The organism is Pseudomonas sp. S3E17 (assembly GCF_024168685.1).
GTDB classification, from domain to species: domain Bacteria; phylum Pseudomonadota; class Gammaproteobacteria; order Pseudomonadales; family Pseudomonadaceae; genus Aquipseudomonas; species Aquipseudomonas marginalis.
Map to the genome: position 1 here is coordinate 3,374,939 of NZ_JALJWE010000001.1, position 57,671 is coordinate 3,432,609.

49 protein-coding genes and 1 pseudogene (1 of these 50 cut by a window edge) are annotated in these 57,671 nt (G+C 61.1%); 29 read left to right on the top strand and 21 right to left on the bottom strand.

Translation table 11 applies throughout. The annotated features are described in order from the left end of the window. The first annotated feature begins 220 nt into the window (after nucleotides 1-220). Nucleotides 221-1,519: an OprD family porin gene (locus J3D60_RS15065; protein ID WP_065939168.1), complete on the top strand. Its 1,299-nt coding sequence runs from the start codon at nucleotides 221-223 to the stop codon at nucleotides 1,517-1,519. Nucleotides 1,520-1,709: 190 nt separating this feature from the next. On the opposite strand, the gene J3D60_RS15070 is transcribed toward J3D60_RS15065, so the two are convergent. Continuing rightward, complete coding sequence (locus tag J3D60_RS15070) at nucleotides 1,710-2,552, bottom strand: mechanosensitive ion channel family protein (RefSeq protein WP_027605532.1); 843 nt, start codon at nucleotides 2,550-2,552, stop codon at nucleotides 1,710-1,712. A 135-nt stretch (nucleotides 2,553-2,687) separates the two neighbouring features. Continuing rightward, entirely contained in the window at nucleotides 2,688-3,173 is a 486-nt protein-coding gene (locus J3D60_RS15075; protein ID WP_053135814.1) for a YajQ family cyclic di-GMP-binding protein, read from the bottom strand. Between the two features lie 123 nt (nucleotides 3,174-3,296). On the opposite strand from J3D60_RS15075, the gene J3D60_RS15080 reads away from it, so the two are divergent. The 3 genes from J3D60_RS15080 to J3D60_RS15090 are packed head-to-tail and all read left to right on the top strand — an operon-like array spanning nucleotide 3,297 to nucleotide 6,875. After that, on the top strand, nucleotides 3,297-4,214 hold the full coding sequence (locus J3D60_RS15080) for a putative 2-dehydropantoate 2-reductase (protein ID WP_253491863.1): 918 nt from the start codon (nucleotides 3,297-3,299) through the stop codon (nucleotides 4,212-4,214). A 46-nt stretch (nucleotides 4,215-4,260) separates the two neighbouring features. Next, nucleotides 4,261-6,294: a PAS domain-containing sensor histidine kinase gene (locus J3D60_RS15085; protein ID WP_065939169.1), complete on the top strand. Its 2,034-nt coding sequence runs from the start codon at nucleotides 4,261-4,263 to the stop codon at nucleotides 6,292-6,294. 2 nt (nucleotides 6,295-6,296) lie between these two features. Beyond that, nucleotides 6,297-6,875 carry a cob(I)yrinic acid a,c-diamide adenosyltransferase gene (locus J3D60_RS15090; protein ID WP_027605529.1) on the top strand — a complete coding sequence of 193 codons (579 nt, stop codon included), beginning with the start codon at nucleotides 6,297-6,299 and terminating at the stop codon, nucleotides 6,873-6,875. A 129-nt stretch (nucleotides 6,876-7,004) separates the two neighbouring features. Here the strand turns inward: J3D60_RS15090 and J3D60_RS15095 are convergent, their stop codons facing one another. The 3 genes from J3D60_RS15095 to secA all read right to left on the bottom strand — a co-directional run bounded on the left by J3D60_RS15095 (nucleotide 7,005) and on the right by secA (nucleotide 12,044). Next, nucleotides 7,005-7,949 (bottom strand): Nudix family hydrolase, encoded by a 945-nt coding sequence (locus tag J3D60_RS15095; protein ID WP_253491866.1) that lies wholly within the window; start codon nucleotides 7,947-7,949, stop codon nucleotides 7,005-7,007. Nucleotides 7,950-7,967: 18 nt separating this feature from the next. Beyond that, entirely contained in the window at nucleotides 7,968-9,185 is a 1,218-nt protein-coding gene (gene argJ / locus J3D60_RS15100) for a bifunctional glutamate N-acetyltransferase/amino-acid acetyltransferase ArgJ (RefSeq protein WP_027605527.1), read from the bottom strand. A gap of 123 nt (nucleotides 9,186-9,308) precedes the next feature. After that, nucleotides 9,309-12,044 carry a preprotein translocase subunit SecA gene (gene secA / locus J3D60_RS15105; RefSeq protein ID WP_253491868.1) on the bottom strand — a complete coding sequence of 912 codons (2,736 nt, stop codon included), beginning with the start codon at nucleotides 12,042-12,044 and terminating at the stop codon, nucleotides 9,309-9,311. Nucleotides 12,045-12,338: 294 nt separating this feature from the next. On the opposite strand from secA, the gene J3D60_RS15110 reads away from it, so the two are divergent. After that, the gene (locus tag J3D60_RS15110; protein ID WP_253491869.1) at nucleotides 12,339-12,794 is read left to right on the top strand and encodes a DUF721 domain-containing protein; all 456 of its coding nucleotides are present in this window, start codon (nucleotides 12,339-12,341) and stop codon (nucleotides 12,792-12,794) included. Between the two features lie 4 nt (nucleotides 12,795-12,798). On the opposite strand, the gene J3D60_RS15115 is transcribed toward J3D60_RS15110, so the two are convergent. After that, entirely contained in the window at nucleotides 12,799-14,277 is a 1,479-nt protein-coding gene (locus J3D60_RS15115; protein ID WP_253491870.1) for a helicase HerA-like domain-containing protein, read from the bottom strand. Between the two features lie 190 nt (nucleotides 14,278-14,467). On the opposite strand from J3D60_RS15115, the gene J3D60_RS15120 reads away from it, so the two are divergent. The 3 genes and pseudogenes from J3D60_RS15120 to J3D60_RS15130 form a co-directional block, all read left to right on the top strand. Further along, nucleotides 14,468-16,357 carry a methyl-accepting chemotaxis protein gene (locus J3D60_RS15120; RefSeq protein ID WP_065939174.1) on the top strand — a complete coding sequence of 630 codons (1,890 nt, stop codon included), beginning with the start codon at nucleotides 14,468-14,470 and terminating at the stop codon, nucleotides 16,355-16,357. Between the two features lie 106 nt (nucleotides 16,358-16,463). Next, nucleotides 16,464-17,585 (top strand): glycosyltransferase family 1 protein, encoded by a 1,122-nt coding sequence (locus tag J3D60_RS15125; RefSeq protein ID WP_253491871.1) that lies wholly within the window; start codon nucleotides 16,464-16,466, stop codon nucleotides 17,583-17,585. Beyond that, a pseudogene (locus J3D60_RS15130) lies at nucleotides 17,578-18,309 on the top strand (DUF2334 domain-containing protein); the annotation flags it as partial. The gene J3D60_RS15125 and the pseudogene J3D60_RS15130, both read left to right, overlap by 8 nt. A gap of 14 nt (nucleotides 18,310-18,323) precedes the next feature. Here the strand turns inward: J3D60_RS15130 and J3D60_RS15135 are convergent. Next, complete coding sequence (locus J3D60_RS15135; RefSeq protein WP_083236364.1) at nucleotides 18,324-18,509, bottom strand: hypothetical protein; 186 nt, start codon at nucleotides 18,507-18,509, stop codon at nucleotides 18,324-18,326. A gap of 86 nt (nucleotides 18,510-18,595) precedes the next feature. Continuing rightward, nucleotides 18,596-19,444, bottom strand: coding sequence for a formyltetrahydrofolate deformylase (gene purU / locus J3D60_RS15140; protein ID WP_065939176.1), 849 nt, complete (start codon nucleotides 19,442-19,444; stop codon nucleotides 18,596-18,598). 348 nt (nucleotides 19,445-19,792) lie between these two features. On the opposite strand from purU, the gene mvaT reads away from it, so the two are divergent. After that, nucleotides 19,793-20,167 (top strand): histone-like nucleoid-structuring protein MvaT, encoded by a 375-nt coding sequence (gene mvaT, locus J3D60_RS15145; RefSeq protein WP_003175830.1) that lies wholly within the window; start codon nucleotides 19,793-19,795, stop codon nucleotides 20,165-20,167. Between the two features lie 89 nt (nucleotides 20,168-20,256). Here the strand turns inward: mvaT and sbcB are convergent, their stop codons facing one another. Then, complete coding sequence (gene sbcB / locus J3D60_RS15150; protein ID WP_253491872.1) at nucleotides 20,257-21,684, bottom strand: exodeoxyribonuclease I; 1,428 nt, start codon at nucleotides 21,682-21,684, stop codon at nucleotides 20,257-20,259. 166 nt (nucleotides 21,685-21,850) lie between these two features. On the opposite strand from sbcB, the gene J3D60_RS15155 reads away from it, so the two are divergent. The 6 genes from J3D60_RS15155 to J3D60_RS15180 are packed head-to-tail and all read left to right on the top strand — an operon-like array spanning nucleotide 21,851 to nucleotide 28,512. Next, on the top strand, nucleotides 21,851-22,543 hold the full coding sequence (locus J3D60_RS15155) for an RDD family protein (protein ID WP_108574619.1): 693 nt from the start codon (nucleotides 21,851-21,853) through the stop codon (nucleotides 22,541-22,543). Beyond that, nucleotides 22,540-23,520, top strand: a complete 981-nt coding sequence (locus tag J3D60_RS15160; protein ID WP_253491873.1) for a stage II sporulation protein M — start codon at nucleotides 22,540-22,542, stop codon at nucleotides 23,518-23,520. Before J3D60_RS15155 ends, J3D60_RS15160 begins: the two co-directional genes overlap by 4 nt. Next, complete coding sequence (locus J3D60_RS15165; protein WP_253491874.1) at nucleotides 23,507-25,027, top strand: DUF4129 domain-containing protein; 1,521 nt, start codon at nucleotides 23,507-23,509, stop codon at nucleotides 25,025-25,027. Before J3D60_RS15160 ends, J3D60_RS15165 begins: the two co-directional genes overlap by 14 nt. After that, nucleotides 25,024-26,181, top strand: coding sequence for a DUF4350 domain-containing protein (locus tag J3D60_RS15170; protein WP_253491876.1), 1,158 nt, complete (start codon nucleotides 25,024-25,026; stop codon nucleotides 26,179-26,181). Before J3D60_RS15165 ends, J3D60_RS15170 begins: the two co-directional genes overlap by 4 nt. Beyond that, nucleotides 26,178-27,173, top strand: a complete 996-nt coding sequence (locus tag J3D60_RS15175) for a MoxR family ATPase (RefSeq protein ID WP_065939181.1) — start codon at nucleotides 26,178-26,180, stop codon at nucleotides 27,171-27,173. The genes J3D60_RS15170 and J3D60_RS15175 overlap by 4 nt, the downstream gene beginning before the upstream one ends. A gap of 7 nt (nucleotides 27,174-27,180) precedes the next feature. Beyond that, entirely contained in the window at nucleotides 27,181-28,512 is a 1,332-nt protein-coding gene (locus J3D60_RS15180; protein WP_065939182.1) for a DUF58 domain-containing protein, read from the top strand. A gap of 60 nt (nucleotides 28,513-28,572) precedes the next feature. On the opposite strand, the gene J3D60_RS15185 is transcribed toward J3D60_RS15180, so the two are convergent. Then, the gene (locus tag J3D60_RS15185) at nucleotides 28,573-28,932 is read right to left on the bottom strand and encodes a PilZ domain-containing protein (protein WP_065939183.1); all 360 of its coding nucleotides are present in this window, start codon (nucleotides 28,930-28,932) and stop codon (nucleotides 28,573-28,575) included. 225 nt (nucleotides 28,933-29,157) lie between these two features. Next, nucleotides 29,158-29,532 (bottom strand): hypothetical protein, encoded by a 375-nt coding sequence (locus tag J3D60_RS15190; RefSeq protein WP_025854787.1) that lies wholly within the window; start codon nucleotides 29,530-29,532, stop codon nucleotides 29,158-29,160. A gap of 175 nt (nucleotides 29,533-29,707) precedes the next feature. Between J3D60_RS15190 and pyk the strand changes: the two genes are divergently transcribed. Then, complete coding sequence (gene pyk, locus J3D60_RS15195) at nucleotides 29,708-31,159, top strand: pyruvate kinase (protein ID WP_027605512.1); 1,452 nt, start codon at nucleotides 29,708-29,710, stop codon at nucleotides 31,157-31,159. 98 nt (nucleotides 31,160-31,257) lie between these two features. On the opposite strand, the gene J3D60_RS15200 is transcribed toward pyk, so the two are convergent. Then, nucleotides 31,258-32,007 (bottom strand): enoyl-CoA hydratase-related protein, encoded by a 750-nt coding sequence (locus tag J3D60_RS15200; protein ID WP_253491878.1) that lies wholly within the window; start codon nucleotides 32,005-32,007, stop codon nucleotides 31,258-31,260. A 30-nt stretch (nucleotides 32,008-32,037) separates the two neighbouring features. After that, entirely contained in the window at nucleotides 32,038-32,970 is a 933-nt protein-coding gene (locus J3D60_RS15205) for an iron-sulfur-binding ferredoxin reductase (protein WP_253491880.1), read from the bottom strand. A 217-nt stretch (nucleotides 32,971-33,187) separates the two neighbouring features. Here J3D60_RS15205 and J3D60_RS15210 point away from each other — a divergent pair, with 217 nt between their 5' ends. The 4 genes from J3D60_RS15210 (at nucleotide 33,188) to J3D60_RS15225 (ending at nucleotide 39,512) form a co-directional block, all read left to right on the top strand. Beyond that, on the top strand, nucleotides 33,188-34,711 hold the full coding sequence (locus J3D60_RS15210; protein WP_027605509.1) for a fumarate hydratase: 1,524 nt from the start codon (nucleotides 33,188-33,190) through the stop codon (nucleotides 34,709-34,711). 220 nt (nucleotides 34,712-34,931) lie between these two features. Beyond that, on the top strand, nucleotides 34,932-36,698 hold the full coding sequence (locus J3D60_RS15215; RefSeq protein WP_253494014.1) for an ATP-binding protein: 1,767 nt from the start codon (nucleotides 34,932-34,934) through the stop codon (nucleotides 36,696-36,698). Further along, the gene (locus J3D60_RS15220; RefSeq protein WP_253491882.1) at nucleotides 36,692-38,026 is read left to right on the top strand and encodes a sigma-54 dependent transcriptional regulator; all 1,335 of its coding nucleotides are present in this window, start codon (nucleotides 36,692-36,694) and stop codon (nucleotides 38,024-38,026) included. Before J3D60_RS15215 ends, J3D60_RS15220 begins: the two co-directional genes overlap by 7 nt. A gap of 166 nt (nucleotides 38,027-38,192) precedes the next feature. Beyond that, nucleotides 38,193-39,512, top strand: coding sequence for an MFS transporter (locus J3D60_RS15225; RefSeq protein ID WP_065939189.1), 1,320 nt, complete (start codon nucleotides 38,193-38,195; stop codon nucleotides 39,510-39,512). A gap of 117 nt (nucleotides 39,513-39,629) precedes the next feature. Here J3D60_RS15225 and J3D60_RS15230 read toward each other — a convergent pair whose 3' ends face one another. Then, nucleotides 39,630-40,385 carry a hypothetical protein gene (locus J3D60_RS15230; protein ID WP_065939190.1) on the bottom strand — a complete coding sequence of 252 codons (756 nt, stop codon included), beginning with the start codon at nucleotides 40,383-40,385 and terminating at the stop codon, nucleotides 39,630-39,632. A gap of 177 nt (nucleotides 40,386-40,562) precedes the next feature. Between J3D60_RS15230 and J3D60_RS15235 the strand changes: the two genes are divergently transcribed. After that, entirely contained in the window at nucleotides 40,563-41,195 is a 633-nt protein-coding gene (locus J3D60_RS15235; protein WP_065939191.1) for a flavin reductase family protein, read from the top strand. Nucleotides 41,196-41,320: 125 nt separating this feature from the next. On the opposite strand, the gene J3D60_RS15240 is transcribed toward J3D60_RS15235, so the two are convergent. Together J3D60_RS15240 and J3D60_RS15245 are read right to left on the bottom strand one after the other, a co-directional pair. Continuing rightward, nucleotides 41,321-41,566, bottom strand: coding sequence for a hypothetical protein (locus J3D60_RS15240; protein ID WP_253491884.1), 246 nt, complete (start codon nucleotides 41,564-41,566; stop codon nucleotides 41,321-41,323). 42 nt (nucleotides 41,567-41,608) lie between these two features. Next, nucleotides 41,609-41,950: an antibiotic biosynthesis monooxygenase family protein gene (locus tag J3D60_RS15245; RefSeq protein WP_065925866.1), complete on the bottom strand. Its 342-nt coding sequence runs from the start codon at nucleotides 41,948-41,950 to the stop codon at nucleotides 41,609-41,611. Between the two features lie 328 nt (nucleotides 41,951-42,278). On the opposite strand from J3D60_RS15245, the gene J3D60_RS15250 reads away from it, so the two are divergent. After that, nucleotides 42,279-43,208: an AraC family transcriptional regulator gene (locus tag J3D60_RS15250; protein ID WP_027605501.1), complete on the top strand. Its 930-nt coding sequence runs from the start codon at nucleotides 42,279-42,281 to the stop codon at nucleotides 43,206-43,208. 62 nt (nucleotides 43,209-43,270) lie between these two features. On the opposite strand, the gene J3D60_RS15255 is transcribed toward J3D60_RS15250, so the two are convergent. The 4 genes from J3D60_RS15255 to edd are packed head-to-tail and all read right to left on the bottom strand — an operon-like array spanning nucleotide 43,271 to nucleotide 48,276. After that, nucleotides 43,271-44,740 carry an ATP-binding protein gene (locus J3D60_RS15255; protein ID WP_027605500.1) on the bottom strand — a complete coding sequence of 490 codons (1,470 nt, stop codon included), beginning with the start codon at nucleotides 44,738-44,740 and terminating at the stop codon, nucleotides 43,271-43,273. Further along, on the bottom strand, nucleotides 44,730-45,464 hold the full coding sequence (locus J3D60_RS15260) for a response regulator (protein WP_024077192.1): 735 nt from the start codon (nucleotides 45,462-45,464) through the stop codon (nucleotides 44,730-44,732). Before J3D60_RS15260 ends, J3D60_RS15255 begins: the two co-directional genes overlap by 11 nt. Before the next feature lie 32 nt (nucleotides 45,465-45,496). Then, a complete protein-coding gene (locus J3D60_RS15265; RefSeq protein ID WP_253491887.1) occupies nucleotides 45,497-46,453 on the bottom strand; it encodes a glucokinase in 957 nt (318 codons plus the stop codon). Beyond that, complete coding sequence (edd, locus tag J3D60_RS15270; protein ID WP_027605498.1) at nucleotides 46,450-48,276, bottom strand: phosphogluconate dehydratase; 1,827 nt, start codon at nucleotides 48,274-48,276, stop codon at nucleotides 46,450-46,452. The genes J3D60_RS15265 and edd overlap by 4 nt, the downstream gene beginning before the upstream one ends. A gap of 221 nt (nucleotides 48,277-48,497) precedes the next feature. On the opposite strand from edd, the gene gap reads away from it, so the two are divergent. From gap to J3D60_RS15305, 7 genes are all read left to right on the top strand, one after another. Then, a complete protein-coding gene (gene gap, locus J3D60_RS15275) occupies nucleotides 48,498-49,499 on the top strand; it encodes a type I glyceraldehyde-3-phosphate dehydrogenase (protein WP_090400600.1) in 1,002 nt (333 codons plus the stop codon). 139 nt (nucleotides 49,500-49,638) lie between these two features. Then, nucleotides 49,639-50,157 carry a sigma-70 family RNA polymerase sigma factor gene (locus tag J3D60_RS15280; protein ID WP_253491889.1) on the top strand — a complete coding sequence of 173 codons (519 nt, stop codon included), beginning with the start codon at nucleotides 49,639-49,641 and terminating at the stop codon, nucleotides 50,155-50,157. 74 nt (nucleotides 50,158-50,231) lie between these two features. Further along, a complete protein-coding gene (locus tag J3D60_RS15285) occupies nucleotides 50,232-51,200 on the top strand; it encodes a FecR domain-containing protein (RefSeq protein ID WP_253491891.1) in 969 nt (322 codons plus the stop codon). A 117-nt stretch (nucleotides 51,201-51,317) separates the two neighbouring features. After that, on the top strand, nucleotides 51,318-53,882 hold the full coding sequence (locus tag J3D60_RS15290; protein ID WP_253491893.1) for a TonB-dependent receptor: 2,565 nt from the start codon (nucleotides 51,318-51,320) through the stop codon (nucleotides 53,880-53,882). A gap of 136 nt (nucleotides 53,883-54,018) precedes the next feature. After that, on the top strand, nucleotides 54,019-54,627 hold the full coding sequence (locus J3D60_RS15295; RefSeq protein WP_253491895.1) for a biliverdin-producing heme oxygenase: 609 nt from the start codon (nucleotides 54,019-54,021) through the stop codon (nucleotides 54,625-54,627). Between the two features lie 114 nt (nucleotides 54,628-54,741). After that, nucleotides 54,742-55,143 carry a YbaN family protein gene (locus J3D60_RS15300; protein WP_253491897.1) on the top strand — a complete coding sequence of 134 codons (402 nt, stop codon included), beginning with the start codon at nucleotides 54,742-54,744 and terminating at the stop codon, nucleotides 55,141-55,143. Nucleotides 55,144-55,283: 140 nt separating this feature from the next. After that, complete coding sequence (locus J3D60_RS15305) at nucleotides 55,284-57,422, top strand: methyl-accepting chemotaxis protein (RefSeq protein ID WP_253491899.1); 2,139 nt, start codon at nucleotides 55,284-55,286, stop codon at nucleotides 57,420-57,422. Nucleotides 57,423-57,546: 124 nt separating this feature from the next. On the opposite strand, the gene J3D60_RS15310 is transcribed toward J3D60_RS15305, so the two are convergent. Next, a protein-coding gene (locus J3D60_RS15310; protein WP_253491901.1) for an NAD(P)H nitroreductase crosses the window boundary here: on the bottom strand, nucleotides 57,547-57,671 show its 3' portion. It continues 439 nt past the right edge of the window; only the last 125 of its 564 coding nucleotides appear in the window; its start codon lies beyond the right edge, outside the window — the gene reads right to left on this strand; its stop codon occupies nucleotides 57,547-57,549.

Here is a 57,671-nt window from a genome sequence, read left to right on the forward strand (position 1 = left end):
TTGAAGTTGTCAGTCCCGTTACATTCGGACTGTGAATTTGCGACATGGAACTAGCAATTTACGACAGCCTCGTAAAGAAGCTGAAAGGAAAGATGGGTAAGTATCGTCAATAGAGTCTGCGTGATATAACTTTGCGCCGACACAAAAAAGAAAGAGCCGCCCAGATAAAAATACAGGTGGGACGGCAGTACTCTTCCTAAAACCAAAGGAGCAAATCACGATGCGCGTGATGAAGTGGAGCATGATCGCCCTGGCTGTTTCAGCAGGCACCTCGCAGTTCGCAATGGCGTCCGCCCAGGACGATTCCAAGGGCTTTGTTGAAGACAGTACGTTCAGCATCAATACTCGCGCGCTGTACTTCAGCCGCGATTTCCGTAATGAACCAGCGAACGGCTACGCCACGGTCAACGGCAAGCGCAAAAGCCGTGCTGAAGAAACGGGCTTGGGCTTCAATGCACTGTTCGAATCGGGCTTCACCCAAGGCACTATCGGCGTCGGTTTCGATGCAATCGGCCTGCTGGGCGTCAAGCTCGACAGTGGCAAGGGGCGCGCAGGCACCGGGCTGTTCCCCACCGGTTCCGACGGTCGTTCGCAAGACGACTACTCCAAAGGCGGCGGCGCCATCAAGTTCCGCTTCTCCAACACCGTGCTGAAAGTCGGTGACCAATACACCACAGCCCCTGTGTTCGCTTCCGACGACAGCCGTCTGCTGCCGGAACTGCCACAAGGTATCTCGATCACCAGCAACGAGATCAAGGGCCTGAAACTGGAAGGCGGCCACTTCACTTCCAGTGTTGCGCAGAACCAGACGTTTCATGACAGCCTGGGCCTGACCAAGACCGACTTTGTCGGCGGTGTATACTCGTTCACTCCAGAGCTCACCGGCAGCCTGTACTACGCTAAAACCGAAGACTACTTCCGCAAGTACTACAGCAACGTGAACTGGACCCACGCGCTCAGCGATGACCAGTCCTTCGCTCTGGACTTCAACATCTACGACACCAAGAGCGACGGTGCCGGCCTGCAGCGCGCCGAAAAAGATGGCACGACCAAGCTCGACAACCGCGCGTTCAGCTTGCAGGGCGCCTACACCATCGGCGCTCACACGTTCACCCTGGCAGCCCAGAAGGTTACCGGCGACGGCGACTACGGCTACGGCGTAGACGGCGGCGGCACGGTCTTCCTGGCCAACTCCGTTGCCCGTTCCGACTTCAACGCCGAAGGCGAGAAGTCCTACCAGGCACGTTACGACATCAACATGGCAACCTTTGGCGTTCCTGGTTTGAGCTTCATGACTCGTTACATAACCGGTAGCGGCGCCGACACCGGCACCACTAACAATGGTAAAGAGTGGGAACGCGATATCGAAGCCAAGTACGTGATCCAGAGCGGTCCAGCCAAAAACCTGAGCCTGCGTCTGCGTCAAGCGACCTATCGCTCCGGCGATGGCGTGTACTACGGTTCGCCTTCGATCGACGAACTGCGTCTGATCGCAAACTACCCGCTGAACATCTTGTAATTGCCGGTTCAATTACAACGATGACTTAAGGCCCCGGCCTTAAACAAAAAAGCCGCTCCCCTGTTTACAAGGGAGCGGCTTTTTTATTGCAGTTTTATTTCAACGAATAAATAACTAGCAAGCTAACTAACGAGATTCAGGTGACACGTTTAACCTGACCTTTCGGCCAAGTTAAACGCGCTTCTTTCACTTACTTCGGAGCTGCTTCCTGCATCACTCGAATAACGCGCTGCGGAAATGGAATATCAATCCCCGCTGCCTTTAAACGATCACGCGCCAGTTCATTCAGCATGAACACTACATCCCAATAATCCGGGGTATTGGTCCAGCAGCGCAGGGAAACCGTGATCGAGCTATCGCCCAGGGTCGACACCACGGCCACCGCAGCAGGATCCGTCAGTACGCGCGGATCTTTTGCCAGGTCCAGCAGTACTTCACGGGCCTTTTGCAGATCCGCCTCGTAGTCCACACCCACGTCAAACACCACCTTGCGGGTCGGCTGACGGTTGGTGTTGGTGATGATGCCGTTGGACAGGATGCCGTTGGGCACGATGACGGTTTTGTTGTCACCGGTACGCAGCACGGTGTGGAAGATCTGGATGCTATCGACGGTCCCGGAGGTGCCCTGGGCTTCGATCCAGTCACCAATGCGGAACGGGCGGAACAACAGGATCAGCACGCCACCGGCAAAGTTGGCCAGGCTGCCTTGCAACGCCAGGCCGATGGCCAGGGTAGCGGCACCGATGGCAGCCACGAACGAGGTCGTCGCCACGCCGATCATCGAGGCCACGCTGACAATCAGCATGACTTTCAGCGCAATGTTCGCCAGGCTGGTGATGAAGTGCTGCAGCGCCAGGTCCGCGTTACGCATGGCCAGCAGGCGGCCCACGCGATGGGTCAATACGTTGATCAGCCACCAGCCAATGGCCAGGGTGATCACCGCCAGCAACACCCGGCTGCCGTATTCCATGATCATCGGGATCCATGACTGCGAGGTCTTGATCAAGTGATCCATTTCAGCGTTTAAATCCATGTAGCTTCTCCTGTATGGCGGATGTGCGGCTTATTGACTGCCTGAAAACGCAAATGAGCCCCGTAGGGCTCAAGAGCAGGCGCTGGCTCTGGGGCGTGGGACGCCGAAAACGCCCGCAGGTTCCCCAATGTGCCATCAGTCGCGGAAGTTATTGAACTGCAGCGGCATGTCGAAGGTCTTGGCGCGCAGGGCGGCAATGGCGTCCTGCAGGTCATCACGCTTCTTGCCGGTGACACGAACCTGCTCACCCTGGATGGCCGCCTGGACTTTCAGCTTGGCATCCTTGATATGGGCGACGATCTTCTTCGCCAGCTCCTTGTCGATACCTTCCTTGAGTACGGCTTCCTGCTTCATCAGCTTGCCGGAGGCGTAGGCGTCCTTGATTTCAAGGCACTGCGCGTCGATCTTGCGCTTGACCAGCGACAGCTTGAGGATCTCGATCATCGCTTCCAGCTGGAAATCGGCTTCAGCGGTCAGGTTGACGGTCAGTTCCTTTTCCTTGAATTCGAAGCTGCCCTTGCCTTTCAAGTCATAGCGGCGGTCCAGCTCCTTGACGGCGTTCTCGACGGCGTTGGTGACTTCGTGTTTGTCCAGTTCAGATACCACGTCGAACGAAGGCATGTGATTTCTCCAATATAAGGGGCGGGTTCAGTAGAGATGGAGCGCGCCCGAGCTAAAATGCCGGGGCATTATAGCGGTTCTTTCGTCCCGTTCACTGTGAGCGAACCTGCGGAGCAAAAACTGATGTCGACCACCTGGCATATTCTCGGCGCGGGCAGCCTGGGCACACTGTGGGCCACCCGCCTGGCTCGTGCCGGCTTGCCCGTCAGGTTGATCCTGCGCGATGCCGCGCGCCTGGCCAGCTACCGGGCTTCACCCGGCTTGACCCTGGTGGAACACGGCGTCGCCCACACCTACCCGGTGTTCGCCGAAACGCCCGACAGCCCCGAGCCGATTCATCGCCTGCTGGTAGCGTGCAAGGCCTACGACGCCCAGAGCGCTGTCGCACAACTGCAACACCGCCTGGCACCGGACGCCGAGCTGATCCTGCTGCAGAACGGCCTCGGCAGCCAGGACGCGGTGGCCGCGCAACTGCCCCAGGCGCGCTGCATTTTTGCCTCCAGCACCGAAGGCGCGTTTCGCGACGGTGACTGGCGCGTGGTGTTCGCCGGCCATGGCTACACCTGGCTGGGGGACGCGAGCCACCCTACCCCACCGCGGTGGCTGGACGACCTGCACGCTGCGGGCATCCCCCACGAATGGAGTACCGACATCCTGACGCGCCTGTGGCGCAAACTGGCGCTCAATTGCGCGATCAACCCGCTGACGGTGCTTTACCAGTGCCGCAACGGCGAATTGCAGAACCATCAATGTGAAGTCGCGACCCTGTGTGCCGAGCTTGGCGAACTGCTGGAATGCTGCGGCCAACCCGCCGCCGCGCTGGATCTGCACCAGGAAGTGGAACGGGTCATCCAGGCCACGGCCGCCAATTATTCCTCCATGTTCCAGGACGTGGCCAACGCCCGCCGCACCGAAATCAGCTACTTGTTGGGCTATGCTTGCCAGGCGGCCGCCCGACACCAATTGAGCCTGCCCCATGTGCAACAACTGCAAGTGCGCCTGGTCGAGCAGTTACTTGCACGCGGATTGCCCCGCGACTGAGGCACGCGCTACCCTGCCCGCCTGTCTATCACCTGGGAAAACCCTGATGCCGCTGCGCCAGCGTCTAGAAAACCTACCGGTCGGGCAGAAACTGCTGGCCGCCCTGCTGGTGCTGCTGACCACCGTCCTGCTGGTGGCCAACCTGACCTTTATCAGCGCCGCCTACTGGATCTCCCAGGAAAGCATGGCGCCCCAGGCCTTGCAGGCCATCGGCCGGCTGGTCTCCAACCCGGCCCTCGCCGCCGAAGCCCTTGAATCCCCGGCCAAGGCCGATGCGCTGCTCAATGAACTGACCAGCTATTCGCCCCTGCGCGCCGCCGCCCTGTACGACGGCGAAGGCAACCGCCTGGCGCAGATGCAACACGGCGATCGCCTGCACCTGCCGGACAACTACCGGCATATCGAAGCCTGGCGAGTGACCGAATTTCGCAGTAACCAGGTCATCACCCTGCCCCGTCCCGGCCAACCGTCCGGCCACCTGCTGCTGGTGGCCAGCAGTGAGCTGCCGGTGGCCTTCTATACCGGCACATTGACGGCGAGCCTGGGCATCCTGATTTTCAGTGTGCTGCTGTGGTTGATCATCGCCCGGCAGATCAAACGCCTGATCACCCGGCCGATCCATGAACTCGAAGAGCTGTCACGCCAGGTGACCCGCGAAGAGAACTACGCCCTGCGCGCCGGCCCAGGCAACCACGACGAAATCGGCAGCCTGGCCGAAGCCTTCAACACCATGCTGTCGCGCATCGAAGCCCGGGAGCAGCAGCTCAAGCGCGCGCGGGACGATTCCCAGGCGGCCTACGACCAGGCACAAGGCCTGGCCGAAGAGACGCGCCACACCAACCGCAAGCTGGAGCTGGAAGTCCAGGTACGCAGCAAGATCGAGAAAAAGCTCACCGGTTTCCAGAACTACCTGAACAGCATCATCGACTCGATGCCTTCGGCACTGATCGCCCTGGACGAACAGCTCTACGTCACCCAATGGAATCAGGAGGCCACGGCCCTGTCCGGCACACGCCTGGACGAAGCGCTGAATCAACCGATCTACCTCGCCTTCCAGCCGCTCAAGCCGTACCTGCCGCAGATCAAGGCCACGGTGGAACAACACACCGTGGAACGCATCGAGCGCGTCACCTGGATCAAGGACGACGAACCCAAGCATTACGCCCTGACCTTCTACCCACTGATGGGCGGTGCCGGGCGCGGCGTGGTGATCCGTATCGACGACATCACCCAGCGCCTGTCACTGGAAGAGATGATGGTGCAGTCGGAAAAAATGCTCTCCGTCGGCGGACTTGCCGCCGGCATGGCCCACGAGATCAACAACCCGCTGGGGGCGATCCTGCATAACGTGCAGAACATTCGCCGGCGCCTGTCCCCCGACTTGCCCAAGAACCTGGAACACGCCGAGCAGGTGGGGGTTGAGCTGGACACCGTCAACCGCTACCTGCAAAGCCGCGAAGTGCCGCAACTGCTCGACGGTATCCAGCAGGCGGGGGCACGGGCGGCGAAAATCGTCACCCACATGCTCAGCTTCAGCCGCCGCAGCAACCGGCAGATGGCGCCTTGCGACTTGCCGGCGCTGATCGACCAGGCGGTAGAAATCGCCGGTAACGACTTTGACCTGGCCATTGGCTTCGATTTCAAGGGCCAGGCGATCATCCGCCAGTTCGACCCACAACTGGGCCCCGTGCCCGGCACGGCCAACGAACTGGAACAGGTGCTGCTCAACCTGCTGAAAAACGCCGCCCAGGCCATTCACCTGCGCGAGGACGACAGCGAACCGGGGCGCATCATCCTGCGCACGCGCCTTAACCCGCCGTGGGCGGAAATCCAGGTGGAAGACAATGGCATCGGCATGAGCGAAAACGTGCGCAAACGCACCTTCGAGCCGTTCTTTACCACCAAGGAAATCGGCCAGGGCACCGGGCTTGGGCTATCGGTGTCGTACTTCATCATCACCAACAACCACAAGGGCCAGATGGAGGTGCATTCCACCCTCGGCCAAGGCACCTGCTTCACCTTGCGCCTGCCCCTGGCGGGCCAACTGCCACCTTACGAACTCACCCAACTGGAGCACTGACCATGGGCTTTCGCCTGTCGAAGATTTACACCCGCACTGGCGATAAAGGCGAAACCGGCCTCGGCGACGGCCGCCGCGTGCCCAAGGACCATCCCCGGGTGGAGGCCATCGGCGAGGTCGATACGCTCAATAGCCAGTTGGGGTTACTGCTGGCGTATCTCGAAGCCCTCGGCGGGCAGCATCCAGGCTTACAGGACGTGATCGAGGTGCTTACGCCTTGCCAGCATCGATTGTTCGATCTGGGTGGGGAGTTGGCCATGCCGGAGTACAAGGCATTGAACGCAGCGGAAGTGGATCGGCTGGAAGCGGCGATCGATCGCTGGAACGAAGAGCTCGGGCCCCTGGAGAATTTCATCCTGCCCGGTGGTTCAGCGCTGATTGCCCAGGCCCATGTGTGCCGCAGCCTGGCGCGCAGTGCCGAGCGGCGCTGTCAGCACCTGAATGCTGTCGAGCCGTTGGAAGGGGTGGGGTTGGCGTATATCAATCGGCTGTCGGATTTGCTGTTTGTGGCGGCAAGGGTGATTGCCAGGCGCCAGGGGGTGGCGGAAGTGTTGTGGCAGGCGGCGGCGAAGCCACACTGATGATGATTCGGTGACTGATAGGGCCTCATCGGGGGCAAGCCCCCTCCCACACTTTGATCACATTCCAAAGTTGGAACCCGGTCGAATGTGGGAGGGGGCTTGCTCCCGATAGGGCCCTTCAGAACAGCATCAAACCTCAGGCCAGAACGCCCGAATCCCTGCGACACCTTGAGCGCCGGCTTCCCAAGCCTGTTCCCGCTCAGCAGGCCCTACCCCACCCAACAGAAACACCGGCTTGCTGAACCCACGGATCAACTCTGCCGCCTGTTCCCAGCCCAACGGCTGCGCATCGGGATGGGTCTGGGTCGGCTGCACCGGCGACAGCGTGACAAAATCCACGTCCATCAACTCCGCCAACGCCAATTCTTCCACGTTATGGCATGACGCCGCCAACCAGCGGTCCTTCGGCAACGGCCGGCCCTTGCTCGCATATTTACGCAGTTGGGCCGAGGTCATATGCCAGCCGGCTGCCGGAAAGTCCCCGAGCCATTCAAACGGTCCCTTGAGCATCAACTGCGCCTTACCGGCGCACAGGCCCACCGCATCTACCGCAAGGTCGCGGTACTTGGGGTCGTAACCGTTGGGCGCCCGCAGCTGGATCAGCTTAATGCCACCGGCGATAGCCTTCTGGATCCCGCGCAAGAGCGTGGGCGTTTCCAGCTCGCCCGGCGTGATCAGGTAGTCGGCCGGCAAGCGCGCAGCCGCCACGATTGGCGCATTGGCGGCCGGGAACTCATAGTGGGGCAGATCGCGCGGGGCCACCCATTCCAGCGGTTGTCCCTCGGCACCGTGGGGCTCGCCGGTAAAAGCCGAGACTTCCCAGACATCCAGCAACACCTGCTTGTCCGGGTAGTCATGCTGCACCTTGATCAGCGGTCGCGCCGTGGTGACCTGGATACCCAGCTCTTCCTGCAACTCACGGGACAGGGCCGTGGCGACCGACTCATCGGCCTCCACCTTGCCACCGGGAAACTCCCACAGGCCGCCCTGATGCTGGGTATCGGCACGGCGCGCCAGCAGGATCCTGCCGTCGACACCGCGGATCACCGCTGCTGCTACATGCACTCGTTTCACCGCGCTTATCCTCTTCTATCAGGTGCGGTATTCCGCATTGATCTTCACGTACTCGTGGGACAGGTCGGTGGTCCAGATGGTTTCGCTGCACTCACCGCGACCGAGTTCGATGCGGATGGTGATTTCTTCCTGCTGCATCACCGCCGAACCCTGGGCTTCGGTGTAGGTCTCGGCACGGGCGCCACGGCTGGCGATGCATACGTCGCCAAGGAACACGTCGATCTTGCTCACATCCAGGTCCGGCACGCCGGCACGGCCGACGGCAGCCAGAATACGGCCCCAGTTCGGGTCGGAGGCGAACAGCGCGGTCTTGATCAGCGGCGAGTGCGCCACGGTGTAGCCGACATCCAGGCATTCCTGGTGGTTGCCGCCGCCGTTGACTTCAACGGTCACGAACTTGGTCGCGCCTTCACCGTCACGCACGATGGCCTGGGCCACGTCCATGCACACCTCGAACACCGCCTGCTTCAACGCCGCGAACAGCGGGCCGCTGGCCTCGGTGATTTCCGGCAGGTTGGCCTGGCCGGTGGCGATCAGCATGCAGCAGTCATTGGTGGACGTATCGCCGTCAATGGTGATGCGGTTGAACGACTTGTTGGCGCCGTCCAGGATCAGGCTGTGCAGCACATCGCGGGAAACCTTGGCGTCGGTGGCGATGTAGCCAAGCATGGTGGCCATGTTCGGGCGAATCATGCCCGCGCCCTTGCTGATACCGGTCACGGTAACCGTTACGCCGTCGTGCACGAACTGGCGGCTCGCGCCTTTTGGCAGGGTGTCGGTGGTCATGATGCCGGTGGCGGCTGCCGCCCAGTTATCCACAGACAGGTCGTCCAGCGCGGCTTGCAGGGCGCCTTCGATTTTTTCGACCGGCAACGGCTCACCGATGACGCCGGTGGAGTATGGCAGCACTTGGCTGGCGTCCACGCCGGCCAGTTGGGCCAGCTTGGCGCAGGTACGTGCGGCGGCGACCAGCCCAGGCTCACCGGTACCGGCGTTGGCATTGCCGGTGTTGGTCAGCAGGTAACGAATCGAGCCGGCAACACGCTGCTTGGCCAGGATCACCGGCGCGGCGCAGAAGGCGTTGAGGGTGAACACGCCCGCAACGGTCGAGCCTTCGGCACAGCGCATCACCACCACATCCTTGCGCCCTGGGCGCTTGATGCCGGCCGAAGCGATACCGAGCTCAAAACCGGCAACCGGGTGCAATGTGGGCAAAGGACCAAGACCAACAGCCATGAATGCGCTCCTTAAAAATAGGTGATGTCTGTGCCGTCGTGATCGACGGTGAAATTAATGGCAAAACGCCGCGACGGCAGGGGCCGGTCGCGGCGCGGGGTGTAGCAGCGTCAGGCAAAAATCTTAGTTGATTTCGCCGTGGCAGTGTTTGTACTTCTTGCCCGAACCGCACCAGCACAGTTCGTTGCGGCCCAGCTTCTGCTCGTTGCGAACCGGGGTCTGGGCCAGGACTACATCGACCTCTTCACCCAGAACTTCAGGCGCTTCCAGACCCGGTGCCTCGTCGTGCTGGAACTGCATGCGCGCAGCCAGTGCCTCGGCCTCCTGGCGCAGGCGCGCTTCTTCCTCGACCGGGTCTTCGCGACGCACCTGAACGTGGGACAGCACGCGAATCGAATCGCGCTTGATCGAATCCAGCAACTCGGAGAACAGCGTGAACGACTCGCGCTTGTACTCCTGCTTCGGGTTCTTCTGGGCATAGCCACGCAGGTGGATGCCGTGACGCAGGTGGTCCATGGTCGACAGGTGGTCTTTCCACAGGTCGTCCAGCACGCGCAGTACGATTTGCTTCTCGAAGGTGCGCAGTGCTTCGGCACTCGCCTGCTCTTCTTTCTCGTTGTACGCGGCCAGCAGCTCGGTCATGAGCTTCTCGCGCAGGGTTTCTTCGTACAGGTGGTCGTCTTCGTCGAGCCATTGCTGGACCGGCAAGTCGACACCGAAGTCGCTCTTCAACGCCGCTTCCAGGCCAGCGACATCCCACTGTTCAGGCAGCGATTGTGGCGGGATATGTGCGCTGACGGTGGCGTTGAGCACGTCCTGACGGAAATCGGCGATGGTTTCGCCAATGTTGTCGGCGGCCAGCAACGTGTTACGCATGTGATAGATCACTTTACGCTGTTCGTTGTTGACGTCATCGAACTCGAGCAGTTGCTTACGAATGTCGAAGTTACGGCCTTCTACCTTGCGCTGGGCCTTCTCGATGGCGTTGGTCACCATGCGGTGCTCGATCGCTTCACCGGACTGCATGCCCAGGGCCTTCATGAAGTTCTTCACCCGATCCGAGGCGAAGATACGCATCAGGCTGTCTTCCAGGGACAGGTAGAAACGGCTGGAACCGGCGTCACCCTGACGGCCGGCACGACCGCGCAGCTGGTTGTCGATACGACGGGATTCGTGGCGCTCGGAGGCGATCACCTGCAAGCCACCGGATTCCAGCACGGCCTGGTGGCGTTTCTGCCAGTCTGCCTTGATCTGGGCGATCTGCTCAGGGGTCGGATCGTCCAGCGAGGCCACTTCCACTTCCCAGTTGCCGCCCAACAGGATGTCGGTACCACGACCGGCCATGTTGGTGGCGATGGTCAGCGCGCCTGGGCGACCGGCCTGGGCGATGATCTCGGCTTCTTTTTCGTGGAACTTGGCGTTGAGGACCTTGTGCTCGATGCCTTCCTTGTTGAGCAGGTTGGACACGTGCTCGGAAGTCTCGATGGTGGCGGTACCCACCAGGATCGGACGACCCTGGGCCATGCCGTCCTTGATGTCGTTGATGATCGCCGCGTATTTCTCTTCGGCGGTCAGGAACACCAGGTCGTTGAAGTCTTTACGGGCCAGCGGCTTGTTCGGTGGGATGACCACCACGGACAGGCCATAGATCTGGTGGAATTCGAACGCTTCGGTGTCGGCGGTACCGGTCATGCCGGACAGCTTGTTGTAAAGGCGGAAGTAGTTCTGGAAGGTGGTGGAGGCCAACGTCTGGCTTTCGGCCTGGATGTTGAGCATTTCCTTGGCTTCGATGGCCTGGTGCAGGCCTTCGGACAGACGACGGCCCGGCATGGTACGCCCGGTGTGTTCGTCGACCAGTACGACCTGGCCATCCTGCACGATGTATTCGACGTTGCGATGGAACAGCTTGTGGGCACGCAGGCCGGCATACACGTGTGTCAGCAGGCCCAGGTTGTGCGCCGAGTACAGGCTCTCGCCTTCGGCCAGCAGGCCGATCTGGGTCAGCATGTCTTCGACGAACTGGTGACCGGCTTCGTTGAGTTCGACCTGGCGGGTCTTCTCGTCGATGGTGAAGTGACCTTCTTTGGTCACCACGCCTTCCACTTCCTCGATGTGCTGCTCAAGGCGCGGGATCAACTTGTTGATCTCGGTGTACAGGCGCGAGCTGTCTTCGGCCTGGCCGGAGATGATCAGCGGGGTACGGGCTTCGTCGATGAGGATGGAGTCGACTTCGTCGATCACGGCAAAGTTGAGTTCGCGCTGGAATTTTTCTTCCATGCTGAACGCCATGTTGTCGCGCAGGTAGTCGAAACCGAATTCGTTGTTGGTACCGTAGGTGATGTCGGCGGCGTAGGCGGCGCGCTTCTCTTCCGGCGGCTGGAACGGCGTTACCACGCCGACGGTCAGGCCGAGGAATTCATACAGCGGGCGCATCCAGTTGGCGTCCCGGCGAGCCAGGTAGTCGTTCACCGTCACAACGTGCACGCCCTTGCCGGACAGTGCGTTGAGGTAAACACCCAGGGTTGCTACCAGGGTCTTGCCTTCACCGGTACGCATTTCGGCAATCATGCCTTCATGCAAGGTCATGCCGCCGATCAACTGGACGTCGAAGTGGCGCATGCCCATGACACGCTTACCGGCTTCACGGGCAACCGCAAAGGCTTCGGGAAGCAGCTTGTCGAGGGTTTCACCTTTGGCTATGCGGGCCTTGAACTCTTCGGTCTTGGCGCGCAATTGCTCGTCCGAAAGGGCAACCATCTGCTCTTCGAAGGCATTGACCAGCTGCACCGTCTTGAGCATGCGTTTGACTTCGCGCTCATTCTTGCTTCCAAAAAGTTTCTTTAACAAAGGCGCAAACATATCGGCAGGTTCTTCCACACATAGGGATGGAGGGCGCACCGTGAGTGGCCCGAGCAGCCCTCACGGCCGCATGCGAACGCGCATTCTACCCGGAATCGTGGGTGAGGAAAGTGGCGTTGTTCCCCGAGGCGGGCAAGGGGCTGTGAGAGGGCTTGTTTAAAATAAGGGCTTTTGCGCGAACTTCAACCCGTGGAGCTCATTGATTTTGTGGATAAAGCCCCGGCAATGCATTGCCCGGGGCCGCGTAGACGCTTTCTGCTAAGATGGCCGCTCTGTTACTTAAGGTGTCCAATCATGGCATTTCGCCCTCTTACAGCCCGCGCGCCCAGCGTGTTGCTTCGCGAAGCCAAGCCGTTGAAAGCCATCTTTGGCCATGCGCAACGCTTGGGCCATTTGCAACGCCTGCTCGAAAGCCAACTTCAACCGGCCGCCCGTGAGCATTGCCACGTGGCGTCCTGGCGTGAAGGCAACCTGCTGCTGATTGTCACAGATGGCCACTGGGCGACCCGCCTGCGCTATCAGCAAAAACGCCTGCAGCGTCAATTGATGGCGTTCGATGAGTTCGCCAACTTGACGCGCATCCAGTTCAAGGTGCAGCCGCCGACCGTGCAACAAGGCGCGGCGGGCCACACGATGGACTTGTCGGAGACGGCGGCCGAGACGATTCAGGCCACGGCCGACGGGATCAGCGATCCGGGCCTGCGCGCGGCTCTTGAACGGCTGGCCGCCCATGGCAAGCCCAAACCCTGAACCGCTACTTGCGCTTGCTGCCGCCCAGCAAAGACCCCAGCAAACCACGCACCAGTTGGCGCCCCATCTGATTGGCGGCCTGCTGCATCGCGGATTTCAGCGCCTTGCCTGCGGTGGTTCCCAGAAACGCCCCGGCCTTATCAGTAAAGCTCGGCTCCTCGTCGACCTGCCTGGTCTCTTCGGTCGGTCCAAGCGCCTTGCGCGCCATCAATACTTCATAGGCCGACTCGCGATCAATCGGCTTGTCATAGCGCCCCTGCAAGGGCGAACTGGCCACCAATGCAGCGCGCTCAGCCGAACTGAGCGGCCCGATTCGCGATTGCGGCGGCGCGACCAGTACGCGTTGGACGACTTCCGGCGTACCTTTTTCCTGCAAGGTGCCCACCAATGCCTCACCCGTGCCCAGCTCGGTCAACACCGATAACGCATCAAACGCCGGGTTCGGCCGGAACCCGTCTGCGACCGCCCGCAAGGATTTCTGTTCTTTCGTGGTGAACGCCCGCAGGCCATGCTGGATGCGCAAACCCAGTTGCGCCAGCACGGAGTCCGGCAGGTCGCCCGGCGATTGGGTGACGAAATACACCCCCACGCCCTTGGAACGGATCAGCCGCACCACTTGTTCCAAGCGCTCTTGCAAAGCCTTGGGCGTGTCGGCAAACAACAAATGCGCCTCGTCGAAAAACAGCGCGAGCAACGGTTTGTCGGCATCGCCGCGCTCTGGCAGTTGCTCGAACAATTCCGCCAACAGCCACAACAGGAAGGTCGCGTACACTTTCGGGGCTTCATGCACCAGGCGGCTGGCGTCCAGCAGATGGATACGCCCGCGTCCTTCGCGGGTGGGCTGCAAGATGTCTTCAAGCTGCAGGGCCGGCTCGCCAAACAACGCCTCGGCGCCCTGCTGCTCCAATACTGCCAGACGCCGCAACAGCGCCTGACTGGAGCCGGTGGTCATCAGCGCCGCATCCTCGCCAAGCAACTCCGGGTGATAACGCAGGTGGTTGAGCAGTGCCTTGAGGTCCTTGAGGTCCAGCAGCAACAGGCCTTCGCGGTCTGCCACCTTGAACGCCGCATAAAGGGCCGACTGCTGGCTGTCCGTGAGCTCCAGCAAACTGCCGAGCAACAACGGCCCCATTTCGCTGATGGTGGTGCGCAATGGATGACCGGACTGCCCGTGGATATCCCACAGCGTGACGGGATACGCCTTGGCCGTGTAATTAAGGAACGCCATGCCGGCGATGCGCTCTGCGACTTTGCCCTGAGGGTTGGCGGCGGCACCCAGGCCACAGAGGTCACCTTTGATATCTGCGGCAAATACCGCGACGCCCGCATCACTGAACGCTTCGGCCAGACGTTGCAACGTGACCGTCTTGCCTGTGCCCGTGGCGCCGGCGATCAAACCGTGACGGTTGGCCAGGCGCATGGCCTGGGCAATAGGCTGGCCGTCAAGACCGGCACCGATAAGGAGTTGTGTGGAGTCAGGCATTTCGTCACCCATGGTTAATCTTTAGTGTCGCCAGGTCGATAAGACAGATGTGAGACCCACAAAGTCTAAAAACGCTCAGATAGTTCCTACAGGGACCAACGGAAATATCAAACTTTTTTTGACGCTACCCTTCCGCGTGTTCCACAAGGACGCGCTTCGGATATTAAGACCTTAGCGGACCCTTCAAGCTATGAATAAAAATCTGCGCTTCAGCCATAAAATCCTGCTTGCAGCCTCCCTTATCGTCATCGCGGCATTTACGCTGTTCACGCTTTATAACGACTATTTGCAACGTAACGCGATACGCGAAGACCTCAATAGCTACCTGCACGAGATGGGCGACGTCACCGCCAGCAGTATCCAGACCTGGCTGACCGGACGTATCGCACTGGTGGAAAACGCCGCACAGAACATCGCCATCAACCCTGAACCCGCTGCGGTTGCCAGCCTGCTGGAGCAGAAAACCCTGACGTCATCGTTCATGGCCACCTACGTGGGTGACAGTCAGGGCGCCTTCACCATCCGTCCCGACACCAAGATGCCGGACGGCTTCGATCCACGCGTTCGCCCCTGGTACAAAGGCGCCCAGAGCAGCAACGGTTCGACCCTGACCGAGCCCTACATCGACGCAGCCACCGGGCAATTGATCATCTCCATCGCCACCCCCAGTGCCAAGGGCAGCCAGAGCATCGGCGTGGTCGGCGGCGACCTGAGCCTGCAGACCCTGGTGGACAACATCGGTGCACTGAACTTCGGTGGCATGGGCTATGCGTTCCTGGTCAGTGCCGACGGCAAGGTGCTGGTACACCCGGACAAAAGCCTGGTGATGAAGTCCCTCTCCGATGTCTACCCAAAACACACGCCCACCATCAGCGGCGACTTCAGCGAAGTCGAAGCCAACGGCAAGGACAACATCGTTACTTTCACACGGATCAAGGGGCTGCCCTCGGTGAACTGGTACCTCGGGGTATCGGTGGACAAGGACGAAGCCTACGCAATGCTCAGCAAATTCCGCACCTCCGCCGTAATCGCCACCGTGATTGCCGTGGTGATCATCATCGCCCTGCTCGGTATGCTGATACGCGTGCTGCTGCAGCCGCTGCACGTGATGACTCGCGCGATGCAGGACATCGCCGACGGCGAGGGTGACCTGACTCGCCGCCTGGCCATCCAGAATCACGATGAGTTCGGCACCCTGGGTAACGCGTTTAACAGCTTCGTAGAGCGCATTCATACATCGATCCGCGAAGTGTCCTCAGCCACCCAACAGGTGAATGAAGTCGCACTGCGGGTTGTCAGTGCGTCCAACTCGTCGATGGTCAACTCCGACGAACAGGCCAACCGCACCAACAGCGTTGCTGCCGCGATCAACGAACTGGGCGCCGCCGCACAGGAAATCGCGCGTAACGCCGCACAAGCCTCCAACCAGGCCAGCGATGCACGGCAATTGGCCGAAGACGGTCAACAGGTGGTTGAACGCAATATCAAGGCGATGACTCAGCTGTCTGCAATGATCAGTGCCTCAAGCAGCAATATCGAAGCACTTAACAGCAAGACGGTGAATATCGGCCAGATTCTTGAGGTAATCACCAGTATTTCCCAGCAAACCAACCTACTGGCACTGAATGCCGCCATCGAAGCCGCACGCGCCGGGGAAGCCGGGCGCGGGTTTGCGGTGGTCGCCGATGAAGTGCGCAACCTGGCCCATCGCACCCAGGAGTCGGCACAGCAAGTACAAAAGATGATCGAGGAACTGCAAATCGGTGCCCGTGACTCGGTCAGCACCATGAGCGACAGCCAGCGCCACAGTCATGACAGCGTGGAAATCGCCAACCTGGCCGGCGAACGCTTGAACAGCGTAACCCAGCGCATTGGCGAGATCGACGGCATGAACCAGTCGGTGGCCACCGCGACCGAAGAGCAGACCTCGGTCGTGGAGTCGATCAACATGGACATCACCGAGATCAACACCCTCAATCAGGAAGGCGTGGAAAACCTGCAATCGACGCTGCGCGCCTGCGCCGACCTGGAACAGCAGGCGGCACGGTTGAAACAGCTGGTGGGCAGCTTCCGGATTTGAACTACCGCAGGAGCCGGTCAGGCTCCTGCACTGTTTTCACGATGAACGCCAACCGAACATCTATCCTTAGCTCAGGTCCACGTTAGGAGAGCAATGGATCGGAGGGATGTTCATCGTGCATATCGCTGACATAACCATGTTCTACGCCCCGACAAGCGGCGGCGTGCGCACTTACCTGGACGCCAAGCACCGACGCCTGAGGCTTAAGCCCGGCATTCGCCATAGCCTGCTGATTCCCGGCGCGCAATGGAGCAATCAGGATGGCATCTTCAAGGTACCGGCTCCCGCGCTGCCCTTCGGTAAAGGCTACCGCTTCCCTCTTCGCCTCGCCCCTTGGCGAAATGTCCTGCACGACTTACAGCCCGATCTGATCGAGGTAGGTGATCCCTATCTCACCGCCTGGGCCGCGCTGGATGCCCGGCGCCAGCTGGATGTGCCGGTGATCGGCTTTTACCACTCCGACTTACCGTTACTGGTGAGCAACCGCATGGGGTCTTGGCTTGCCCCGAACGTTGAAGCCTATGTCAGCAAACTCTATGGAAGTTTCGACCGGGTACTGGCGCCCAGCCAGGTAATGGCCGACAAGCTCATGGGGCTCGGCGTGAAGAATGTGTTCGTCCAACCACTGGGCGTGGACCTGCAAACCTTTACCCCTGACGCCCGCGACCCAGGCCTGCGCGCCGAGCTGGGGATCGGCGAAGACACCCGCCTGCTGATCTTTGCCGGGCGCGGTTCCAAGGAAAAAAACCTGCCGATCCTGCTTCGCTGCATGAAACGCCTGGGGGACGGCTATCACTTGGTGCTGGTGGGCTCCGGCATGCCGACCAGCGTGCCGGCCAATGTCACCGTCATCGAGGGGTTTCGCCCGGCACAGCATGTCGCCCGGCTGATGGCCAGTGCCGATGCCTTGCTGCATGGCGGCGACCAGGAAACCTTTGGCCTGGTCATCCTCGAAGCCATGGCTTGCGGCATACCGGTAATCGCGGTGGCGGCTGGCGCGTTCACGGAGATAGTCGACGAACGCTGCGGCCTGCTGTGCGCACCAAACAACCCAAGGGCGATGGCCGATACGGTGCGCGAGCTGTTCAACTTCGGCAGCAGGCGCCTGGGCGCGCAGGCTCGGCGTCATGTAGAACAACATTACGCCTGGTATACGGTGGTCGACAGCCTGCTCGGCCACTACCACGCGGTACTGGGCAGTCACAAGCCGATGCCTTCCCATGCCTGAGCGCTCGGTATTACTGGTGCTGCACGATGTGGCGCCGCACAACTGGGCCGATTATCGGCCCTTTGTCGAAGCCGTCGATGCCCTGGGCACCGTGCCAATCACATGGTTGGTGGTGCCGGACTTCCATCATCGCGACGCCTTGACTGCCCACGGCGATTTTCAACGCCTGCTGGATCGCCGCGTGACCAAGGGCGATGAACTTGCCTTGCACGGTTACTACCATTGCGATGATCAACCGGCACCGCGCACACCCAAAGACTGGTTCATGCGCCGCCTCTACACCCATGAGGCTGAGTTCTATCAACTGTCTCAAGCCCAGGCTCTTGATCGTCTTCAGGATGGCATTGAAGTATTCCGGCGTCATGACTGGCCGTTGCACGGCTTCGTCGCACCCGCCTGGTTAATGAGCCAGGGCACTCGCGAGGCCCTGCGCCAACTACCGCTGAGCTACACCAGCAGCCCGCAGCATCTGTATCGACTACCCGATTTCACGCCGATCGACGCCCCGGGCCTGACTTGGAGTGCGCGCAGTGCATGGCGCCGAGGGGTGTCCAGAGTCATCAGCGATCGTCGCGAACAGCGCTGGCACGCCGCCCCGGTGATTCGCCTGGGCGTGCACCCGGTGGACATGCGCCACGCATTCTCTCGCCGCTATTGGCTTGAAACCGTACAACGCCTACTCGACGCAGGGCGAGCACCGCTGACCAAGGCTGCCTGGCTGGCTGAACAGGTGGTCGCTCAAGCACCTCGGCCAGGGGATCCGGGCAATTCATCGGCCTCCTGCAATTGCTCCCACAGCTCGGCTGCTCCCGGAAAGTCCGTACCGTCTTCCGGCTCCAGCGCATCCGGGTCGTAACGACTCAGGCAGCCCTCACCCAAGGTAGCAGGCGCCTTGGACGTGGCTTTATCAAGTGGGTCGGTCATGGCCTGGTCCTGAAGTGCGGGGAATGAAAAAGGGCCTGCAGCGATTTAACGCCCAGGCCCTTCTTTGTTCAACCAAGACGCTTGAATCAGAATACGACCGTCTTGTTGCCGTGCACCAGCACGCGGTCTTCCAGGTGATAGCGCAGGCCACGGGCCAGCACCATCTTCTCGACATCACGGCCAAACCGCACCATGTCCTCAATGCTGTCACTGTGGCTGACACGCACCACGTCCTGCTCGATGATCGGACCGGCATCCAGCTCTTCGGTGACGTAATGGCAGGTTGCGCCAATCAACTTCACGCCACGCAGGGAAGCCTGGTGGTAAGGCTTGGCCCCCACGAACGACGGCAGGAAGCTGTGGTGAATGTTGATCACCTTGCCTGCGTATTCGCGGCACAGCTCAGGCGGCAGGATTTGCATGTAGCGCGCCAGCACAACCACGTCGGCCTCATGCTGCTTGACCAGGCGAGAGACCTCGGCGAACGCCGGCTCCTTGTCCTGCGGGTTGACCGGCACGTGGTAGTAAGGGATGCCATGCCACTCGACCATGCTGCGCAGGTCGTCATGGTTGGAGATCACGCACGCGATCTCGCAGTCCAGCTCGTCGCTGTGCCAGCGGTGCAGCAAGTCGGCCAGGCAGTGGGATTCGCGGCTGGCCATCAACACCACGCGCTTTTTCTGCTCGGTGTCGGTGATGTGCCAGGTCATCGAAAACTCTTCCGCGATGGGCGCAAATGCCTCGCGGAACGCTTCAAGACCAAAGGGCAGCGAGTCGGCACGGATTTCGTGACGCATGAAGAACCAACCACTGAGGTTGTCCGAGTGATGGCTCGCCTCGGTGATCCAGCCGTTGTGGGAGGCCAGAAAGTTACTGACTTTGGCAACGATGCCGACCCGGTCCGGGCAAGCAATCACCAGCCGAAAAGTGCGCATTAGGGGGGAACTCCAGAACTTCGCAAAGGCCGCCATTCTAGCGATTGTGCAGAAAAACTGCAGTATTCGATGAGCCTTATTCTGATCCGTTGCCCTGGCCACATCCCTTAATAGCGCATGGTTTTACCATTGCTATATGAATGAACAGCGCACGCTGCAGCAATTATGCGAATTTCAAGGAGATTATTTTCGGGGTAGCCCCTACTAATTAACTCGATTGCATAGCGTCTTCACAAACATTCAAAGTAATTCACCTGAATACGCGCTTAAATGTTTACTTGGGGAAACCGCCTGACTATTATTGGGCCACTATCCCTGTCAATCAGCGTTCTACATAAGGTAGTCCACATGTCTCTGATCAACGAATACCGTGCCACCGAAGAAGCTATCAAAGAGCTGCAAGCTCGTTTGAAGAACCTGTCCCAAGATGACAAACTGAAAACCGAGCTGGAATTCGAAGGCAAACTGCGCACCCTCATGGGTGAATACTCCAAATCCCTGCGTGACATCATCGCGCTGCTGGATCCAGAGTCGAAAGTTAAAGCACCCCGTGGCGCCGTGAAAACTACCGGTACCAAGCGTGCGCGCAAGGTCAAGCAATACAAAAACCCGCACAACGGTGAAGTGATTGAAACCAAAGGCGGCAACCACAAAACCCTGAAAGAGTGGAAAGCCAAGTGGGGCGGTGACGTGGTTGAAGGCTGGGCTACCCTGCTGGGCTAAGCCTCACCCGGTCTGCGCTTGATACGCAACCCATTAAAAACGCCAGCTTGCTGGCGTTTTTTATTGACCGTCTTTTCTACAAACCGCTATTACCGATTCACACGAGCGGCTAAAGAGTCGGCATATCTCTGCCATTGCTCCAGCACCTGCTGCTGAAACGGCGTCGCACTAACGGCCAACTCCTGCCGGGCTTGATTAAATGCCTCCAAGGTATTCGGCGCGCCGAATTCAGGATTTGCCAAACGTTGCTGACAGAAAAGTTTCCAACGTTGTAGCTCCTCGCCGTTCAGCGTATCGGGGAAGTTACGCGCCCGGTAACGAAACAATAATTCAGGCAAACGGTGATCATCAAAAGGCCACTGCTGGCTGGCTAACTGCGCAGGTTCCGCCGCCCGGACTTGCTCACATAACCGTCGATCACGATCCCCGATAAAACCTTCGTAAAGCTGCTGTTCCGGGTCTGCGCTCGGGGCAAAATCTTCCTCGGCGTAAATAACCGCCAACTTATCGCGCCAAAGTTCCTGTGCGTCAGTTAGCCGCAGGGCTCGCGCCTGGCAAATATCCATATCCAATTGCAGGCGCCCACGGTCCTCGGCCCGCAGTACGTTCAAGGGCGCGACCACGGGGCAACGGTTGATATGCACCAACTTGAGCGGCACCGGCAGCTCGCCTTCGGCAAGGTCCTCGCGACGGGTGTACAGGCGTTGGCGCAAGGCCGCGGCATCCATGTCCAGCAGCCCTTGGGGGTCGAGCCCCAGGTCGCAGACAATCAGCGCATTACGGTTGCGCGGGTGCCAGGCCAGGGGCAGCACGACACCCAGGTAATGACGCTCGGCGGAAAAACGTCCGGAGATATGCACCATGGGTTGCAGCAGGCGCACCTGGTCCATCACCCGTTGCTTGCTGCGCAGTTGAAACAGCCATTCGTAAAGCTTGGGCTGCTTCTCGCGCACCAGGCGCGCCAGGGCGATGGTGGCACGCACGTCGGATAACGCATCGTGGGCCTGGCCATGGTCAATGCCGTTGGCGGCAGTCAGGCGCTCAAGCTTGAGGGTCACGCGCCCGTCCTGCTGCGGCCACTCGATGCCTTCCGGGCGCAGGGCGTAGGCAGTGCGAACCACGTCGATCAGGTCCCAGCGGCTGTTACCGCCCTGCCACTCCCGCGCGTAGGGGTCGAAAAAATTGCGATACAGGCTGTAGCGCGTCATTTCGTCGTCAAACCGCAAGGTGTTGTAACCTGCGCCGCACGTCCCCGGGGCCGCCAGTTCGGCATGTACACGGGTCATGAAATCGGCCTCGGCCAGGCCTTTTTCCGCCAGTATTCCAGGGGTTATACCGGTAATGGCACAGGCAGCGGGATGGGGCAGGATGTCGTCGCTGGGCTGGCAGTAAAGATTGACCGGCGGGCCGACCTCGTTGAGATCAAGGTCCGTACGAATGCCGGCAACCTGGAGTGGGCGATCGCTGCGCGGGTTGATGCCGGTGGTTTCATAGTCGTACCAGAAAATGGAGGTCACGGGCTATTCCTGTGCTGAAGATCGACAAAGTCTAGGCGTTCAGCCGTGTTCGCGGCCAGCACCAATTATACTGTACAAACATCCAGCAAAACCTTGAGTAGTTGCTTCCATCACGGACACTGTTAGCATCCGTGTCTCCAGCCGCTCTGCACTGCCAAGGATCGCGATGCCATCAGCCCCATTGGACACCCTCTACCAGATCGAGACCCCGGAGGGCATCGACCTGCCGCTGCGCCCAGCCGGCCTGGTGCCACGGGCGCTGGCATTTGCCTTCGACCTCGGCGCGCGTGCAGTGATCATGGGCGTGCTGCTGGTGCCATTGGCGTTGCTCGGCAATATCGGTATCGGCCTGGGATCGCTTCTGCTGTTCCTGGTCAGTTGGTGGTACATGGTGCTGTTCGAGGTGCTCAACCAAGGCTGCTCACCGGGCAAACAGGTCATGGGCTTACGGGTCGTGCAGGACGACGGCACCCCCATAGGCTGGTCGGCGTCGCTGATCCGCAACCTCCTGCGGTTTGTCGACATGCTGCCTTTCGGCTACTTTCTCGGCGCCATCAGTTGCCTGCAACATCCTCACTTCAAACGCCTTGGCGACCTGGCCGCCGGCGCCCTGGTGGTCTACCGCGAACAGCCGCTGGCACGTCCCCAGGTGCCCCAAGCTGCAGCCCTGCGCTTGCCATTTGCCCTGGACCTGAGTGAACAGCGAGCGATTCTTGGCTTCGCCGAACGCCAGGGCGAACTGTCCCCTGAACGGGTACACGAGCTCGCCTCGATCCTTGCGACGCCACTGCAGGTGTCCCCGGCCCGCGCCGTGGAGCAACTCAACGGTGTGGCCCGCGGCCTGCTGGGGCCGACATGAAGCAGAGTCTTTTCGAAGGCCGTTACCAACACCAATGGCAAGCTTTTGCCGAACAACTGAAGCAGTTGGAACAAGGCAAGGCCAAGGCCAGTGATATGGCCGATTTCCCTCATCAATACCGGCGTCTATGCCAGCTCCTGGCCCTCGCCCAGGAGCGCGGCTACAGCAGTTACCTGGTGGATCCCCTGCAACAACTGGCATTGCGCGGCCATCAACAACTGTATCGCCACCGCAGCCAATTGGCGGCGAATGTGCTGAGTTTCGTCCTGGCCGACTTTCCGCGTCTGGTGCGAGAACAGTGGCGTTTCGTGTTGATTGCCAGCCTGCTGTTCTTTGGCAGCCTGCTGGGCATTGCCCTGCTGGTCTACCTGTTCCCCGACCTGATCTACAGCATTGTCAGCCCCCAGCAGGTGGCCGAGATGCAGGGCATGTATGACCCCGAGGCCAGCCGGCTGGGGCGCGCTGCCGAACGTGCTTCGAGCGAAGACTGGATGATGTTTGGCTACTACGTCATGCACAACATCGGTATCGCCTTTCAGACATTTGCCGCCGGTTTGCTGTTCGGCCTGGGCAGTGTGTTTTTCCTGATATTCAACGGGCTGATCATCGGCGCGATTTCCGGGCACCTGACAGAAATCGGCTATGGGCAGACCTTCTGGTCATTTGTCATCGGCCATGGGGCCTTTGAGTTGACGGCCATTGCACTCGCCGGTGCCGCGGGCCTGCAACTGGGCTGGGCGTTGATCGCCCCGGGGCAACTGACCCGTGGCGAATCCCTGCGGCTCGCCGCTCGCAAGAGTGTGCAACTGCTATGCGGTGTCATGGTGTTCCTGCTGATCGCAGCTTTTATCGAGGCCTACTGGTCTTCCACCACCCAGATCGCCCCTTGGATCAAATACCTGGTGGGTGCTGCACTTTGGCTGCTGGTGGCGACTTACCTGACCCTTGCCGGACGGACTCGCCATGCGCCTGAGTAATGCCAGCGTGGCGATTCGCCCGCGTACCGCATGGGAGGCCATGGACCTTGGGGTATTAATGGCCCGGGAACATCGCCTGCTGTTGATGAGCAGCTGGGCGCTGGTGACACTGCCGGTTTTTGCCCTGCTTACCGCGTTGCTATGGCAATACCCGTCCACAGCCATGTTCCTGTTCTGGTGGCTCAAACCGGCGTTCGACCGCTTGCCTTTATATATCCTCTCCAAAGCCCTGTTCGGCGAAACACCCAGCCTTAAGCAGGCCGTGCGCCAATGGCCAAGACTGCTTAACCACCAACTGCTGGCCAGCCTGACCTGGCGCCGACTTAGCCTCAGCCGCAGTTTTGTAATGCCGGTCAGCCAGCTCGAAGGCCTGGACGGCCAGGCGCGCCAGAAACGCCTGGGCGTGCTGCAGCAGCGCAATGCAGGAGCCGCGCGCTGGTTGACCACCGTTGGGGTGCACCTGGAAATCGGCCTGTGGTTCGGCTGCATGGCGCTGTTCTATCTATTCATTCCGCAACAACTTGAACTGGATTGGGATTGGCAACGGCTGGCGCTGGCGACAGGCTCCGAGGGAGTCTGGCTGGAACACTTGAGCAACGCCTTCTACGCCTTGATCCTGGTATTTTGGGAGCCCATCTATGTCGCCTGCGGTTTCAGCCTTTATCTCAATCGCCGCACCCTGCTGGAGGCGTGGGACCTGGAGCTGGTATTCCGCCGCCTGCGCCAGCGTCTGAGCAGTGTGGTGCCACTGTTAGTGCTGGTGATCGGGCTGACCTTGCTGCCATTCAACCTGCCCGCCATGGCGGATGACGCCAAGCCACTGCCTCCCCAGAGCGCAAGCCAGTCCATCAAGTCGCTGCTGGACAAGCCGCCCTTCAAAAATCCGGAAACCGTCACCCGCTACCGCTTTGGCGAAGAAAAGTCCGTCGTTAAAAACAAGGCACACAGTGACGGCAAACTTCCGTCGTGGTTGCAGGCACTGCTGGACAACCTCAACAGCAACACGTTCAAGCCTGTAGCCCAAGGCCTGGAAGTACTGTTATGGAGCCTGCTGATCGGTGGCGTGGCCCTGGTGGCCTGGCGTTATCGGGACTGGTTGCGCACCTTTGTCAGCCTGCGCGGGGCACGTACACCCAAAGCAGCGAAACCACCACCCGCGCAATTGTTCGGCCTGGAACTGGGCACCGAGACCCTGCCCGAGGATATCGCCAGCGCCGCCGAGCAACTCTGGTCTACCCAGCCACGGGAGGCCCTCGGCCTTTTGTATCGTGGCCTGCTGAGCAGGTTGCTGCATGACTTCAACCTGCCCCTTAAAAGCGCTGACACCGAAGGCCAGGTCCTGCAACGGGTTCACCAATTGCAGCAGCCGCAGTTGCTGGCCTTCAGTGATGAATTGACGCGGCACTGGCAAAACCTCGCCTATGGCCATCACCTGCCCCCGGTCTCAGTCCAGCAGAAACTGTGCAACGATTGGCGTGCCCTGTTCAGTGCGGGAGGCGCCCGATGAACCGGCCATTACTGTGGGTGGGGCTGCTGTTGGCGTGCCTGCTTGGAGCGGGCGGTTTTTACGCCTGGAGCAAAGCGATTCCCTATGAAGAAGTGGTGGACCGCGGCCCCTCCCCGGAAGCCCTGGCCAATCCTTACCTGGCAGCCGAACACTTTCTGCGCCAGCAAGGCCTGGCCGTGGAGCATGCCAACGGCCTGGAACGTCTGGCGAGCCTGCCCGCCAAGGGCAACAGCCTGCTGTTGCTGGGTGAACGCGGCAACATGTCGCCACGCCAGGTAGGGCAACTCCTGGACTGGGCCAGGTCCGGCGGCCATCTACTGGTAGTCGCCGAGGCCCTGTGGGACGAAGAAACCGGCAAGAGCGGCGACCTGCTGCTCGATCGCCTGCCTATCCACCAAGTCCTCAGCGATGAACCCGATGCCCCCGCGCCGGCCCGCAAAAATAAAGCACCGGACCTGACCAAACTCTATGTCGACAACGACACAGCCCCGGTCTATTTCAGTTTCGACACCGACTTCAATCTCATCGACCCCAAGCACCTGGCACAATTTTCAGCCAATAGCGCCAGGTCGAGCCATTTGATGCAACTCGACCTCGGGCAAGGCCGCGTAACGGTGATCACCGACAGCGAGCTGTGGAAAACGCCAGACATTGGCAAACACGACAATGCCTGGCTGCTGTGGCATCTGACCCAGGGCACTGCCGTAACCTTGTTGTTCAACGGCGACGTAGATGACCTGTTCACCCTGCTGCTGCGTTATTTCCCCCAGGCGTTGGTGGCGCTCATTGCCCTGATTGCCCTGGCACTCTGGCAGGCAGGTATGCGCCAGGGCCCAATCCAGGCGCCCGCCCCCAAGGCACGCCGGCAATTGCAGGAGCACCTGAAAGCCAGCGCCGACTTCCTGCTGCGTCGCAGCGGCCAAGGCACACTGTTGCAGGCCTTGCAGCGTGACATCCTGCGCGCCGCACGGCGGCGTCACCCCGGCTTTGAACATCTCGACAACACGGAACAGGGGCGAGTACTTGCCCACCTGACGCGCCAACCCTCTCACGTCATCAGCCAGGCCCTCGGCCCACTCCCGACGAAACGGCTTTCCAGTGCCGATTTCAGCCGGCAGGTGGCGTGCCTGCAAACCCTCAGGAATGCCCTATGAGCGAATTTCCCAGCGCTAACACCCTGCCCGGCGACTCTCTGCAACGCGCCAGCCAGCAGGCCCAGGCCCTGCGCATTGAACTGCGCAAGGCGGTGATCGGCCAGGATCAGGTGATTGATGATGTACTCACCGCGCTGATCGCCGGCGGCCACGTATTGCTCGAGGGTGTTCCCGGGCTGGGCAAGACCTTGCTGGTGCGGGCCCTGGCCCGTTGCTTTGACGGCGAATTCGCGCGGATCCAGTTCACCCCGGACCTGATGCCCAGCGATGTCACCGGCCACGCGGTGTACGACCTGCACACCGAACAGTTCAAGCTGCGCAAGGGGCCCGTATTCACCCACTTGTTGCTGGCCGACGAAATCAACCGCGCTCCGGCCAAGACCCAGGCAGCCCTGCTCGAAGCCATGCAGGAACGGCAAGTCACCCTCGAAGGCGAGGCGCTGCCCATCGATCAGCCGTTCATGGTCCTTGCCACGCAAAACCCCATCGAACAGGAAGGCACCTACCCGCTGCCGGAAGCCGAACTGGACCGTTTCATGCTCAAGGTACGCATGGACTACCCCGATGCGCAGCAGGAACTGGATATGGTGCGCGAAGTGACACGCTCATCACGGGCCGACATGCTGGACGTGCAACCGTTGCGCACCGTGCTGGAGGCCGAGGACGTGCTGCAGCTGCAGCTGGTCGCCAGTGAACTGCCCCTGGATGAACACGTGCTCGACTATGCCGTGCGCCTGGCGCGAGCAACCCGCAGTTGGCCGGGGTTGGCCATAGGCGCCGGCCCGCGAGCCTCCATCGCCCTGGTACGCGGCGCCCGCGCACGGGCCTTGTTACGTGCGGGCGAGTTCGTCACACCGGATGACATCAAGGGCTGTGCCCTGGCGGTACTGCGTCATCGGGTACGTCTTGCGCCAGAACTGGATATAGACGGGCTGGAGGTCGACCAGGTGCTCAAGCAGCTGCTGGACCAGATTCCGGCCCCCCGGCAATGACCCGTTCATGAAACCGACCCGTCTGTTATTAGCCTGGCTCAGCGTACTGCTGGGCTTAAGTATCCTGCTGGGCGCTGCGGCCGCCTTGCAGTTCAAGGTACCCGAGACCTTGCACTCAATAACGTGGGGCTTGCTCCTGGCGCTGTTGCTGCTGGCCATGCTCGACGCGCTGCGACTGCGCCGCCGACCCTCACCACGCGTGCACCGGCAGATGCCCGGCAGCCTGGCGCTGGGGCGCTGGGGCGAAGTCCGCCTGTCCCTGGAACATGACTACCCACAGGCGCTGACAGTGCAGGTGTTCGATCACGTCCCCGACGGACTGAGCTTGGAAAACCTGCCCCAGTCCATCGAATTGCGCCCTGGTGAACGCAGTGAGCTGGGTTATCGCCTGCGCCCCTTGCGCCGTGGGCATTTCGCGTTCAGTCGCTGCGAAATCCACCTGCCCAGTCCCTTGGGGCTCTGGTCTGCACGGCGCTTTATCGAAGCCGAGGACGCCACCCGCGTCTATCCGGACTTCGCCCGCCTGTACGGGGCACAACTGCAGGGTGTGGATAACTGGTTGAGCCAACTGGGGGTCCGTCAACGGCAACGACGAGGATTGGGACTGGAATTTCATCAACTGCGCGAGTTTCGTGAGGGCGACAGCCTGCGGCAAATCGATTGGAAAGCGACCGCGCGGCAACGTACCCCCATCGCCCGGGAGTATCAGGACGAGCGCGACCAGCAGATCGTGTTCATGCTCGATTGCGGCCGACGCATGCGCAGCCAAGATGACGAGCTGTCCCATTTCGACCACGCCCTCAATGCCTGCCTGCTGCTTAGCTACGTGGCCCTGCGCCAGGGCGATGCGGTGGGGTTGTGCACCTTTGCCACTGACCAGCCACGCTACCTGGCACCGGTCAAGGGCAGCAGCCAATTGAACCTGTTGCTCAATACGGTCTATGACCTGGACACCAGCCGCCGAACCGCCGACTACCAGGCAGCGGCCAGCCAACTGCTGGCCCGGCAAAAACGTCGGGCATTGGTCATTATTGTCAGCAACCTGCGGGATGAGGACGACGAAGCCCTACTCTCCGCCGTCAAGCGCATCAGTCGTCAACATCGGGTGCTGGTGGCGAGCATGCGTGAGGAAGTACTCGATCGACTGCGCCAATCCCCCGTACAAACCTTGCCCGAAGCCCTGGCCTACAGCGGTACTGTCGACTACCTCAATACTCGGGATGAATTGCATGACCGCATGAACGCCCACGGCCTGTCGGCGTTGGATACGTTGCCATCAGAAATGGGCGCGGCCCTGGTGACACGCTACCTGGGTTGGAAGAAAGCCGGAGTATTCTAAAAAAGCGCACGACTGCGGCAGGGACAGCAGCACCCCGGCCGCGTCGACAGCGCGCCGCTTCTAGGCCGAAGCCTGCAAGGGATCAAAACTGAAGTACTGCAACAGCACGTTGATCAGTTGCCCATATTCCTCGGGAGCCTCAAGCACGCTGAACCCGGAATCGTAGTGCTGCGGGTTGATATCTTCATGGCTCCACAGGCAGGTCGCCGTGATGTCAATGACATGGAACGTGTCGTCAGCACCAGGTATCTTCAAGCGCAACTCGAAGTCCACATCGACCATCATGGGTAACTGGCTGACCAACATCAGCCCGTCGTCAGAGACGTTACCCAGAAAACCTATGGGTTTGTCGGTGAGACGGTTAAACACTTGCAGGAAATACGGTAGTTGATGCCGCTCGATCCGTCGGTCGGTAAACATGGTGAGATCGCCATCCAGTGGCCATGACTCTGGCCGTGCCAGTGATTCGGAACGAGCGCAATTGCTCGCTCTCCCTGGATCTCGGTGTGACAACGGACAACATTTTGTCACTCGACAGCTGCCGAATCCGGGTCCTGCATCCGTTCGAATAGAAACTTGTACAAACGAACGTTAAAAGAATAGCCCAAGACTGGCAACGGGCCAGTTATTAAATGACGAATGCCATTACAAAGAAGCGGGCCGTGGCTGTGCCACGCTCGCACCGGGGTAATGACCCAGTTGTTGCAAGGTGTCCAGCCTCGCGCGGGCACGGTAGGCGTACTCGCTCGACGGGTACTGGTTAATGATGAATTGATAGGTTTGCACGGCGTCGACAAACAGTTTCTGGCGTTCCAGGCATTGTCCGCGCAACATCGAAACTTCCGGTTGTACATAACGCCGTGTACGGCTCTCGCGGTCGACCTGGGATAGTTCCAAAGTGACGCGCTCGCAATCACCGACCTTGTACGCACGGTAGGCATTGTTCAAATGGTGGTCCATCGACCAACGGGTGCAGCCGACAACACTGACGGCCAGGGCAGCAATGAGCAAAATTCGCATGAAGGTTCTCCTGTCTTGTGCAGTGTATCGACCCCTCGTCAAAAATCTTCAAAGATGTTCATCTATTCAACCGGCGCGAAAACAAGCGAATCGTCGATAAGTAGTGCAAACGAACAATGACTACAACCAAAGAGCATAGTAGCCTTCCTCAGCGCTTGAACTCAGGAGTCTGTGCATGTCCGTCCGTCGTACCAAAATCGTCGCCACCCTTGGCCCGGCCAGCAACTCGCCGGAAGTCCTCGAACAGCTGATTCTGGCTGGTTTGGACGTTGCCCGTCTGAACTTCTCCCACGGCACCCCGGACGAGCACAAGGCTCGCGCCAAGCTGGTGCGTGACCTGGCCGCCAAGCACGGCCGCTTCGTCGCACTGCTGGGTGACCTGCAAGGCCCGAAAATCCGTATCGCCAAATTCGCCAACAAGCGTATCGAGCTGAAGATCGGTGACAAATTCACCTTCTCCACCAGCCACCCGCTGACCGAAGGCACCCAGGACGTCGTAGGTATCGACTACCCGGACCTGGTCAAGGATTGCGGCGTCGGTGACGAGCTGCTGCTGGACGACGGTCGCGTGGTGATGCGCGTCGACACCGCGACCCCGACTGAACTGAACTGCACCGTGATCATCGGCGGTCCGCTGTCCGATCACAAAGGCATCAACCGTCGTGGCGGTGGCTTGACCGCCCCAGCCCTGACTGAAAAAGACAAGGCCGACATCAAGCTCGCCGCTGAAATGGAAGTGGACTACCTCGCCGTGTCCTTCCCACGCGACGCCGCCGACATGGAATACGCCCGTAAACTGCGCGACGAAGCCGGCGGTACCGCCTGGCTGGTGGCGAAGATCGAACGCGCCGAAGCCGTGGCCGATGACGAAACCCTCGACGGCCTGATCAAGGCGTCCGACGCGGTGATGGTTGCCCGTGGCGACCTGGGTGTGGAAATCGGCGACGCCGAGCTGATCGGCATCCAGAAAAAGATCATCCTGCACGCACGCCGCCACAACAAAGCGGTAATCGTCGCGACCCAGATGATGGAGTCGATGATCCAGAACCCGATGCCGACCCGCGCCGAAGTGTCCGACGTGGCCAACGCCGTGCTCGACTACACCGACGCCGTGATGCTCTCGGCCGAAAGCGCCGCCGGCCCATACCCACTGGAAGCCGTGCAGGCCATGGCGCGTATCTGCGTCGGTGCCGAAAAGCACCCGACCAGCAAGACCTCCAGCCACCGCATCGGCAAAGTGTTCGAAAGCTGCGATCAGAGCATTGCCCTGGCCGCCATGTACACCGCCAACCACTTCCCGGGCGTGAAAGCGATCATTGCCCTGACCGAAAGTGGCTATACGCCGTTGATCATGTCGCGTATCCGTTCTTCGGTACCGATCTACGCGTTCTCCCCGCACCGCGAAACCCAGGCCCGTGCGGCCATGTTCCGTGGCGTATACACCGTGCCGTTCGACCCGGCGTCGTTGCCGCCCCATGAAGTCAGCCAGGCGGCCATCGACGAGTTGATCAAGCGCGGCGTAGTGGAGAAAGGCGACTGGGTCATCCTGACCAAAGGCGACAGCTACCACACCATCGGCGGCACCAACGGCATGAAGATCCTGCACGTTGGCGACCCAATGGTCTGAGTGACAGGCTGAAAACCAAAAGCCCTGCCATGTGAATGGCGGGGCTTTTTGCTTTCCGTGTGGCAGGGAGCATGTCGAATCGTCGCACCCACATGGGGTTAACGCCTGTCCATAAACCCCGACAGCGCCGCAATCGCTTCCGGCGACTTCAAGCGCTGCACAAACAACGCCCCCTCTTCCTCGATCACTTGCCGCAACTGCTCCCGGTCCACGCTCTTCATCAACTGCTTGCAGACCTGCACCGCTCCCGGCGCCAGGGTTTCAAAGCGCTCGGCCATTTCCCGCGCCTTGGCCAACGCCGCTTCGCCACTGCCCAACGCTTCGGTAGCAATCCCCCACGCGGCCGCTTGTTCGCCGCTGAAGCCCTCACCCAGCAACAGCAGTTCAGCCGCCTTCGCGTGCCCCAATAAACGCGGGAGGATCAGGCTCGACCCAAACTCCGGACACAGCCCCAAATTGACGAACGGCATGCGCAACCGTGCATCGCGGCTGATGTACACCAGGTCGCAATGCAGCAGCAGGGTGGTGCCGATCCCCACCGCCGCACCCGCTACAGCTGCGATCACCGGCTTGCGGCAGTTGAGCAGGCTTTTCATAAAGTGAAACGGCGGGCTGTCGAGGTCGCTGGGCGGCTGTTCAAGAAAGTCGCCGATATCGTTGCCGGCGGTAAAACACTCGCTGCTGCCCTGGATCAGCACGGCATTGATCTGCGGGTCCGCATCGGCCTGCTCCAACGCCTCGGCCAATTGGCTGTACATGGCTCGGGTCAGGGCGTTTTTCTTATCCGGGCGATTGAGCTGCAGGGTCAGCAGCCCGCGCTCGCGTTGCAGCAGGATAGCGTCGGTCATGGCGAATCTCACGGCAGTGGAATTCAGCACTCAACCACGGGGCAGGAACACATCGGCCAGCAGTTGATTGCGCGGCAGTCCCGCCAGGAACAGGCGCTTGGAAAACGCATCGACGCTGAGGGGATGCCCGCAGAGTAAGGCCAGGGTTTGCCGGGAAACAAGCCGCAGTTGCGCCAATGCCTGGGCCGACTCGGCCGCAGTCCACAGCTCCACCGTCAGGTTGGGATGACGCGCAGCCAGTTCGGCCAGGGGTCCGGCCAGGTAATGACCGTCGGCATCATGGGCCAGGTGAATCATACGGATGGCGCCCTGGTGATCCTGGCGCAACGCCTCGCGCAGCACACCCCACAAAGGGCCCAGGCCGGTACCGGAAGCCAGCAGCCACAGCGGCCGGGATTGCCAGTCGGGATCGTATTGCAGTGCTCCGCCACGCAGTTCTCCCAGGCGCAGGCGATCACCCACCGACAACGCGCGCGCGGCATCGCTGAATGCGCCGGGCTGGCGGCAATCGATATGAAACTCCAGGAAGGCATCCTCCTGAGGCAGGCTGGCCAGGGAATAAGGCCGTGCCACCTGCCCGACCCACAACACCAGGTGCTGCCCGGCGCGATACCGCAGTCCACGCTCCGGTTGCAGCCGCAGGCGCAGCACCGAGGCATTCAACCAATCGGCCCCCACCACCTGGGCCGGCAAACCGTCACGCAGTGGGTCGAACGCCTCGACCTGCAGATCGCCGATCACCTGGCACTGGCACGCCAGGCGCCAGCCCTCCTGGCGTTGTGCCGGGCTCAAAGCAGCGGGCTGCAGGTCCTCGACCTCGCCCTGGCACCGCACCAGGCACGCATGGCAACTGCCGGCCCGGCAACTGTAGGGCACGGCCACACCCGCCTGACTCAAGGCATCCAGCAGGTTGCTGCCGGTGGCTACCGACCAATGGCGTTCGCCGACGTACAGTTCAGGCATAGCAGGACTCGATCACAAGGGGCGCGCACAGGGAATCATGCCTGCGACAGTTTGACCATAGTCGGGTGTATCGGCCACCGTGCCGGGTTATACTGCCGCGCCTTTTTAGCGTCGCGCCTGCACCACTTGGCGTGCCTTGGAAAGGTGGACTCAGCCGACCGATGCACCCCACTGAGCCCACCTTTATTGAATGTTCCCTTATAGAGGAGCGCGACTCATGACCGTGATCAAGCAAGACGACCTGATTCAGAGCGTTGCCGACGCCCTGCAATTCATTTCCTACTACCACCCCGTTGATTTCATCCAGGCGATGCACGAGGCCTACCTGCGCGAAGAATCGCCGGCAGCCCGTGACTCCATCGCGCAGATCCTGATCAACTCGCGCATGTGCGCCACCGGCCATCGCCCGATCTGCCAGGACACCGGTATCGTCACCGTGTTCGTGCGCGTGGGCATGGACGTACGTTGGGATGGCGCCACCATGGGCCTGGACGACATGATCAACGAAGGCGTGCGTCGCGCCTACAACCTGCCGGAAAACGTCCTGCGCGCCTCCATCCTGGCCGACCCGGCCGGCGCACGTAAGAACACCAAGGACAATACCCCTGCCGTGATCCACTACTCCATCGTCCCGGGTAACACCGTGGAAGTGGATGTGGCGGCCAAGGGCGGCGGTTCCGAGAACAAGTCGAAAATGGCCATGCTCAACCCGTCCGACTCGATCGTCGACTGGGTGCTCAAGACCGTTCCGACCATGGGCGCCGGCTGGTGCCCACCGGGCATGCTCGGCATCGGCATCGGCGGTACCGCCGAGAAAGCCGCGGTGATGGCCAAGGAAGTGTTGATGGAATCCATCGACATCCACGAGTTGAAAAAGCGCGGCCCGCAGAACCGTATCGAAGAGATGCGCCTGGAGTTGTTCGAGAAGGTCAACCAACTGGGCATCGGCGCCCAGGGCCTGGGTGGCCTGACCACCGTGCTCGACGTGAAGATCATGGACTACCCGACCCACGCCGCTTCGCTGCCGGTGTGCATGATCCCCAACTGCGCCGCCACCCGTCACGCGCACTTCGTGCTCGACGGTTCGGGCCCGGCGTCGCTGGAAGCGCCACCGCTGGACGCCTACCCGGAAATCGTCTGGGAAGCCGGCCCATCGGCCCGCCGTGTCAACCTCGACACCCTGACCCCGGAAGAAGTGCAGAGCTGGAAGCCGGGCGAAACCGTACTGCTCAACGGCAAGATGCTCACCGGTCGCGACGCCGCGCACAAGCGCATGGTCGAGATGCTGAACAAGGGCGAAAGCCTGCCGGTGGACCTCAAGGGTCGCTTTATCTACTACGTCGGCCCGGTTGATCCGGTGCGCGAAGAAGTGGTTGGCCCTGCCGGTCCGACCACGGCGACGCGGATGGACAAGTTCACCCGTCAGATCCTCGAGCAAACCGGCCTGCTGGGCATGATCGGCAAATCCGAGCGCGGCCCTACCGCGATCGAAGCGATCAAGGACCACAAGGCCGTGTACCTGATGGCGGTGGGCGGCGCCGCTTACCTGGTGGCGCAGGCCATCAAGAAATCGCGTGTGGTGGCCTTCGCCGAACTGGGCATGGAAGCGATCTACGAGTTCGACGTGAAAGACATGCCGGTCACCGTTGCGGTGGACAGCAAGGGCGAATCCGTCCACATCACCGGTCCTGCCATCTGGCAGAAAAAGATCAGTGAAAGCCTGGCGGTAGAAGTGCAGTAAGCACCCTCCCCCAAGACTGAGGCGACCGCGGCCCATGGCCCGGTCGCTTTTTTATTGCCTGCTGATTCACCTATGGCAAGCGGGTTTATTGTGGTGAGCGGGCTTGCCCCGCTCACCACAAGAAGCCCACTCTCCCCTTCAGCCACGACAGCCCCTCACCACAAGACCCAAGCCGCTCATGTTATGGTGCACTCCCCTTACCGTGCCTGCCCATCACCGTATGATCGTGATCCCGCGTCCCCTGCGCCTGACCTTCTACTCCCTGCTGATCATCGCCGGTGCGCTGCTGGCCGCGGCCTTAGCCACGCGCCATGCCGAACGCCAGGCGTTGGTGGACGATGCGGCCCGCGCCAACCAGCAGCTGGCGCTGTACGCCAACTCCCTGCACACCCTGATCGAACGCTACCGCGCCCTGCCCGCCGTGCTGGCGCTGGACTCGGAGATGATCAACGCGCTCAAAGGCCCGTTGGACCCCGGCACCCAGGACCTGCTCAACCGCAAGCTCGAACGCATCAACGGTGCGGCGCAGTCCTCCACCCTGGAGTTGATGGACCGCACTGGCCTGGCTGTGGCCGCCAGCAACTGGAACTTGCCGAGCAGTTACGTCGGGCACAACTACGCGTTTCGGCCGTATTTCAGCCAGACCAAGAGCCAGGGCACCGGGCGCTTTTACGCGGTCGGCGTAACCACCGGGATCCCGGGGTATTTCCTCTCCAGCGCCGTGCTGGATGAACACGAGCAGTTCCTTGGCGCCATGGTGGTGAAACTGGAATTCCCTGAGCTGGAGCGCGAATGGGCCCAGGGCAATGACCTGTTGCTGGTCAGCGACGCACGCGGCATCGTGTTTATCGCCAATCAACCGGGCTGGCGTTATCGCAACCTACACCCGTTATCGGCCAGCGATCTGGCCGAACTCAAGGCCACCCGCCAATACGACAAGAAACAACTGCAGCCGCTGGACACCCAGACGTTGCAACGCTTCGACGAAAACAGCCACCTGATGCGCGTCAACGGCCCCGAAGGCAACGCCAATTACATCTGGGAGTCCCTGCCGCTGAAAGCCGAGGGCTGGACCCTGCACCTGTTGCGCAAACCCCTGTTCGCCTTTGAAGACCAGCGCAACGCCGGCCTCGCCGCCGCCGGCTCCTGGCTGGCGCTGGTGTTCCTGGTGCTGTTCCTCAGCCAACGCTGGCGCCTGGCCCGTTTGCGCCAGCGCAGCCGCGAAGAACTCGAACAGCTTGTGGAAGAGCGCACCCAGGCCCTGCGCACGGCCCAGGATGGCCTGGTGCAATCGGCGAAATTAGCGGCGTTGGGGCAGATGTCCGCCGCCCTCGCCCATGAGATCAACCAGCCGCTGACCGCCCAGCGCATGCAGTTGGCGACCCTGCGGTTGCTGCTGGACCACGGTCGGGTGGACGACGCCTACAAGGCCCTGACCCCACTGGACGACATGCTCACACGCATGGCCGCGCTGACCGGCCATCTCAAGACTTTTGCGCGCAAAAGCCCCAGTGGCCTGCGCGAACGCCTGGACCTGGCCACCGTGGTCGACCAGTCCCTGCACCTGCTCGACGCGCGCCTGCGTGATGAAGCCATCGGCAGCGTGCTGGACCTGACCCGCCCCGCCTGGGTACGCGGCGACGCGATCCGCCTCGAACAGGTGATGATCAACCTGCTGCGCAACGCCCTCGACGCCATGGCCGACAAACCCCGCAAACGCCTGGAAATCCGCCTGCATGCCGACCAGCAACTGTGGCAACTCACGGTCAGCGACAGCGGCGGCGGGATTGCCGAGGAGCACCTCAACAGCGTGTTCGATCCGTTCTTCACCACCAAGCCGGTGGGCGACGGGCTCGGCTTGGGCCTGGCAGTTTCCTACGCTATCGTGCACGAATTGGGCGGGCGCCTGAGCGCCAGTAACCGTGGCGACGGCGCGGTATTCACCCTGACCTTGCCTATCGCGCTGGAGACACCCGACTTATGTTGAACGCGGTGATTGTGGTCGATGACGAAGCCAGCATTCGTACGGCCGTCGAGCAATGGCTGAGCTTGTCGGGCTTCGAGGTGCAGTTGTTCAGCCGCGCCGAAGCCTGCCTGGCGCAACTGCCCAAGGACTTTCCCGGAGTGATCCTGAGCGACGTGCGCATGCCCGGGCTCAGCGGCCTGGAGCTGCTGGCCGAAGTGCAGCGCCGTGACGCCGACCTGCCCGTCATCCTGCTGACCGGACATGGCGATGTACCGATGGCCGTAGAAGCCATGCGCGACGGCGCCTACGACTTCCTCGAAAAACCCTTCAGCCCCGATGCCTTGCTCAACAGCCTGCGCCGCGCGTTGGACAAGCGCAGGCTGATCCTCGAAAACCGCCGCCTGCACCAACAGGCCGATCATCGGGCGCAGTTGGAGTCGAGCCTGCTCGGCGTGTCCCGTGGCTTGCAGAACCTGCGCCGACAGGTACTCGACCTGGCGACCTTGCCGGTCAACGTGCTGATCCGTGGCGAGACCGGCAGCGGCAAGGAGCTGGTCGCCCGTTGCCTGCATGACTTCGGCCCCCGTGCGAAAAAACCGTTTGTGGCGCTCAATTGCGCGGCGATTCCCGAGCAGCTGTTCGAGGCTGAACTGTTCGGCCACGAAAGCGGCGCCTTCACCGGTGCCCAGGGCAAGCGCATCGGCAAACTGGAGTACGCCCATGGCGGCACGCTGTTCCTCGATGAAATCGAAAGCATGCCCCTGGCCCAGCAAGTGAAGCTGTTACGGGTGTTGCAGGATCAGAAGCTGGAACGCCTGGGCTCCAATCAAAGCATTCATGTGGATTTACGCATCATTGCCGCGACCAAGCCGGACCTGCTGGAAGAGGCCCGCGCCGGGCGTTTTCGCGAAGACCTGGCCTATCGCCTGAACGTTGCACAACTGCGCCTGCCGCCTCTGCGCGAGCGCCGCGAAGACATCCCGCTGCTGTTCGATCACTTTGCCCAAAGCGCCGCCGAGCGCCTGGGCCGCAGCGCGGAACCGCTGAGCGGCGCGCAGTTGGGCCGCCTGCTCAGCCATGACTGGCCGGGCAATGTGCGCGAGCTGGCCAACGTCGCCGAACGCCAGGTGCTGGGCCTTAGCGAACCGGAACCGGAAGGGATCGAAGCCGGGCAATCGCTGGCCGCGCAGCAGGAGGCGTTCGAGGCCCATTGCCTGAAGGCCGCATTGACCCGGCATAAAGGCGATATCAAGGCGGTGCTGGCGGAGTTGCAGCTGCCACGGCGCACCTTCAACGAAAAGATGCAGCGCCATGGGTTGGCCAGGGACATGTTCCTGAAAGACGAATGAGCGGATTTCCGCTCATCACCTCAAAAACATCAGCGACTTTCCGCCCAAAATAAAACCCAGCCCCTTCTAGACCGGGCCTTCATCTACCTGGCACAGCTCCTGCTATAGCCCCAGCCAGGCTGCGCTCGCGCCGCTCCATAAAAACAACTAGATGAAGGATCCTTCAATGGATAACTCCAACACCTTGCCCCTGGGGTCGGCGGCCGCGCCGGCTAAAGAACGCACCACCACCAGCCGCATCAAATCGATCTTCAGCGGATCGGTCGGCAACATGGTCGAGTGGTACGACTGGTACGTCTACGCCGCGTTCTCGCTGTACTTCGCCAAAGCCTTTTTCCCGAAAGGCGACACCACCGCCCAATTGCTCAACACCGCTGCGATCTTCGCCGTGGGCTTCCTGATGCGCCCCATCGGTGGCTGGCTGATGGGCCTGTACGCCGACCGTGCGGGTCGCAAAGCAGCATTGATGGCGTCGGTCCTGCTGATGTGCTTCGGCTCGTTGATCATCGCCCTGAGCCCCGGTTACGAAACCATCGGCGTCGGCGCACCGATCCTGCTGGTGTTCGCCCGCCTGCTGCAAGGCTTGTCGGTCGGTGGCGAATACGGCACCTCGGCCACCTACCTGAGTGAAATGGCCACCAAGGAACGTCGCGGTTTCTTCTCCAGCTTCCAGTACGTGACCCTGATCTCCGGCCAGCTCATCGCCCTGGCCGTGCTGATCGTGCTGCAGCAGATCCTTACCACCGAGCAACTGTACGACTGGGGCTGGCGTATCCCGTTCGCCATCGGCGCCCTGTGCGCAGTGGTCGCGCTGTACCTGCGTCGCGGCATGGAAGAAACCGAGTCGTTCACCAAGAAGGAAAAAGCCAAGGAAAGCGCCATGCGCACCTTGATGCGCCACCCCAAGGAACTGATGACCGTGGTCGGCCTGACCATGGGCGGCACCCTGGCCTTCTACACCTACACCACCTACATGCAGAAGTACCTGGTGAACACCGTCGGCATGAGCATTTCCGACTCCACCACCATCTCGGCGGCAACGCTGTTCCTGTTCATGTGCCTGCAACCGATCGTCGGTGGGCTGTCGGACAAAGTCGGGCGTCGGCCGATCCTGATCGCCTTCGGCATCCTCGGCACCCTGTTCACCGTACCGATCCTCACCACCCTGCACACTATCCAGACCTGGTGGGGCGCGTTCTTCCTGATCATGGCCGCGCTGATCATCGTCAGCGGCTATACCTCGATCAACGCCGTAGTCAAGGCTGAACTGTTCCCGACCGAAATCCGCGCCCTGGGCGTGGGCCTGCCCTATGCACTGACCGTGTCGATCTTCGGCGGTACCGCTGAATACATCGCGCTGTGGTTCAAGAGCATCGGGATGGAAACCGGTTACTACTGGTATGTGACCGCGTGTATTGCAGTGTCGCTGGCGGTCTATGTGACCATGAAGGACACACGCAAGCATTCGCGCATCACCACGGACTAACGGTTGGATGCAGTAACAAATGTGGGAGCGGGCAAGCCCTAATGCCTGTTAGTTAAGAGATAGAACGGGCACACAGTAACCTGTGGCGAGCGGGCTTGCCCGCTCCCACCTGTTGAATCAGGACACCTCTGCTACCGGGCTCCGGCCATACCGCCGCTGTGCATACGACGCCCCGACAATCATCACCACCAGCACCGCCGCCAATACCGCCGATGATCCAATGGTGCCGAAATCCAACCCGCCCTTTTCATGGGGCTTGGTCAGGAAGTCGCCCAGGGTCGCACCAAACGGCCGGGTCAGTACAAACGCCACCCAGAACAACAGCACCGACGAGATTTGGGTGAAGTACTTGAGCGCCACCACCGCGGCAATGGTCGAGCCAATCAACAAGGCGCCACCGGCAAAGCCGAGCCCCGAATCGTCCGCCAGGAAGTCGCCCAACGCAGTGCCCAGGGTGTTGGAGAACAGGATCGCCATCCAGTAGAACAGCTCGCCTCGGAAAGTCTGCACCTTGTTCACGTTCAGCGAGTCACCACTGAGGTGCCACAAGGCAAAGATGATCATCAGGATCACGATCAGGATCATCGACCCGGTGGCGTAGCCCAGGCCCAGGGTGCGGTCCATGAAGTCCGACATGGTGGTGCCGGCGGTGCTGGTGGACAGGATCACGATCCAGTACAGCACCGGGTTGTAGGTTTTCGACCAGAGTTGTGTCACCAGAGTGACCAGGAACACGCTGATGAGGATCATCGAGCTGATGGCGTAACCGACGTTCAGGGTCATCGACAACAAATCCCCGGCGGTTTCGCCGAGGGTGGTTGCGCAGATTTTCATGACCCAGAACGCCAGCGTGATCTGAGGAAGTTTATTCATGCGGTAGAAGGCTCCGAGGCTCAGTCTTATAGGGGGTATCGACCTTGGGCGCAGACTGAACGGGCCGCTGTGAAAAATAGGTGGCCGCTGAATGAAAATTCCATAGGGTCGATGGAAATTCGTCGCCGTGGATTGCACTATGACGGCCTCCCAGAACCCCGCAGCAGGAACCCGGCCATGCCTGACGATATCCACTTCTACGAACCGGCCAACGGCCACGGCCTGCCCCATGACCCGTTCAATGCCATTGTCGGGCCACGGCCGATTGGCTGGATTTCATCCCACGACAGTAACGGGCGCCTGAACCTGGCGCCCTACAGTTTTTTCAATGCGTTCAACTACATTCCACCGATCATTGGGTTTTCCAGCGTCGGGCGCAAAGACAGCCTGAACAACATCGAACAGACCGGCGAGTTTGTGTGGAACCTGGCCACCCGCCCGCTGGCCGAGCAGATGAACCAGAGCTGCGCGGCCGTCTCGCCGGAGGTGAATGAGTTCGAGTTGTCCGGCCTGACACCGGTGGCGTCGAAAATCGTCGGCGTGCCGCGAGTGGGCGAGAGCCCGGTGTCGTTCGAGTGCAAGGTGACGCAGATCATCCAACTGCAGCGCGCCGACCAGCAGTTGGTGCCCAGCTGGCTGGTGCTGGGCGAGGTGGTCGCGGTGCACATTGCCAAGTGGCTGCTCAAGGATGGGGTGTACGACACTGCCGCCGCCGAGCCGATCCTGCGTGGCGGTGGCCCGGCGGATTACTTCCAGCTGGGCCCGGAGGCGTTGTTCAAGATGTACCGCCCAGGCGCCACCCAACCCTGACTGAAATACACCAAAAAAGTGGGAGGGGGCTTGCCCCCGATGGCAATGGCACATCCAAAATCGTTGTTGGCTGACACACTGCTATCGGGAGCAAGCCCCCTCCCACATTAGAGGGTCGGCGTTGCTCAGCTCGCGGCGCTCGCCCAGGTCAATTGACCCTCTTCATCCACACCGATCAACCGCTCAAGCTGCACGGTGGCGGCATCATCGGCGTCGGAGGCAGTCTTGAACGTCTGTCCATCCAGGATCTTGTGAAACTGCGGGGCGCCCATGCCATCCAGTGCCTTGATGGCGACGGCGGCGCTGTAGCCCCCTTCACCCGGTACTACGGCGGAAACGGCTTCGTGGTGGGCAAATTGTTTACGTGCCATGTTGCAGGTCCTGGCCAATGGAAAAGTTGGCCATTCTAACCATTAACCGGCCAGTTGCAGGTACTCGCCGTAGGCATTGGCGGCGGAGGCATCGGTGAAGGTCTGGAAGTCCATGCTGCGCACGACCATGTCGTTCAACAGCTCAGTGAAGATCATCAGGGCCGGCGAGTTGAAGTAGGCACTCATCGCCTGCTCGCTGCTCCAGAAACCCGAGATCAACCAGACATCGGGATCGACCTGGGAATGCTGCAACGAAAATTGCAGGCAACCCTGAGCCTGACGGCCCGGTTCGATCAAACTGCTCAAGCGTGCACCCAGTTCGGTGCTGCACCCGGTGCGGGCGCGGATAAAGGCCATATGGCTCGCGGGAATGGGGGTGGACATGTTCGACTCTCCCGTTGAGAAGTGATGCTCGGCAAGCACTGTGGGGGCGTGTTGCCACAGGATCAAAGATAACGGCGCGGGTGCGGGCGCGGTTAGTCAATTCCTGCAGGCTTATTGCACAATCCTGCGAGAAGCGTAGGAAGGACGGAGGGACCGCCGATTCGATTCCACAGGCAAACGCCTTGTTTCAGGGACATGACAGCCCGAGAACTTGCCTGATTCACGACGCGTCGCAGGATCAGGCAAGGATTGTGCAGAATCGACCTAACACTGTTTGAAAAGCCGCCGCTAAGCTGAGCCCATCAAAAAAGCATGCAGAGGACGCCTTATGCCGTCGCCCGAACATCAGTCCATGCCCCTCGACGCCGAGACGGAAAAACAGCGCGCCGAGTTGGCGAGCATCGTACATCGTCACACCTGGGAAGACGGCTCCTATGGCACGGCGATTACGTCACTGTTCCTGAACCGCCACAACACGCCGCGTGACTTCATGCCGGTACTGGTGGAGCCGGCGTTGTGCATCCTCGCCAACGGCAGCAAGGAAGTGCGCCTGGCCGACGAAATCTTTGCCTACGACCCGCTCAATTACCTGGTGTTCTCGGTGGCGATGCCCGTGGCCGGGCGAATCATCGATGCCACGCCGGAAGATCCAAACCTGTCAGTGCGCATCAATATCGACCCGGCGCAGCTGACTGCCTTGATCGCCGAGGCCGGCCCCATGGGCGTGCCCACGCGCCCGACATCGCGCGGGATGTATGTGGACCGCATCGATCCCCAGTTGCTCGACGCCGTGCTGCGCCTGGCGCGCCTGCTGGATACGCCCAAAGACATTGCCATGCTGGCGCCGCTGATCAACCGTGAAATCCTCTACCGCCTGCTACGCGGTCCCCAGGGTTATCGTCTGTATGAAATTGCCGTGGCCAACAGCCAGAGCCATCGCGTCAGCCAGGCAATCAAGTGGCTCAATGGCAACTACGAACAACCGCTGCGCATCGATGACCTGGCCAAGGAAGTGAACCTCAGCGTCTCGACCCTGCATCACCGTTTCAAGGCAATTACCGCCATGAGCCCGTTGCAGTACCAAAAGCAGCTGCGCTTGCAGGAGGCACGTCGGCTGATGATTGCCGAAGGGCTGGAAGCGTCGGCGGCGGGGTATCGGGTGGGGTATGAAAGCCCGTCGCAGTTCAGCCGGGAGTACAGCCGGTTGTTTGGGGCACCGCCGCTGAGGGATTTGGCACGACTGCGCCAAAGCGTCTGACACACAGACGATCAAAATGTGGGAAGGGGTTTGCCCCCTCCCCTATTTGTCCAATGGTGTTTTCAGTCCAGGGTCCTGGGCAGTTGCAGGGTGACCCGCAAGCCGCCCTCACGCAAATTCTGCAAACTCACTTCACCGCCATGGCTATGGGCAATATTGCGCGCAATCCCCAAGCCCAAACCGTAACCCTGCTGCTGGCCGGCCAGGCGAAAATGCGGTTCGAAGACCTGTTCCAGACGCTGTTCCGGCACGCCAGGGCCTTCGTCGTCGACGTGCAGGATGAACTCCGCGCCATCGTCCTCAATACGCAAATGGGCGTTCTGCCCGTACTTCAAGGCATTATCGATCAGGTTGCCGATGCAACGCTTGAGCGCCAGCGGCTTGCCCGGGTACGCCGCCACTGCTGCGCCGTCCAGGGTGACCCGGCCGTTGCCGTTGGGCGCCACATAAGGCTCCACCAGGCATTCGAGCACATGGTTGAGGTCGACCGGCTGGATGTTCTCGTGGATATCGGTGTCTTTCACACATTGCAGCGCGCCTTTGACCAGCAACTCCAACTCATCCAGGTCACGGCCGAACTTGGTTTGCAGGTTCTCGTCTTCGAGCAATTCCACGCGCAGGCGCAGGCGGGTAATCGGTGTGCGCAGGTCGTGGGAAATCGCGCTGAACAACTGGCTGCGCTCCGTGAGGTAACGGCTGATGCGTTCGCGCATGGCATTGAACGCGCGGCCCACTTCCACCACTTCACTGCCGCCGCCTTCGGCCACCGGTTCCACATCGGCGCCCAGGGACATGTCACGCGCCGCCCGCGCCAGGCGCTTGAGCGGCCGGCTTTGCCAGTGCACCAGCAGGCCGATGAACAGCAGCAAGAAGCCGCTGGTCAGCACGATAAACCACACTTGCTGGGACGGCAGGCCCTGTTCTTCAAGGCTGGTGTAGGGCTCGGGCAACAGCGAAGCGATGTACAGCCATTCGCCGGGGGCGAGTTCGATCTGAGTCACCAATACCGGCGGGTTGACCGGTTCCAGGGTCAGCGCGTAATGCGCCCAGGAACGCGGCAACTCATCCAGTTTCAAGCCGGCGTTGAAGATGCGCAGGTCTTCGGCGCTGACGAACTCCACCGAGATAGGCACGTCGGCGCCCAGGGTCTGGCGCAGGACTTCATCCACGGCCACCAGCACCGCCTGCTTGCGCGGGGTTTGCGGCAACACTTGCATGTCGAGGGGCCGATCATTCAGGGTCACGACAAAACGGGTGCCGCCCATACTGCGCAGCTGGTCAAGGACCAACGGCCGATAGGCCACCGGCAACGAACGGAAATAACTCACGCTGGCGGTCATCGAATGCGCCAGGCTACGGGCACTGGTGACCAGGCCTTCGAGCTGGGTGGCGCGCAACTGCGAGACCCAGATCACGCTGGACAGCGCCTGGGCGAACAGCACCGCGAGCAAGGTCAGCAGCAACATGCGCCCCAGCAGCGAGCGCGGTACCGGGAAGCGCCGGCGGCGTTCGCTCAGCGGCTCAGTGGGCATTGCCGGCAACCACGCTGGCTGCCAGTTGATAACCGCTGCCGCGCACGGTGCGGATCAGCCTCGGGGGTTTTTCGGTGTCGCGTAGACGTTGACGCAGGCGGCTGACAGCCATGTCGACGATCCGGTCGAGGGGCATCAGGTCGCGGCCACGGGTGGCATTGCCGATGGTGTCGCGGTCGAGAATCTGCTGCGGGTGATCGAGAAACAGCTTGAGCAGGGCAAAGTCGGCACCGGAGAGGATCACCTCTTCGCCATCCACGTGAAACAGCCGATGGCTGATCATGTCCAGGCGCCATTCATCGAACACCAGCACATCGCCATTACCGCTGCGCTCCTGGCCGAACTGGCAGCGGCGCAACAAGGCCTTGATCCGCGCCTGCAACTCGCGGGGGCTGAAGGGCTTGCCGATATAGTCGTCGGCCCCCAGTTCCAGGCCGATCACGCGGTCGGCTTCGTCGGAACTGGCGGTGAGCATGATGATCGGCACCTGCGCCTGGCGCGGGTGCTGGCGAATCCAGCGGCAGAGGCTGAAACCGTCTTCGTCCGGCAGCATCACATCGAGGATGACCAGGTCGCACGGCGCCTCGTTCATCGCCTGGCGGAACCCCGCGCCATCCGGCACGCCACGCACCTGGAAACCGGCGCGACTGAGGTAGGTCTGCAGCAATTCGCGGATTTCCTGGTCGTCGTCGACGAGGAGAATCGATTTACTGATTACGCTCACGGGGTCCTCCTTGTTGTTATAGGGGGTGCGGGTCAGGCAAACGCCTGCTCCAATGCGACGCCCGCCCCGGTCAACCCGGAATACGGCGCGGTCACCAGCCACACCGGGATGCCCTTGAAGTAGTCGCTCATGCAGCCTTTGTCACTGAAGCTCCTGGCAAAACCGCTGTGGATGAAGAAGTCGGCAAACCGCGGAATCACCCCACCCACGATATACACACCACCGCGCCCACCGGTGGTCAGCACATTGTTGCCGGCTACCCGTCCCAGCCAGATGCTGAATTGATCCAACACTTCCATGGCCACCGGGTCGCCCGCCAGGCCCGCTGCCGTGATGGCTTCGGGCGTGTCGAGCACCGGGGTGTGGCCATCGACCGCGCAAATCGCCCGGTACAGCCGCGGCAGACCGCCACCGCTCAAGGCGGTTTCGGCGCTGACGTGGCCGATCTCGCTGTAGATATGCTGCCACAGCTGGGTTTCCCGTGGGCTGCTCAGGGGCAGGTCGACGTGGCCGCCCTCCCCCGGCAACGCCGCGTAACGGCCTGCGCCGAGGTCCAGCAGGGTACCGACACCCAGGCCGGTACCCGGACCGATCACCACCGCCGGGCGCAACGGTTCCGGCGTGCCTTCGCAGACCACACGGAATTCGTCGGGCTTGAGGCGAGTCATGCCCAGGGCCATGGCCGAGAAGTCATTGACCAGCAGCAGTTCATCCACCTGCAAGGCCTGGCAAAACGCAGTCTTGCTCAGGCGCCAGTGATTGTTGGTGAATTTAAATTCATCCCCGCTCACCGGCCCGGCGACCGACAGGCACACCGCACCGATGTCGCCGATTTGCAGGCCTTCTTCCTTGAGGTAGACCTTGATCGCGTCCTCAGGGCTTTGGTGATCAGCCGTGGCATGCACCCGGATCGAATGCAGTGCCTGATCTCGCCACAACGCAAAACGGGCGTTGGTACCCCCGATGTCACCGACCAGCGCTAGCTTCACTTAAGCGTCTCCAAGGCACAGGTAAAGGCGCTGGCGCCTTGCTCTGCGGAGCTTGCGGCCAAGCGCATAAATGCAAACAGCTCGCGACCGGCCCCCACGTTATTGCCCAACAGGCCCGTGGCAGGCGTGCGCGCTGCAAATTCTTCGGCGTCCACCTTAAGCTCCAAGGTGCCCTTCACGCCATCCACGCGAATGATATCGCCATCTTTGACCCGTGCCAGTGGCCCGCCGCTCTGGGCTTCGGGGTTGACATGAATCGCGGCGGGGATCTTACCCGACGCGCCGGACATACGCCCGTCTGTCACCAGTGCGACTTTGAAGCCACGGTCCTGCAGCACGCCGAGGAACGGCGTCATCTTGTGCAGTTCCGGCATGCCGTTGGAGCGCGGGCCCTGGAAGCGCATCACGGCGACAAAATCCTTTTCCAGCTGGCCGGCCTTGAACGCATCGGCCAGGTCCTGCTGGTCCTGGAACACCACCGCCGGCGCTTCGACGATCTGATGCTCAGGGGCTACGGCAGAGACTTTCATGACACCGCGGCCGAGGTTGCCTTCCATCACACGCAGGCCACCTTCCGGCGAGAACGCGCGCGCCACCGGGCGCAGGATGGTTTCGTCGAGGCTTTCGATCGGGCCGTCGCGCCACACCAGCTCGCCGTCGACCAGAAATGGTTCCTGGACATAACGGCTCAGGCCCTTGCCCGCCACAGTGTTGACGTCGTCGTGAAGCAGGCCGGCTTCAAGCAGCTCGCGGATCAGGAACGACATGCCGCCCGCTGCCTGGAAGTGGTTGATGTCGGCCTTGCCGTTTGGATACACGTGGGACAGGGTCGGCACCACCTCGGAGAGGTCGGCCATGTCGTCCCAGGTGAGGATGATGCCCGCCGACATGGCGATGGCCGGCATGTGCAGGGTGTGGTTGGTGGAACCGCCCGTCGCGTTGAGCGCAACGATGGCGTTGACGATGGATTTCTCATCGACGATCTCGCCGATCGGCGTGAAGTTGCCGTTGGCCTTGGTCAGGCGCGTGACCTGGTGCGCGGCTTCGCGGGTCAGGGCGTCACGCAGCGGCGTGTACGGGTTGACGAACGAGGCACCCGGCAAATGCAGGCCCATCACTTCCATCAGCAGTTGATTGGTGTTGGCGGTGCCGTAGAAGGTGCAGGTGCCGGGGCTATGGTAGGACTTCATCTCCGATTCCAGCAGCTCTTCGCGAGTGGCCTTGCCTTCGGCGTAGCGCTGGCGCACATCGGCCTTCTGCTTATTGGAGATGCCCGAAGGCATCGGCCCGCCCGGTACGAAGATCATCGGCAGGTGGCCGTAGCGCAGCGCGCCCATCATCAGGCCGGGCACGATCTTGTCGCAGATGCCCAGCATCAGCGCGGCGTCGAACATGTTATGGGACAGCGCTACCGCCGTGGACATGGCGATGACTTCACGACTGAGCAGGCTCAGCTCCATGCCGGGCTCGCCCTGAGTCACGCCGTCGCACATGGCCGGGGTGCCGCCGGCGAACTGGCCGACCGAGCCGACTTCGCGTAGGGCTTTCTTTATTTGTTCCGGGAAATGTTCGTACGGCTGGTGCGCCGAGAGCATGTCGTTATATGACGAAACAATTGCCACGTTGGCGGCGTTCATCATGCGCAGGCTATTTTTATCTTCGGTGCCGCAACCGGCCACGCCATGGGCGAAGTTGGCGCATTGCAGCTTGCCGCGCATCGGACCGTCGCTGGCTGCGCCGCGAATGAGCGCAAGGTAAGCCTCACGAGTGGCGCGGCTGCGGGCGATAAGCCGTTCGGTGACCTCAAGGACGCGGGGATGCATGTGTAGAACTCCAGGCTAACGGATGTGGCGACCTGAGTGTCTATGCTGATCAAACGCCCGCAGCTCATGGGATGGCAGAGAGTCGTTTGGATCATCGGACCAGTTGATTCAGGTCACTCGTTGTAGATTGAACAAAATATTGCCACTAAAAAGGCTTGTTTTCTATTTTTATGCGAATAATCTTGTAATTCTTACAACAAATCGACGACAGGCACTTTCCAATGACTCTTCGTATCGCAATCAATGGTTTTGGCCGTATCGGCCGTAATGTCCTGCGCGCACTGTATACCCAAGGCTATCGCCAGGATTTGCAGATCGTCGCCATCAATGATTTGGGCGACAGCTCGATCAACGCCCACCTGCTCAAATACGACACCGTGCACGGCACTTTCGATGCAGAGGTTGCCCACGATCAGGAAAGCCTGACCGTCAATGGTGACCGGATTGCCGTCAGTGCCATTCGCAACCCGGCCGACCTGCCGTGGGCGGCGCACAAGGTCGACGTGGTGTTCGAATGCACCGGCCTGTTCACCGACCGTGACAAGGCTGCCGCCCATATTACCGCCGGCGCACGCAAGGTGATCATCTCCGCCCCGGCCAAAGGCGCGGACGCGACCGTGGTCTACGGCGTGAACCACGACATCCTGCGTCAATCCCACCAGATCATCTCCAACGCGTCGTGCACCACCAACTGCCTGGCGCCGGTCGCCCAGGTGCTGCACCGCGAATTGGGTATCGAAAGTGGCTTGATGACCACGATTCATGCCTATACCAACGACCAGAACCTGACCGACGTCTACCACACCGACCCGTACCGCGCGCGTTCGGCCACCCAGAACATGATCCCAAGCAAGACCGGCGCCGCCGAAGCGGTGGGCCTGGTGCTGCCGGAGCTGGCAGGCAAGCTGACCGGCATGGCCGTGCGTGTACCGGTGATCAACGTGTCGCTGGTGGACCTCACCGTGCAGTTGAAGAAAGAAGCCACTGCCGACGAAGTCAACGCACTGCTCAAGGAAGCCAGCCAACACTCGAAGATCCTCGGCTATAACACCCTGCCGCTGGTCTCCAGTGACTTCAACCATAACCCGCTGTCGTCGATCTTCGATGCCAACCACACCAAGGTCAGCGGCAAGTTGTTGAAAGTGCTGGCCTGGTATGACAACGAGTGGGGCTTCTCGAACCGCATGCTGGATAACTGCCTGGCGTTGTGCAACGCCGAGTAATGCGGTCCTGTGGGAGGGGCAATTCGAATCGTCGCACCGCCCTTCCCACATTGTTCTATGTAGACACAGAGGAATAGCCACTTGCCATTTGAGTTGATGATAAGCATTATCATTAACTGCAAATCGGTCTGGTATCACTGTGAGCCAATCTCGCTTCAACCAAGTCTTTCTCACCCAACGGGTGATTCTGCTACGCACCTTGCAGCGGATGGTGAATAACCACAGCACCGCCGAGGACCTGTTGCAGGAGACCTACCTGCGCGTCACCCGGGCCCTCAGCGAGCGGCCGATCGATCACCTCGAACCCTTCGTCTACCAGACCGCGCGTAACCTGGCGCTGGATCACTTGCGTTCACGCAGGATTCAAGCGCGCACCCTGCAGGAAGATGTACCGCTGGAGATCCTGCAAAGCGTCGCCGCCCCCATCAGCCCCCCCGAAGATGCAACCCAGGCCGAGCAATTGCTTGAACACCTGAGCATCAGCCTCGGCCAGTTGAGCGCACGCCAGCAGCAGATTTTCATCCTCAGCCGCCTGCACGGTTGCAGCTACCAGGAGATCGCCGATCAGTTGGACGTGTCCTTGAGCACCGTGCAAAAGGAACTGAAATTGATCATGGCCATTTGTGTAGGTGTGGCCGAAAGACTGGATCGGCCTTAAGCTTCAGCCGACAGAATTGTCGACCCAAGCTGTAGGAAAGATGAATAAAACGTGGCGAAGACCCGAGGAACACCGTGACGGACCCGAATAAACTGCGCCCCCATGAGCTGGCTCATGAGGTGTTGCAAGACACGGCTATGGACCAGGCCCTCGACTGGCTGATCGCCTTGCAGTGCCCTGCGCCCGGGCAGCAGGCCGAGTTTGAAGCCTGGCTGGCCCAAGACCCCGCCCACGTCCACGCCTTCGGCAAGGCCCAGGCCGCCTGGGGTGGCGCGCCGGTGCACAGCGCCGCCGTCGCCCTGGCCGCGCCGCGCAAACCCAGGGGCTGGCGCCGGATCAAGCCGCACTGGAAACCGCTGGCCACCGCCGCCGTGCTGTTGATCGGCCTGTTCAGCTTCAGCAACCTGCCGGTACGCCTGCAAGCCGACCATCTCACGGTGGTGGGCGAACGCCAGCGCCTGCAATTGGACGATGGCTCGAAAGTGTTGCTGAACACCAATTCGGCGTTTTCCAGCAGCATCAAGGACCACCAGCGGATCGTTCGCCTGTACCAGGGCGAAGCCTTTTTCGAAATCATGCCCGGCCATGGCCTGCCCCTGGAAATCGACGCCGGCCCCGTGCGCGCCAGCGTGCGTGATACCGCCTTCGCCGTGCGCTTCCTCAACGGCGAAGCCCAGGTGCAGGTGCAGCGCGGCGATGTCGACCTGAGCAACACCTTCGACGATGCCCGCGTGCGCCTGAGTGCCGGTGAAAGCATCCGCATCGGGCCCAAGGGCTTTGGCCAACCGGCCAGGCTGGATGCCAGCAAGGACCTGGCCTGGGTGCAAGGCCGGCTGATTTTCGAAAACTGCCCGATGAGCGAAGTGCTCGCCGAGTTGCGTCGTTACTACCCCGGCTGGATCGTCAACACCAACGACAAGCTCGCCAGCGTCGCCGTCACCGGCAACTACCGCCTCGACCAACCCCTGGATGTGGTGCGCTCCCTGGCCCACATCACCTCAGCGAAGTTGTCGGAATACCCCGCGCTGGTGATTTTGAACTAAATGAGAATTATTTTTACTCGATAGCCTTCGACGGTACGTCTCGTCTTAGCCAATGCAACTGATTCCTATTTGGTTCGGTTCGCAACTATAAGATTCGTACCTTCCGGAGCGCTCTCGATGTCCTCTCGTTTCAACCGCCGGTCCTCCTCCCCCGTGCTGTCCTTGCTGACCGCCGCCATCCTGCTGGCCGGTTCGCCAATGATGGCCGCCACTGCCGCCGAACCTGCCGCCCGCAGCCATGGCAACTACAGCTTCAGCATCGAGCAACAGCCACTGGTTTCGGCGCTGAACGCTTTTACCAGCGTGACCGGCTGGCAAGTCGGCCTGCCCGCCGAACTGGGCCAGGGCGTGTCGTCCCCTGGGGTGCGCGGCGCACTGTCGCCGGAGAAAGCCCTGGACCGGCTGTTGGTGGGGACCAACCTGAGCTACCGCAAGCTGGGCAATAACAACATCGTCCTGGAAAAGCGCACGGCGGGCAGCACCCTCAACCTGCAACAGGTGACCATCAGCGCCACCCGTAACGCGCAGGATGTGAACAGCGTACCGAGCACCGTCAGCGTGCATGATCGCGAAGAGCTGGACCGCCAAAACGTCAACAACATCCGCGAACTGGTGCGCTACGAGCCCGGCGTCTCGGTGGGCGGCGCTGGCACCCGAGCCGGCAATGCCGGGTTCAACATCCGCGGTATCGACGGCGACCGCATCCTCACCCAGGTGGACGGTGTGGAAGTGCCCGACAACTTCTTCAACGGCCCTTATGCCAAGACCCGCCGCAACTACGTCGACCCGGAGATCGTCAAGCGCGTCGAGATCCTGCGCGGCCCGGCCTCGGCCCTCTACGGCAGCAGCGCCATCGGCGGCGCCGTGAGTTACTTCACCCTCGACCCGGACGACATCATCAAGCCCGGCCAGGACGTCGGCGCACGCCTGAAGACCGGCTACAGCTCCGCCGACGAAAGCTGGCTGACCTCCGGCACCGTCGCCGGCCGCGTGCAGGACTTCGATGGCTTGCTGCACCTGAGCCAGCGCAATGGCCATGAGACCGAATCCTACGACGGCAACAACGCCACCGGCCTGGCCCGTACCGGCGCCAACCCCGAGGACGCGCGCACCACCAACATCCTGGCCAAGCTCGGCTGGAACTATGGCGATGACAACCGCCTGGGCCTGACCTATGAGAAGTACAAGGATGATCGCGACGTCAACCTGAAGAACGCGGTGGGCGGCCCGTTCATCGGCGGCCGAGGCTTCAACCTCTACCGTGATCGCCGTGGTAACGACACCATTACCCGCGAACGTTTCGGCCTGGAAAACAGCTTCGCCCTTGAGTCGCCGATTGCCGACCGGATCAAGACCAGCCTCAACTACCAGATCGCCAAGACCGACCAGACCACTGCCGAGATCTATCAGTCAGGTCGGCGTGTCCTGCGTACCCGCGACACGCTGTACCAGGAAAAACAGTGGATTTTCGATGCGCAGTTGGACAAAGCGTTCAACCTCGGTGAAACCGATCACCAAGTGACCTACGGCACTACCCTCAAGCAGCAGAAAGTCACCGGCTCGCGCGAGGGCGGCGCGACCTGTGTGGCCGTCGGCAGTGGCTGCACCGCCATCGGCGCGCCCAGCCCGATTGCCACTGACAGCGTGAAGAAGTCCAGCGACTTCCCCGACCCAACCATCAACACGTATTCACTGTTCGCACAGGACCAGATCAGCTGGGACAAATGGACCTTTTTGCCCGCCGTGCGCTACGACTACACCCAGCTCAAACCCAAGCTGACCCAGGAGTTCCTCAACACCGTCAACCCGACGGGGACGGACCCGGTGAGCGACAAGGAAAAAACCTGGCACCGTGTGACGCCCAAGTTCGGCCTGACTTACGCCCTGACGGATCAATACACCTGGTTCGGCCAATATGCCGAAGGTTTCCGTACGCCCTCCGCCAAGGCGTTGTACGGCCGCTTTGAAAACCTCAACCTGGGCTACACCGTCGAGCCCAACCCCGACCTCAAGCCAGAAACCAGCAAGGGCATCGAGACCGGGATTCGCGGCAAATTTGACGAGGGATCCTTTGAAATCGCCGTGTTTTACAACAAGTACCGCGACTTTATCGATGAGGATAACGCCGTCGTCGGCGGCACGGTCGAACAGTTCCAGGCCATCAATATCAAGCGCGCCACCATCAAGGGGGCCGAAGCCAAAGGGCGCCTGAACCTGGATGCATTCGGCGCCCCGCAAGGCCTCTACACCCAGGGTTCGGTTTCCTATGCCTACGGTCGTAACGACGATAACGGCGAGCCGCTGAACAGCGTCAACCCGCTCAAGGGCGTGTTTGGCCTGGGCTACGACCAGGACAACTATGGTGGCCTGTTGAGCTGGACCCTGGTGAAAAAGCAGGATCGCGTCGACAGCAGTACCTTCCACGCGCCGGACGGCGACACCAGCGGGCCCTTCAAGACTCCGGGCTTCGGGGTTGTCGACCTGACCGCCTTCTACAAAGTCACCCAGGACGTGACCATCAACGGCGGCCTCTACAACCTCACCGACAAGAAGTACTGGAACTGGGATGACGTACGCAGCTATGACAGTGTCGGCGAAGCCGCGGTGACCGGACCGGCCAACCTCGACCGCCTGACCCAGCCGGGCCGCAACGTTGCGATCAACCTGATCTGGGACATCTGACGACACCCGACTCACCTCGTCGACATTTCAATGACGAGGTGAGGATTTTTTACTGTGCCGCGTCTTCTTGTTCGTCTAGTTGATAACAGCTCTCTTTAAGGGCCATAAGGCGCTCCCCCTTCTCAAGGACTTTTTCATGACCGCTTCTTCTACCGCAGAACGCCCAAGCCTGCGCTCCCAACGCCTGAACCAGATCACCCACGAGCCACACACCAAGCTGGACGCGTTGGTGAAGGCCCACGCGCCTTTTGAAACCCAGGCCAACTTCGCCCGTTTCGTGGTCGCGCAGTACCTGTTCCAGTCGGAACTGGTGACCCTGTACAACGATGCCGAACTGATCAAGATCGTGCCTGACCTGGCCGAACGCTGTCGCGCCGAAGCCGCCAGGCTGGACCTGGCTGACCTGGATACAGAAGTGCCAGCACCGGTCCCCGGTGCGCTGAAGAACCCAAGCAAGGCCGAGGCCCTGGGCTGGTTGTTCGTGTCCGAAGGCTCCAAGCTGGGCGCTGCATTCCTGATCAAGCGCGCCGTAGGCCTGGGCCTGAGCGAAACCTTCGGTGCCCGCCACCTGGGTGAGCCGGCCGGTGGTCGCGCCGAAGGCTGGAAAAGCTTCACTCGCACCCTGGATGCGTTGCAATTGAGCGCCGAGGAAGAAGCCGCAGCGGAAAAAGGCGCGGTGGATGCGTTTGTACGCTTCACCGTGCTGCTGGAACAGGCGTACGCTAGCGCCCCTGAACTGGCCTGATCGCCCAAAATTGAAATGCGTTTTAAATGTGGGAGGGGGCAAGCCCCCTCCCACATTTTGATTGCATTTCAGTTCGGACTTTTTTGTAAACCTTTCCCTCAGAAAAGCTTCACCATGACCCGCAAACCCCAATCCACCTCGAAAATCGCACAGCTCCTCTTCGGCCTGCTGGCCTACGTCAGCCTGGGCATCGGGCTGGTGGCGATTGTGGTACCGGGGTTGCCCACCACCGAATTCATCCTCCTGGCCGCCTGGGCCGCGACCAAAAGCTCGCCGCGCCTCAGTGCCTGGCTGGAAAACCACCGCCTGTTCGGACCGATCCTGTTCAACTGGCGCAACGGCAGAATCATCGCGCGCCGGGCCAAAGTCAGTGCCACCGTGAGCATGCTGCTGTGCGCGATCCTGATGCTGGTGATGCTCGACCACGGCTGGCCGATCTACCTGGCGATTGCCGGGATGAGCCTGGGCAACCTGTGGATCTGGTCACGCCCGGAACGGCTCGCACAGCCCATGTGACGCCAGCTGTAGCCGCTTTCCTACCGCCCATCGCCTATCTCTCATGAATTGATTTGTTACGCCGATGTTTCAGACATAGCGCTGAATGGACTTGGCCCTGTATTGCATGCATTTCCACACGCCCATTCGCGAGTGAACCTATGTTCGACACCCTCTCCATACGCTTGAAAATCGTGCTGCTGTCCGGGCTATGTCTGCTGGGCGTAATAGCGTTGATCATCAGCATCAACCTTTACGAAACCGACCAGAACGACCATCTGATCAGCGATTCAAGCTCGCGAATGCTCACCAGCAGCGTGCAGAACCTGCTGCAAGCCAAGGCAGCGGAGCAAGCCGTGCTGCTGCAGAAAACCTTTGGCGAAAATCTTACCGTGATCACGGCCATCGCCGATCAGGTCAAAGACCTGCGCAACCTGGCCACCAAGCGCTCGCTGGACCCCGGCGCCTTGCGTGAAGAACTCAACCAGAGCCTGAAAACCACCTTCGAACGCAACAGCAAAGTGCTCGGCATCTGGCTGGCGTTCGAGCCCAATGGCCTGGACGGCAAGGACAGCGAGTTCGCCAATGACAAGTCCCGCGCGTCCAACGAAAAAGGCCGCTTCTCCAGCTACTGGAACCGCGTCGGCGGTGAAGCCTTGAACACCATCATGCTCGAGGAAGACCTGACCAAGACCACGCTCAACCTCAGCGGAACACCCTACAACATTTGGTACACCTGCCCCCGGGACACCCGAAGCACCTGCCTGCTGGACCCATATGAAGACACAGTGACCGGCACACCGGTACTGATGACCACCATCTCCTTGCCGATGATCGTGGGCGGTAAAGTCATCGGCGTGGTCGGTGTCGATATCGCCCTCAACACCCTGCAAGCTAGCACGGACGCCGCACAAAAAGAGTTGTTCGACGGTGCGGCGCACCTGGAGATCATTTCCAGCACCGGTCTGATTGCTGCCTACAGTGGCGAGCCCGCCAAGGTTGGGAAAAACCTGGTCGACACCCTCGGTGCAGAAGGCAAGGAGATCGTGCAACTGCTCGCCAGTGGCAGCTATGTCAACCGCGAACAAGGCGACACCATCCGCGCGGTTTACCCGGTCAAGCCCATTGCCGATGCCAAAGCCTGGGGCGTAGTAATCAAACTACCCAAACACGTGATGCTTGCCGACAGCATGAAACTTCAAGGCGTGCTCGACGCAGCCCAGGCCAGCGGCACGCTCAAGGCCTTGCTGGTCGGCGCCGCCGCCGGCCTGCTCGGCTTGCTGCTGATCTGGCTCACCGCCACCGGCGTGACCCGCCCGATCAACAGCGTCGCCGCCATGCTCAAGGACATCGCCAGCGGCGACGGCGATCTCACCCAGCGCCTGGCCTATGCCAAGAAAGATGAACTGGGCGAGTTGGTGAACTGGTTCAACCGCTTCCTCGACAAGCTGCAACCGACCATCGCGCAGATCAAGCAAAGCATCACCGAAGCCCGTGGCACGGCTGACCAGTCCTCGGCCATCGCACGCCAGACCAGCGAAGGCATGCAGGTGCAGTTCCGCGAAATCGACCAGGTGGCCACGGCGTCCAACGAAATGAGCGCCACCGCCCATGACGTCGCCAACAGCGCCTCCAATGCCGCCAGCGCGGCACGCGGCGCCGACCACTCGGCCCGTGAAGGCATGTCGATCATCGAGCAGAGCACCCGCGACATCACCACCCTTGCCGAAGAAGTCAGCAAGGCGGTGGGCGAAGTCGAAGCCCTGGCGGTCAATAGCGAGCAGATCGGTTCAGTTCTGGAAGTGATCCGCAGCATTGCCGAGCAAACCAACCTGCTGGCGCTCAACGCGGCGATCGAAGCCGCACGCGCCGGGGAAAGCGGCCGGGGGTTTGCGGTGGTGGCCGACGAAGTGCGCAACCTGGCCAAGCGCACCCAGGATTCGGTGGAGGAAATCCGCCAGGTGATCGAACGCATCCAGAGCGGCACCCGTGGCGTGGTGGCAACCATGCACTCGAGCCAGAGCCAGGCCCAGAGTAACGCCGGGCAGATCCATCAAGCCGCGCAGGCCCTGGGCAAGATCAGTGATGCCGTGACGGTGATCAGCGACATGAACCTGCAAATCGCCAGCGCCGCCGAGCAGCAAAGCGCCGTGGCCGAAGAGGTCAACCGCAACGTCTCGGCGATCCGCACCGTGACCGAAACCCTCACCGGCCAGGCCACCGAGTCGGCGGCCATCAGCAGCCAGCTCAATGCGTTGGCCAGCCAGCAGATGAAACTCATGGATCAGTTCAAGGTTTAAGAAACACCACGGGCCCCATGTGGGAGGGGGCTTGCCCCCGATAGCGATGTGTCAGCTACCGATGAGTTGACTGACACACTGCAATCGGGGGCAAGCCCCCTCCCACATTTTGACCGCCTACTGCTTAGAGACCCGTCCAGGCCTGCACAAACGCCGCCACATCTTCCTTCGGCGCCGTACGCGGTGGGTTCTGCGGTGTCCCCAAATAAAGGAAGCCAATCACTTCCTCATCCGCCGTCAGCCCCAGGC

Excerpts from the sequence above, each read along its gene's own strand:
- J3D60_RS15255 (WP_027605500.1), bottom strand. The coding sequence starts at position 44,740 with ATGCCCACTGAGCCGCTGAGCGAACGCCGCCGGCGCTTCCCGGTACCG.
- edd (WP_027605498.1), bottom strand. The coding sequence starts at position 48,276 with ATGCATCCCCGCGTCCTTGAGGTCACCGAACGGCTTATCGCCCGCAGC.
- J3D60_RS15235 (WP_065939191.1), top strand. The coding sequence starts at position 40,563 with ATGCCTGACGATATCCACTTCTACGAACCGGCCAACGGCCACGGCCTG.
- J3D60_RS15115 (WP_253491870.1), bottom strand. The coding sequence starts at position 14,277 with ATGCCTGACTCCACACAACTCCTTATCGGTGCCGGTCTTGACGGCCAG.
- J3D60_RS15175 (WP_065939181.1), top strand. The coding sequence starts at position 26,178 with ATGAGCGAATTTCCCAGCGCTAACACCCTGCCCGGCGACTCTCTGCAA.
- J3D60_RS15075 (WP_053135814.1), bottom strand. The coding sequence starts at position 3,173 with ATGCCTTCGTTCGACGTGGTATCTGAACTGGACAAACACGAAGTCACC.
- J3D60_RS15210 (WP_027605509.1), top strand. The coding sequence starts at position 33,188 with ATGACCGTGATCAAGCAAGACGACCTGATTCAGAGCGTTGCCGACGCC.
- mvaT (WP_003175830.1), top strand. The coding sequence starts at position 19,793 with ATGTCTCTGATCAACGAATACCGTGCCACCGAAGAAGCTATCAAAGAG.
- J3D60_RS15290 (WP_253491893.1), top strand. The coding sequence starts at position 51,318 with ATGTCCTCTCGTTTCAACCGCCGGTCCTCCTCCCCCGTGCTGTCCTTG.
- J3D60_RS15200 (WP_253491878.1), bottom strand. The coding sequence starts at position 32,007 with ATGACCGACGCTATCCTGCTGCAACGCGAGCGCGGGCTGCTGACCCTG.
- J3D60_RS15155 (WP_108574619.1), top strand. The coding sequence starts at position 21,851 with ATGCCATCAGCCCCATTGGACACCCTCTACCAGATCGAGACCCCGGAG.
- gap (WP_090400600.1), top strand. The coding sequence starts at position 48,498 with ATGACTCTTCGTATCGCAATCAATGGTTTTGGCCGTATCGGCCGTAAT.
- J3D60_RS15065 (WP_065939168.1), top strand. The coding sequence starts at position 221 with ATGCGCGTGATGAAGTGGAGCATGATCGCCCTGGCTGTTTCAGCAGGC.
- J3D60_RS15230 (WP_065939190.1), bottom strand. The coding sequence starts at position 40,385 with ATGAATAAACTTCCTCAGATCACGCTGGCGTTCTGGGTCATGAAAATC.
- J3D60_RS15110 (WP_253491869.1), top strand. The coding sequence starts at position 12,339 with ATGGCATTTCGCCCTCTTACAGCCCGCGCGCCCAGCGTGTTGCTTCGC.
- J3D60_RS15120 (WP_065939174.1), top strand. The coding sequence starts at position 14,468 with ATGAATAAAAATCTGCGCTTCAGCCATAAAATCCTGCTTGCAGCCTCC.
- J3D60_RS15215 (WP_253494014.1), top strand. The coding sequence starts at position 34,932 with ATGATCGTGATCCCGCGTCCCCTGCGCCTGACCTTCTACTCCCTGCTG.
- J3D60_RS15135 (WP_083236364.1), bottom strand. The coding sequence starts at position 18,509 with ATGACCGACCCACTTGATAAAGCCACGTCCAAGGCGCCTGCTACCTTG.
- J3D60_RS15090 (WP_027605529.1), top strand. The coding sequence starts at position 6,297 with ATGGGCTTTCGCCTGTCGAAGATTTACACCCGCACTGGCGATAAAGGC.
- J3D60_RS15225 (WP_065939189.1), top strand. The coding sequence starts at position 38,193 with ATGGATAACTCCAACACCTTGCCCCTGGGGTCGGCGGCCGCGCCGGCT.
- J3D60_RS15080 (WP_253491863.1), top strand. The coding sequence starts at position 3,297 with ATGTCGACCACCTGGCATATTCTCGGCGCGGGCAGCCTGGGCACACTG.
- J3D60_RS15125 (WP_253491871.1), top strand. The coding sequence starts at position 16,464 with ATGTTCATCGTGCATATCGCTGACATAACCATGTTCTACGCCCCGACA.
- J3D60_RS15185 (WP_065939183.1), bottom strand. The coding sequence starts at position 28,932 with ATGTTTACCGACCGACGGATCGAGCGGCATCAACTACCGTATTTCCTG.
- J3D60_RS15250 (WP_027605501.1), top strand. The coding sequence starts at position 42,279 with ATGCCGTCGCCCGAACATCAGTCCATGCCCCTCGACGCCGAGACGGAA.
- J3D60_RS15300 (WP_253491897.1), top strand. The coding sequence starts at position 54,742 with ATGACCCGCAAACCCCAATCCACCTCGAAAATCGCACAGCTCCTCTTC.
- J3D60_RS15160 (WP_253491873.1), top strand. The coding sequence starts at position 22,540 with ATGAAGCAGAGTCTTTTCGAAGGCCGTTACCAACACCAATGGCAAGCT.
- J3D60_RS15220 (WP_253491882.1), top strand. The coding sequence starts at position 36,692 with ATGTTGAACGCGGTGATTGTGGTCGATGACGAAGCCAGCATTCGTACG.
- argJ (WP_027605527.1), bottom strand. The coding sequence starts at position 9,185 with ATGGCTGTTGGTCTTGGTCCTTTGCCCACATTGCACCCGGTTGCCGGT.
- J3D60_RS15245 (WP_065925866.1), bottom strand. The coding sequence starts at position 41,950 with ATGTCCACCCCCATTCCCGCGAGCCATATGGCCTTTATCCGCGCCCGC.
- J3D60_RS15180 (WP_065939182.1), top strand. The coding sequence starts at position 27,181 with ATGAAACCGACCCGTCTGTTATTAGCCTGGCTCAGCGTACTGCTGGGC.
- J3D60_RS15205 (WP_253491880.1), bottom strand. The coding sequence starts at position 32,970 with ATGCCTGAACTGTACGTCGGCGAACGCCATTGGTCGGTAGCCACCGGC.
- J3D60_RS15070 (WP_027605532.1), bottom strand. The coding sequence starts at position 2,552 with ATGGATTTAAACGCTGAAATGGATCACTTGATCAAGACCTCGCAGTCA.
- J3D60_RS15165 (WP_253491874.1), top strand. The coding sequence starts at position 23,507 with ATGCGCCTGAGTAATGCCAGCGTGGCGATTCGCCCGCGTACCGCATGG.
- J3D60_RS15190 (WP_025854787.1), bottom strand. The coding sequence starts at position 29,532 with ATGCGAATTTTGCTCATTGCTGCCCTGGCCGTCAGTGTTGTCGGCTGC.
- J3D60_RS15295 (WP_253491895.1), top strand. The coding sequence starts at position 54,019 with ATGACCGCTTCTTCTACCGCAGAACGCCCAAGCCTGCGCTCCCAACGC.
- purU (WP_065939176.1), bottom strand. The coding sequence starts at position 19,444 with ATGCGCACTTTTCGGCTGGTGATTGCTTGCCCGGACCGGGTCGGCATC.
- J3D60_RS15085 (WP_065939169.1), top strand. The coding sequence starts at position 4,261 with ATGCCGCTGCGCCAGCGTCTAGAAAACCTACCGGTCGGGCAGAAACTG.
- J3D60_RS15240 (WP_253491884.1), bottom strand. The coding sequence starts at position 41,566 with ATGGCACGTAAACAATTTGCCCACCACGAAGCCGTTTCCGCCGTAGTA.
- J3D60_RS15170 (WP_253491876.1), top strand. The coding sequence starts at position 25,024 with ATGAACCGGCCATTACTGTGGGTGGGGCTGCTGTTGGCGTGCCTGCTT.
- J3D60_RS15305 (WP_253491899.1), top strand. The coding sequence starts at position 55,284 with ATGTTCGACACCCTCTCCATACGCTTGAAAATCGTGCTGCTGTCCGGG.
- secA (WP_253491868.1), bottom strand. The coding sequence starts at position 12,044 with ATGTTTGCGCCTTTGTTAAAGAAACTTTTTGGAAGCAAGAATGAGCGC.
- pyk (WP_027605512.1), top strand. The coding sequence starts at position 29,708 with ATGTCCGTCCGTCGTACCAAAATCGTCGCCACCCTTGGCCCGGCCAGC.